A 56179-nucleotide genomic window follows, 5' to 3' on the forward strand; every position below is an offset into this window, starting at 1 on the left:
GACCCGACGGCCACATCGCCTCGCTCTTCCCGGACCGCCCGGAGGTCACGGTGACGGATGCCGCAGCCCTGCCCGTGCGCGACTCCCCCAAGCCTCCGCCGGAGCGCGTCACGCTCACCCGACCGGTGCTGAACTCCTCCAAGCGCGTCTGGCTCGTGCTCACGGGCGCCGACAAGGCCTCCGCGCTCGGTCTGGCCCTCGCGGGCGCCAGCTACACCAGCGTGCCCGCAGCGGGTGCCAAGGGGCGCAAGCGGACGATCTTCTTCGTCGACGAGGCTGCTGCCTCCGAGGTCTCCCCCGACCTCATCGACCCCGCGTACTGATCGGACGCGAACCCGGACCTCGACGGTCGTGACGGTCGTGGAGTCCGAGTGCGCGGAGAGCTCCTACTTCTGCTCGTCCGCTCCTGTGGCGCCTTCGCTCCCCCGCGGGATGCCGAGTTCCTGACTCTCGCTGAGAACCTGCGGGTGGTACCGGGCGAGACCGACCACGCCCCACACCGCGATGGCGCCGGCGACCCCGAAGATCACGAGCACCCAGCCGGGCGCCGCCGCCGCTTCGCCGAGCACGAGCATTCCGATGAGCACCGCGATCAGCGGGTCGACCACCGTGAGACCGGCGATGACGAGGTCGGGCGGACCGGAGCTGTACGCGGTCTGCACGAAGTACGCGCCGACGGCGGATGCCGCGATCAGGGCGATCACGCACACGAGGGTGATCCACTCGAAGTTGCCGGCCTCGATGCGATTGATGACCGCTTTGGCGAGGGTGGCCACGAAGCCGTAGAGGATGCCGGCGCCGATGACGTAGAAAAGAGCCCGCATGCGGTGTCGCAGCACGAGCCAGCAGGCGCCGAGCACGATGATCACGACGAGCAGGATCGCCAGGATCGTGAAGAGCTCGATGTCGCTGATGGGTTTCTCCGCCGCGAAGATCGCGGCGAAGGAGACGAAGAGGAAGATGCCGCCGACGCAGCAGACGATCGCGGTGATGGACTGCCTCGTCGGCGTGTGTCCGGAGACCCTGGCGTTGAGCAGGGTCGTGATCACGAGGGCGATCGCGCCGAGCGGCTGCACCACGATCAGCGGCGCCTGGGAGAGCGCGGCGAGCTGGCACACGATGGCCAGTCCGAGCATGAGCGTGCCGATGATCCAGGACGGACGCGTCAGCAGTCTTCTGATCTGGTCGAGACTCAGCCCGGTCGCGCCGTCCGCGCCGCTGAGCTGCTCGACCTTCTCCACCCCACGGTGCTGATACTGCGCGCCGAGGGACATGAAGACGGCGCCCGCGAGGGCGAGCGGGATGCCCAGGAGGAGTCGCGGATTCTGGAAGACGCCGACGAGCTGGTCGCCGACATCCGCCCCACTCATCCATACGGAGATGCTCACCCTACGACCCTACCCGGCGATGTGCGCCCAGTATGGTTATGGCGTGGCTGTACTTCCGATTCGCATCATGGGCGATCCCGTCCTGCACTCTCCCGCTTCCGCCGTCGAGGCGATCACCGACGAGATCCGCACGCTCGTCGCCGACATGTTCGAGACGATGGACACTGCGCCCGGCGTGGGACTCGCCGCCCCTCAGGTCGGCGTGCCGCTGCGCATCTACACCTACGCCTACGTCGACGACGACGATCAGCCGTGGCGTGGCGTCATCATCAACCCCGAGCTGTGGATGACCCCGCTCGAACCCGGCGACCCCGACCCCGATCTGGAGTCGGAGGGCTGCCTCTCCTTCCCCGGCGAGCGGTTCCCGCTGCGCCGCTCCGAGCGGGTGCAGGTGACCGGGACGGACCTCGACGGCGCTCCCGTCGCGATCGCCGTCGACGGCTGGCGCGCGCGCATCATGCAGCACGAGTTCGACCACCTCGACGGCATCCTCTACGTGGATCGCCTGTCGGACGGAGACTGGAAGACCGCGCAGAAGATCGCCCGCAAACGCGGATGGGGTCGCCCCGGCGCCAGCTGGATGCCGGGCGTCGACGATCTCGAGGGCTGAGACTCTCAGCCTGATCAAAGGGGTTTTCGAGTTGCATCACAGACTCCGGGACGGATAGCGTTTCCTGAGGCGGGACTCTTCTGTGCCCGCTCACCACAGTCCTGGAGGGGAACAAACATGAAACTGCGCACGCGACACGCGCTGGCTCTCGTCGGATCGGCGGCGGCGCTCTCGTTCGCACTGACCGGCTGCAGCGCACTGAACAGCATCCTGGGGAGCGGCAAGGCCGACGCAGACCGCGACGACAAGACCGGTCAGGTCACCGAGAGCTCCAACATCGGCATCTTCGCGCTGAAGGTCGGCGACTGCATGCTCTCTGCGCCCAGCGGGCTCCTTGAGGATGTCGACGTGGTTCCCTGCACCGAACCGCATGACGAAGAGGTCTACCACGAGTTCAAGATGGAGGACGGCGAGTACTCCGCAGAGGCCATCGACGACGCTTCGGTCCAGAACTGCACCGGAGACGCCTTCACCAGCTTCGTCGGCGTGGCGTGGGATGCAACGACTCTCGATGTCTATCCCATCACCCCGACTCAGCAGACCTGGGACCAGATGAACGATCGGGTCGTGCAGTGTGTGATCTCCGATCCTGCGGGTCAGATCAGCGTCTCCCTCAAGGGTGCCGCTCGCTGACGCACGCCAGAACACACGGAAGGGGGCTCGATATCCATCGAGTCCCCTTCTGCATGTGAGGCTTGTTCACGGCGACCGTCCCGGACTCGAAGTCCATGATGGGTGCGGACACCGCGCGGTTGATGCGTCCGCTCCGCCTCCGTGTTGAGCCCAGCGGGGAAGAGAAGCTCTTGTCCGCCCGCCGGTCACGGCCGCAGGAACAGCCGCCACCAGTGCGTGTCGACGATGATCGAACCGAGCTTCGTCCCGATGCAGAGGCTCGCGAAGATCGCCAGCGCCGCGGCGACGGGGTCGATGTCGAACGAGGTGATCGCCACGAGTCCGACGGTTCCCGGCACGAGCAGGAGGAACGCCGGCTGGAAGGTGATCGTCGCGGGGATCGCGAACGAGGAGCGCTCGACCAGCCTGGCGATCACGAAGAGCACCGCTGCCGTGGCACCGGTCGCCACCGTGCTCCCCCAGAACGGCGCCAACCCGATGAGAAGCGCGTACGCGACCCCCATCGCGGCGATGCTGACCGCGGTGAGCCGGTACCCGGCGCCGAACGCGAGACTGATGCCGATCGCGACGGCCGCGACGCCGATCCAGCTGAAGATGGTCGAGGGCAGGGACGCCCAGGCCGGGTCGGCGCTGATGATCCCCGCGACATCGGCGAGCAGGAAGGCCGAGTCCTGATCGATCTCGAGACCGATCCAGGCGCTGCCCGCCGCGACTCCCGCCGCCATGAATCCGAGTTGCACGACGCCGTAGACGAGACGCGACGCGCCCGTGACGACGTCGGCCGAGGTGAGTTCGAGCAGGGCGTTCGTGATCATGGCCCCCGGTACGAGGATCGCGATCGGCGCGCAGACGGCGAAGAGGGGCACGGTCGTATAGCCCAGCATCGACGCCGATTCGCTGACGAGCACGGTCGACAGCAACGCGATGACGAACGGCACGATCGCCGCAGCCGGACGGATGCGGCGCAGCAGGACGGCGACAGCGCCCATGAGCGCCGCGACGAGCGTCGACACGACGACCGCCCACCAGGGGCAGCGGAACAGCACCGCGAGTCCGCCGGCGAGGAGCGCATTGCCGACGACCCAACGCAGCAGCGGCTTGCGCATCCAGGCTGCGCGGATGCGGTCCTGCTCGGCCCCGAGCGCCCGCTCCAGCGAGATCTCACCGTCACGGAGACGGTGCATCATCCGGCTCACCATCGCGGACTGCCTCGTCGACAGGGACGATGCCAAGGACATGCGGAGGATCGATCCCTCCGACCCCTCCGCGGGCGACACGAACACCGCTTCGGGGAGCACAGCGAAGGCGAGCTCCTGCTCCGGGGCCCGACGCGCACGGATCTCCTCCAGCGCGTCGCGAGTGTCGGTGGCGGAGAATCCCGCCTCGAGCAGCAGCGCGCCGAGTTGCGCGAACTGCGTGGATCGAGTCATCCGCTCCGGCTTTCATCGGCTGTGGTGAAAAGGAGAACCCCTGGCCTTCATGCGAAGGCCAGGGGTCTTGGCTCCCCGGCTTGGACTCGAACCAAGAACCTGCCGGTTAACAGCCGGCTGCTCTGCCAATTGAGCTACCGAGGAATGTGCTCCGCTGAGCGGGCAACTCGACAAGCTTAGCAAAGACTTCGGCGTGCTCGTGACACGGACGACGACTCGGGCGTGTCGCATCCAGCGCCGTTCAGGACTGCGAATCCGCCTCGGCGTTGGGCGCCCAGAGCAGGTCCTTTCCGACTCCCCTGGCGACGACATGGCCGCTGCGCAGCATCAGGGTCTCGGCGTTCAGCTCGCGGATGAAGTCGGCGTCGTTCGTCACCAGCAGCGCACCCATGCCCTGTTCCTTGCGACGACGGGTGATGGCGTCGAAGACCACGGGGCGCACCTCGAGATCGAGGTTGGCGAGGATCTCGTCCGCGATCAGCACCCTCGGCTCGAGCACGAAGGAGCGTGCGATCGCGACCCGCTGCCGCATACCGGCGCTCAGCTCGTAGGGGAACTTCGCGGCCGTGCCGAGCGGCAGGTGCATCTCGTCGAGCAGGGTGGCCACGCGGATCGAGAGCGCCTTGGTGTTCACGCGCTTCTCGCGGATCAGGATCGGCTCGGCGATCACCTCCTGCACGGTGAGCCGCGGCGGCAGGTCGGCACCGGCTCCCTGCGGCACGAAACCCGTGCGGTAGGTGAGAATCCGGTGCTTGCGTCCTGGACGGCGCACATCCACTCCGCAGACGTGGGCGCTTCCGCCGACCACGCGGACGGACGGATCGGTGGATCCTGCGAGGGCGAGCACGAGCGAGGACTTGCCGGAGCCGGTGGGGCCCGCGACGCAGATCAGCTCACCGGGGGCGAGCGAGAAGGTCACCCCGTCGACAGCCCTGGTCGGCGCACCGTGGCCGGCCCGGTCGATCACCAGGTCCGAGCAGTCGATCGCGGTGGTGGAGTCGGGCCTTCGGGACATGCCTCCATCCTGCCCTGCGCCGAGGGGCGCCCCCTGTTACGACTCGGTGAACCGCTGACGCTCCACGTCGATGTCGCGAAGCCTCATGCGCAGGGCGCGCCCTCCATCGGAGTCGGCGGGGACGCGCTGCACGGCCCCCAGGAGCTCCTGCTTCTCGTGCTCGAGGCTGCGGAGGATGAGCCGACGCGCGAGATCGGTCGCCGACGCCACGGCCCCGGCCTCGTCGCGAGCGGGGAACGGCGTCATGAGCAGCTCCCCCGCGAGAGACCGGTAGGGCTCGCGCACCGCGTTGACCGCGTCGGTCACCCAGCCCGCGCGCGTGCGGTCGGGTGCGGATGCCACGGCCTCCCGCACGGCATCGAGTCCCGGGGTGCGGAACGGCGCGATGAGCGCGCGGGACAGCAACGCCTGATCGATCTGATGTCCGTACTGGAGCACGCCCATCATCGCGTCGCGCTCCACGGCGACGTCGGCGGTGCGAGGAAGGCTCGCGAGCGTCACCGGAACGATCCCCGGGGCCCCCGTTGCGGGATCGATGGGCACCGGCTCCGGTCGCGACGGCGCGGAGTGCGAGCCGCCGCGTGCTGCCCGCTCGACCTCGTTGTGCACCTCGGTCGGATCCATGCCGAGGCGTCGGGCGAGCACGCGCTCATATCCGGGGCGCAGCAGCCGATCCCTGATCTCTGCGACGATCGGCGCAGCGGCCCTGAGCGCGCCCACCCTCCCCTCGACCGTACCGAGATCGAAGCCTGCGAGCTTACGGTCGAGAGCGAACTCGAACATCGGCACCTTGGCGTCCATGAGGGTGCGGACGGCCGCATCCCCCCTCTGCAGACGCAGATCGCAGGGGTCGAGCCCGTCGGGCGCGACCGCCACGAAGGTCTGCGCGTTGAAGCGGTCGTCTTCGGTGAAGGCCCGAAGCGCCGCCTTCTGCCCCGCCTCGTCGCCGTCGAAGGTGAAGACCACCTCGCCCGAGGCGTTGTCGTCTCCCATGACCCGTCGCAGCACCTTGATGTGATCGGTGCCGAACGCCGTGCCGCAGGTGGCGATCGCGGTCGTGAGGCCGGCGAGATGGCAGGCCATCACATCCGTGTACCCCTCGACGACCACCACCCGCCGGGGGTCGCCGCGCGCGATGTCCTTCTTGGCGAGATCGAGACCGTACAGCACCTGCGCCTTCTTGTAGATCGGCGTCTCCGGGGTGTTGAGGTACTTCGGCCCCTGGTCGTCGTCGAACAGCTTGCGCGCTCCGAAGCCGATCGTCTGCCCTGAGACGTCGCGGATCGGCCACACGAGGCGCCCGCGGAAGCGGTCGTACACTCCGCGCTGGCCCGTCGAGACGAGTCCAGCGGTGCTGAGCTCCTCCCGGGTGAACCCCTGCGCGGTGAGCGCCTTCAGCATGCCGTCCCAGCCGCGCGGGGCGAAGCCGACGCCGAAGTGCGCGGCAGCCCCCGCATCGAACCCCCGCTCGCCGAGGAAACGACGTCCGGCCTCGGCATCGGGAGACAGCAGCTGCGAGCGGAAGAACTCTGCGGCGGCGGTGTTCGCCGCGTACAGCCGCGCCCGACCGCTCGTCTCGGGAGCGGCGCCCCCGTCTTCGTAGTGCAGCGTGTAGCCGATGCGGCCGGCGAGCCTCTCGACGGCCTCCGTGAAGCTGACGTGATCCATCTCGCGCAGGAACGAGTAGACGTCTCCCGACTCGCCGCATCCGAAGCAGTGGTAGTAGCCGACCTGGGGCCGGACATGGAAGCTCGGGCTCTTCTCGTCGTGGAAGGGGCACAGCCCCTTGAGCGATCCGACACCCGCCGACTTCAGCGCGACGCGCTCGCCGACGATGTCGGCGATGTTCGTGCGCGCCTTCACCTCGTCGACGTCGGCCTGGCGGATGCGGGGCATCAGCGCACCTCGGCGGATGCGGGATGCCGGTCGGCCGATGCCGCGCGACGCGCGCCCGGCCGGGCGTTCCGCGGATTCCAGATGCCCACCTCTGCGGGATCGATCTCGCCGACGAGGCGGTTGTGCCAGTCGATCGCGCTCTGATCCGTGAGGCTGGCGATCTGGTCGACGATGACGCGAGCGCGCTCGGCATCCGTCGTCGCATCGAGGAAGTCCGCGGCGAACGCGGGCTCGAGCACGTCCTCCCCCGCCGACCACAGCGCATCGGTCGACCACAGAGCGTCTGCGAGGCGCTTCAGCACCCGACGCTGCTCCTTGTAGACGCCCTTGCGCGCATCGATCGTGACGATGGCCTGACCCATGATGCCCTTGAGCACGGCGATCTCGGTCTCGACCACTCGCGGCACCACGACATGAGCGTTGTAGCGCACCAGGACGGGACCGGCGTAGGCCTCCCTGGTGGCCGACACGGAGGCGCGCGCGAACCGCCCGATGAAGTCGCTGGTCAGGTTCTTGAGGCGCGCCAGATCCTGACGGGAGCGGTCGAACGACGTCAGCCACATCGGCTGGCTCGCCAGACGGTAGAGGCCGTCTGCGAGCTCGTCCCTGGTGAAGTCGTAGCCGACCCACTGCTGGATGCGGTCGATGAGCGCCTCGTGCTCGCGCGGGTCCGACAGCTGCGCGACGTCGACGTACCCGTTGACGATCGCATCCTCGAAGTCGTGCACCGAGTAGCCGATGTCGTCGGAGAGGTCCATGATCTCGGCCTCGATGCAGCGAAGGCGCCCCGGTGCGCCCTCGCGCATCCAGCGGAACACGGCCTCGTCCTCGGGGTAGACGCCGAACTTCAGCCGCCCGCCCGGATCGGGGACCGGGCTATCGACCGTCCACGGGTACTTGCAGGTCGCGTCGAGGCTCGCCCTGGTGAGGTTGAGCCCGACGGAGCGATCGTGATCATCGAGGACCTTCGCCTCGAGGCGGGTCAGGATGCGGAGCGACTGCGCGTTGCCCTCGAACCCGCCGATGTTCTCCGCCCAGTCGTTCAGGGCCCGCTCCCCGTTGTGGCCGAAGGGCGGGTGGCCGAGGTCGTGGCTCAGGCAGGCGGTGTCGACGACGTCGGCGGACACCCCGAGCGCCGTGGCGAGCTCGCGTCCGACCTGGGCCACCTCGAGGGAGTGCGTCAGCCGGTTCCGGGCGAAGTCGGCGGTGCTCGCCGGACTCAGAACCTGCGTCTTCGCCGCAAGACGGCGCAGCGCGGCGGAGTGCAGCACACGAGCCCTGTCTCGGGCGAAGTCGTCGCGCTCCGATCGGTGGGTCTCCGCGAAGAAGCGCTCCGCGTCGCGTGCGTCGTAGCCCGAGATCCGCTGGTCAGCCGCCACTGTTCTCGATCTCCGCTCCTCGCATCATCTCCGACGTCGACTCGGCGATCTCGCGCGACTCGAGCCACTTGTCGGGCAGGGCCGTGCGCTTCGGCCGACCCGCCCGGCCGCGCTGGCCCTCGGCGTCCGCTCCAGGGTAGGGGGCGTCGCGATCGAGCTGTCCGAGCAGGTCGTCGATGTTCTGCAGGCTCGACGCCATCGCGAGGCCGGTGCGGATGTCTCCGCCGACCGGGTACCCCTTGAAGTACCAGGCGACGTGCTTGCGGACATCACGGCATCCGTGGTCCTCGTCGTCGAAGAACTCCACGAGCAGCTCCGCGTGACGCCGGAAGGCGTCGGCGACGAAGCCGAGCGTCGCATCGACGGGCTGCGTCTCGGCGCCGAAGGCCGCAGCGAGCTCGCCGAAGAGCCACGGGCGTCCGAGGCAGCCGCGCCCGACCACGACGCCGTCGCAGTCGGTCTGCGCCATCATCCGCACCGCATCGTCGGCCGACCAGATGTCGCCGTTGCCGAGCACGGGGATGCTGGTCACCGCCTGCTTGAGCTCGCCGATCGCGTTCCAGTCGGCGTTGCCGGAGTAGTACTCCCCCGCGGTCCTGGCGTGCAGGGCGACGGCTGCCGCTCCCGCGTCCTCGGCGGCGCGCCCCGCCTCGATGAAGGTGAGGTGGTCGTGGTCGATGCCCTTGCGCATCTTCACGGTGAGCGGGATGTCGCCCGCCGCCTTCACGGCCTGGGTGACGATGTCGGCGAACAGACGGTTCTTCCACGGCAGCGCGGCGCCGCCGCCGCGGCGGGTCACCTTGGGCACGGGGCAGCCGAAGTTCAGGTCGATGTGATCGGCGTGGTCCTCGGCGACGATGATGCGCACGGCGTCGGCGATGGTCTTCGGGTCGACGCCGTAGAGCTGGATCGACCGCGGGGTCTCCGACTCGTGATGGCGGATCAGTCTCATCGTGCTCTCGTTGCGCTCGACGAGCGCGCGCGACGTGATCATCTCGCTCACGTACAGACCGGCGCCGTACTCGCGGCAGAGCCTGCGGAAGGCGGTGTTCGTGATGCCCGCCATGGGCGCGAGCACGACGGGCACGTCGAGGTCGATCGGTCCGATGCGGAGCGGGCGGGCGGGGGCGGTGGCGACAGTCATGACCTTTCTATTCTCCCAGACCCGGCGCCCATGGCGGCGCACCGACCTAAGCTGTGGATATGACCGATTCCGCAGTGCGCAGCATCCCCTTCGTCGACGCTCAGGGAGCGGAGAAGACGCTCGACGATCTCGGCGCCGACGTCGTCCTCGTGGTGAACGTGGCGTCCAAGTGCGGCCTCACGCCGCAGTACGAGCAGCTCGAAGAGCTCCAGCGCCTCTACGGCGACCGGGGATTCAGCGTCGTCGGCTTCCCGTGCAACCAGTTCTTCGGCCAGGAGCCGGGGTCGGTCGATCAGATCCTCGAGTTCTGCTCCACGACGTACGGCGTCACCTTCCCCATCGCCGACAAGGTCAAGGTCAACGGCAAGAACGCCGCCGACCTCTACAAGGAGCTCAAGGAGACGCCCGATGCCGGTGGAAAGGCCGGCCGCGTCGAGTGGAACTTCGAGAAGTTCCTCGTGCTGCCGGACGGATCCGTGCAGCGCTTCCGCCCGAAGCAGAAGCCCGATGACCCCGCCATCGTCGGTGCCATCGAGGCGGCGCTGACCCGCTAGACCGCGGCGGGCTCCGACTCGTCTTCGCCGCGCTTCGCCCACAGGTCGCGGAGCACGTTCTCGAAGGCGGCGGGCGGCTGCGCTCCGGAGATGCCGTACTGGCCGTCGATCACGAAGAACGGCACGCCCTGGATGCCATAGGCCTGCGCCTGCGCCTGATCCTGCCGAACGGCGGGGAGGTACTGCGCGGACTCGAGCACCTGTCGAGTGGCGTCGGCGTCCAGACCGACCTCGACGGCGAGCTCGACGAGGTCGTCGACCCGTCCGACGTGCTTGCCCTCGGTGAAGTACGCCGACATCAGTCGCTCCTCCATCTCGTGCTGGAGGCCCTCCGCCTTCGCATGGTGCAGCAGCTCGTGCGCCTTCACCGTGTTCGTGTGCTGCAGCAGATCGAAGCGGTACTCGAGTCCGGCGTTCTGCGCGACGCCGGTGACGTGGGAGAGCATCTGCTCGACCTGTGCGCGCGGCATCCCCTTGTGGCCGGCGAGGAAGTCGATCTCGTCGCCGTGGAAGTCGACCGGGGTGTCGGGAGACAGCTCGAAGGAGTGGAACGTGATGTTCACCTGCGGGGCGTCCTCGTCGCCGGAGACGGCCTCGAGGCCCTTCTCGAGATTGCGCTTGCCGATGTAGCACCACGGGCAGGCGATGTCGGACCAGATGTCGATCGAGATGGGTTCAGTCACATCCCTATCCAACCGCATGCACCAATGGGCTATTCCGGATTAGGATTCTCGGATGCTCTCCGCCGATGATCCTCTGCCGTTCCGACCGGAGCGGATTCTCATCGCCGGCGTCTCAGGGTCGGGCAAGACGACCCTCGCCGCACGCATCGGCGCCGCCTGGGATCTGCGCCACATCGAGATCGATGCGCTGTTCCACGGACCGGAGTGGACGCCGCGGCCGTCGTTCCTCGACGACGTGCGGACGTTCGCGGCCGAAGAGCGCTGGATCACCGAATGGCAGTACACCAGCAAGGGCACGGATGAGATCATGACGCCGCGCGCGCAGCTCGCAATCTGGCTCGACTACCCCTGGCCCGTCGTGCGCGGTCGCCTGCTCCGGCGCACGCTGAGTCGCAGCATCCGCCGTACCGAGATGTACAACGGGAACGTCGAGAAGCCGCTCCACCGGCTGCTGACTACGCGAGATCCCTCCGAGAACATTCTCAAGTGGCAGACCACAACACGGTTCTACTGGGAACAACAGATGCCGTTGAAGCGCGAGCGCTTCCCGCATCTCTCTATCGTGCGGCTGCGGCATCCGCGCGAGGCCGAGCGCTGGATGCGCTCTCAGGCCTGATCGGGAGTGTCGATCGCTCCGCCGAACCTCCGGTCGCGCGACAGGTAGATGCCGATCGCGCGCCAGAGCTCTTCGCGGGAGAAGTCGGGCCACAGGGTGTCGAGGAAGACCATCTCGGCGTACGCGGACTCCCAGAGCAGGAAGTTCGACGTGCGCTGCTCCCCCGAGCTCCGCAGGAACAGGTCGACATCGGGCATGTCGGGGACGTACAGGTGCCTGCGGATCATCTTCTCGCTGATCGCGTTCGGCTTGACCCGCCCCGCGGCGACCTCTGCCGCGATGGACCGCATCGCATCGACGATCTCGACGCGCCCGCCGTAGTTCACGCACATGGTCAGCGTCAGGGTGTCGTTGCCACGGGTGAGCTGCTCGGCGTACTGCAGCTCCTTGATCACGCTGCCCCACAGCCGCGGCTTGCGACCGGCCCAGCGCACCCGCACGCCCCACTCGTTGAGCTGGTCGCGGCGCCGGTGCAGCACATCGCGGTTGTATCCCATGAGGAAGCGCACCTCTTCGGGAGAGCGCGCCCAGTTCTCGGTGGAGAAGGCGTAGACCGAGAGGTGCTTCACCCCTGCCTGGATGGCGCCGGCGACGACGTCGAGCAGGACCTCCTCACCGGCCTTGTGCCCTTCGATGCGGTTCAGGCCGCGGCGGTTGGCCCAGCGGCCGTTGCCGTCCATGACGATCGCCACATGAGCGGGGACCGCGGGGAAGGCGGGCGGGTGCACCCCGGTCCAGTCGAGCGGGCGGTACGCCACGGCATCCTTGTGGGTGAATGGCTTCGGGCTCACCGTGCTCCTTCTCGGGGGGCGTCGATCACGTGCGCGAGCGAGCGGATGCCGCGCTCGAGGTGCCACTGGGCGTAGGCGGCGATCAGTCCGGAAGCCGCGGAGGTCTCGACCGGCGATGCCGCATCGATGAGCTCCCACTCCCCTGCCATCAGCGACCGCAGGAGGGCGAGCGTGCGCTCGGCGATCCGTGGGCTGCCCGCCGGAGCGTCGTTCGTGCACACCGACCCGCCGAGCTGCCCGACGAAGTGCGTGTGCGGGCCGGGGTCGCCGCATCTGGCGCAGTCCCCCAGCGACGGAGCCCAGCCGGACAGCGCCATCACCCGCAGCAGATAGGAGTCCAGGATGCTGCGCGGTGCATGCTCGCCCCGTGAGAGGGCGCGGAGTCCTCCGACGAGCAGGAGGTACTGCTCGGGCGTCGCCTCCGAGTCGCTCAGCCTGTCGGCGGTCTCGACCATCGCGTTGGCCGACGTGAACCGGTCGTAGTGCGCGGCGATGTCGGCTCCGTACGCCCCGAGCGACTCGGCCTGCTGCACGATGTCGAGAGAGCGTCCCTGGTACAGCTGCACATCGGCGACCATGAACGGCTCCAGGCGGGAGCCGAACTTCGACGACGTGCGTCTGACCCCCTTGGCCACGGCGCGGATCTTGCCGTGGCGCCTCGAGAGCATGGTGACGATGCGGTCCGCCTCACCCAGCTTGTGGGTGCGCAGGATCACCGCTTCGTCTCGGTAGGTCGGCACGGTTCGATTATCCTCCGTGAGCGACAATGGACGGGTGACCGAACCGCTCTTCACCATTCCGCTGTGGGCGGACCTCCTCGGCGTCGGCCTCGGCGGCGTGCAGGGGGCGATGTTCGCCTCCGGTTTCCAGGGTCAGCGCCGACTCGACTGGCTGGGCGTCGCGATCATCGGCATCATGATCGGCATGGGCGGCGGCCTCATCCGCGACATCCTGCTCGGTCAGCCGCCCGCGACGCTGCACGACAACTGGTATCTGGTCACGGCCACGGGCGCCTCCCTGTTCGGGATGCTCCTCGCCGGGGTCTTCAACCGCATCAACACCGTGATCGTCGTTCTCGACGCAGTGGTCATCGGCATGTTCGGCGCCTTCGGCACGAGCAAGGCCATCGCCTTCGGCATCCCCCCGGTGCCCGCCGTCTTCATCGGAGTGTGCGCGGCGGTCGGCGGCGGCGTGCTCCGCGACATGCTGATGGGACTGCCGACCGCGATCATGCACGTCGGCTCTCTCTACGCCGTCGCGGCCGGCGCCGGCTGCACGTTCATCGTCGTCGCGAACCTGTTCCACATGCCGATCACGCTCGCCGCGATCATCGGCATCATCGTGACCGCGGTGATCCGCATCCTCGCGGTGAGCTTCGACGTGTCCCTGCCGGAGCAGCGCCGCCTGTACCGCCGCAAGGTCGCCGCAGAGACCGGCATGATCCCGATCATCAAGCCCTCGGACACCGGGCGCTGACACGTCGGTCGATGTTCCTCCGGGCGACGAACGATCACCCCCGGGTCGTCGAGCGAGGGAGCGCAGCGATCGAGACGACACGCGTCATCCGACGTTCGACGTCAGGTGACGCGTTTCGTCTCGCTTCGCTCGCTCGACGACCAGATGGTGAGGCCGCTCGCCCGGTGGCTGTCAGACCGCGGCGAGCTCTGCGGCGCGGGTCCGGATCGATCGGTTCACGCCCGACACGATCGCCTTGAGGGATGCCGTCGAGATGTCTCCGTCGATGCCCACGCCCCACAGGCGCTGGTCGCCGACCTGCAGCTCGACGTAGGCCGCAGCCTGCGCGTCGCCGCCGGCGCTGAGAGCGTGCTCGACGTAGTCGTAGACGGTGATGTCGAAGCCCTGTGCGCGCAGCACCTCGACGAAGGCGGCGACGGGGCCGTTGCCGCTGCCGGAGATCGCGAGCTCCTGCTCGTCGTCTCGGAGCACGACGTCGAGGACCACCTCGCCCGACATGTCGCTGCGGGTCTGGGTGGCCAGCAGCTCGAAGCGGCCCCACTTGGCGGCGGCATCGGCCGCGGGTAGGTACTCGTCGTTGAAGATCGACCAGATCTGCTCGCTGGTGACCTCGCCGCCCTCGGCATCCGTCTTGGCCTGCACGACGCCGGAGAACTCGATCTGCAGTTTGCGCGGCAGATCGATCGCGTGATCGGCCTTCAGCAGGTAGGCGACGCCGCCCTTGCCGGACTGCGAGTTGACGCGGATGACCGCCTCGTACGACCGGCCGAGGTCCTTCGGGTCGACAGGCAGGTACGGCACGGCCCACTCGATGTCGTCGACCGTGACGCCACGGGACTCCGCCGTCGCGGCCATCGCCTCGAAGCCCTTCTTGATCGCGTCCTGGTGCGATCCGCTGAACGCGGTGAAGACCAGGTCTCCCGCCCAGGGGCTGCGCTCGGGCACCGGCAGCTGGTTGCAGTACTCGACCGTGCGCTTGACCTGGTCGATGTCGCTGAAGTCGATCTGCGGGTCGATGCCCTGCGTGAACAGGTTGATCCCCAGCGCGACGATGTCGACGTTGCCCGTGCGCTCGCCGTTGCCGAACAGGCATCCCTCGATGCGATCCGCGCCCGCCATGTAGCCCAGCTCGGCGGCGGCGATCGCGGTGCCGCGGTCGTTGTGCGGGTGCAGCGACAGGATGACGTTCTCGCGGTGGGCGAGGTGGCGGCTCATCCACTCGATCGAGTCGGCGTACACGTTCGGCGTGGCCATCTCGACGGTGGCGGGGAGGTTGATGATGACCTTGCGGTCGGGCGTCGGCTCGAAGATCTCGATCACCTGGTTGCACACGTCCACCGCGAACTCGAGCTCGGTGCCGGTGTAGCTCTCGGGCGAGTACTCGTAGTAGACCTGCGTGTCGGGGATGGTCTTCTCGAACTTCCGGCACAGGCGAGCGCCTTCGAGGGCGATGTCGATGATGCCCTGCTTGTCGGTGCGGAAGACGACCTCGCGCTGCAGCACGCTCGTGGAGTTGTAGAGGTGCACGATCGCCTGCTTGGCCCCTGCGATGGACTCGTAGGTGCGCTCGATGAGGTGCTCTCGTGCCTGGGTCAGCACCTGGATGGTCACGTCGTCGGGGATCAGGTTCTCCTCGATGAGCTGACGCACGAAGTCGAAGTCGGTCTGGCTGGCCGAGGGGAAGCCGACCTCGATCTCCTTGTAGCCCATGCTCACGAGCAGCTCGAACATGACGCGCTTGCGCTCGGGCGACATCGGGTCGATGAGAGCCTGGTTGCCATCACGGAGATCGACGGCGCACCAGCGGGGAGCCTCGGTGATCCGGGCGTCCGGCCAGGTGCGGTCGGGAAGGTCGACGACGATCTGCTCGTGGAACGGCCGGTACTTGTGGATCGGCATCCCGGACGGGCGCTGGGTGTTCTTCATGATGGGCTTCTTCTCTTCGTCAGAATGTACGGGCCAACACAAGCGCCGCGACGAGGAAGGCCCTAGCTCTTAGGACTCGTCGCGGCAGCTAAGAAGAAGCAGACCGCCGAAAGGCATGCGGCCATGCTAGCAGGGATGCCGATGCGCTTCGACTCGCTCTGAGACGATCCGTGCTGCGGCGACACTGTCGAGTATGAGCACATCGCAGAGTCGCCCGCTCCTCGCCGCCGCATCCGTCGCCTGCCTCCTCGCGCTGACTGCATGCGCGTCCGGCCCGGCAGGTTCCCCGGCGCCCACGAGCACCACGGTCCCCTCCGATCAGCGCCTGGAGGCGGTGCACCCCGCGCCGCCGCAGGGTCGCGTCATCGGGACGGGCACGGTGATCGACAAGGGCGGCGACGTGCAGTTGTGCCTGGGCGCCGTCATGGAGTCGTATCCCCCGCAGTGCCAGGGCCTCCCCGTCGACGGGTGGACCTGGGAGGGTGTGGACGGCAGCGAGACATCGGGAGACGTCACCTGGGGCACGTACGCCGTGTACGGCACGTACGACGGCGAGAGGTACACCATCACCGATCCTCCGATCATGCTCGCACTCTACGATCCGATCCGTCCGGAGGATCCGTCGGGTGGAGTGGACGGCACCACCTCTGCGGCCGACCTCACGCGCATCCAGGATGACGTCGCCGCGCGTCTCGGCTCATCAGCGCTGACGGCGTCGAGTGATCGAGGCTACGTCTGGGTGCAGGTCATCTGGGATGACGGCAGCATCCAGGACGCCGCGGACGCCGAGTTCGGCGACGACGTAGTGTTCGTCACGTCGGCGCTTCGCGAGATCGACTAGGGGATCAGCGCGATCGCTCCGCCGGGATGGCCTCCGGCGAGCACGCGCAGCGCCTCCGGCGCCTCGGAGAGCGGGAAGGTCATCGCCACCGGCACGACGAGATCGCCGTTCTGCGCCAGCGCGACCAACTCGCCCCTGATCTCGTCCCTGAAACGCGCACTGTCCGGCTGGGAGCCGGCGATCCAGCGGATGCCGTCGGCCTCCGCGCGATGAGCCGCGGCGATCGTCACGATGCGCGTCCGATCGGCGACGAGGGAGAGGGACACGTCGATCGCCTCGTCCGTGCCGACGGCGTCCAGCGCCGCGTCGACCGGGCCGCCGGCCAGCTCGCGCACACGGGTCTCGAGGCCGGGACCGTACGCGACGGGAACTCCGCCGAAATGACGGACGACCTCGGCACGGGCAGCGCTCGCGGTGCCGATCACGCGGATGCCGCGCAGCGCGGCCAGCTGGAGCACGGCGACGCCGACCGCGCCCGAGGCGCCGTGCAGCAGGATGGTCTCCCCGGGCGAGGCTCCGGTCACGAACAGCATCTCCGCCGCCGTGGTCCCCGTGAGGAACAGGTTCGACGCCGCCGCATGATCGAGCGTCGTCGGCTTCGCGAACGCCTTCTCGGCGGGGATGGTGATCTCGTCGGCGTAACCGCCGCGCACGCGGAACGCGATCACCTGATCTCCCGGGTGCGCCTCGCCAGAGCCGATCCTCGTCCCCGGTCCGATGGCGACGATCTCGCCGGAGATCTCATAGCCGATCGGCACGGGGAGAGAGACGCCGGTGCGGGGCGCGGCGACGTGCTTGGCATCCGCGGGGTTCACTCCCGCAGCGCGGACACGGACCGTGATCTCCCCTTCGCCGGGAAGCGCCGGCTCGTACTCTTCGAAGGACCATGAGTCGGGCGTGCCCCACTCGGTCGCCACCCAATGGCGCGCCATGATCAGCAGAGTGCCATGTTCACAAGAGGCAGCGGATGTTGGTGGTCGTGCCGCTCACGTTCGTCCAGCTGCCCGCCGTCGCGGTCGCGAGCACCGTGGACCCGTTGCGCGCTTGCGCGTATCCGCTGGCGCGTGCGTCGGCCATCGACTGGGTTCCGAAAGAACCGGGCACCGCGAGGACTCCGCACCCCGTGAAGGTGAGCTTGGTGCCCCCCATGTTCGGGCGGTCATACGCGCAGATGGTCCCCGATGCGCACGACCCCACTGCGGATCGTGCGAATGCGTCGGTCGCGGTGGCCACGGTGAACTCCATGCCGAGCTCGGGCCACACGGCGGTTTCTGGATCGACCACGACACCGCCCGGGACTTCCGCGAGCATCTGCGCCACCCGAGGATCTACGGCATCCGACTCGGCGGCGACAGCCGGAAGAGCAGCGGCCAGTGCGAAGATCATCCCGGCGATCCCGGCGATCGTGTAGTTCAGCGCCTTCATCCGGGAATCACCTCATCGATGTCATACAACGTGTATCCCTTGACCGACCCCGCTGGGAACAGCTCGTTCCCCGTCACCATCGTGTGCTCGAGGCCGACGATACGGCCGGTCTCCTGAGAGAGGAGCACGACATCGCTGGACGTGCCGTCATCCGACACCACCCGTAGCCCGGCCACAGGCCGACCTGCTCTGTCGATCGAGGTTCCCAGCGCCACCGCCCCGTCGGCGTCGCCGAGAATGCGGAGAACCGCCGACTCCTGTTCGTTCGTCAGTGTCCATTGCTGGAGGAGGGAGTTCGTCGCCGTCACCACGTCGTGCGCGGAAGGCTTCTCCGGCATCCCGAATGACACGAGCGCGGAGAAGAGATCGTCCCTGGCCGGACCCGGCGGGTCTGGGAGGGGCGTCGCGAACTGTCCGGGCTCGATCACGAGTTCGTTCGTCACTCTGCCCGTGCTCGTCACTCTCGACGCGGAATTGGCAGACGCATCCGTCGGATCGTAGGTCGTGCCCTCGACGTACGTCAGGTGCCCGGAGAGATCGACCTCCCACTGCAGGGTGATCAACTGCGGCACGACCTTCACGTCGCGTGATTCGGCGTTGATATCCAGCGACCAGTCAGCCGTTCGCACGTAGCGCACGGGTTCCGCAGGGCCTGTGCCTGCGGCCAGCGCCGCCTGCGCGTCCTGAATCGTCTCCGTCACGGTGGCAGAGCCCTCGAAGGTCAACGGAGAGGGCATCCCTGCGACAGCCGCTCCCCCGGATCCGACGACGCTGACGCCGATCGCGACGGCTGCAGCCGCTGCGACGAGACTGGAGCCCCAGCCGACGACACGGTTGCGGGTGCGATGGGGGTGCGGGTCGGTCGCCATGATGCGGTCGAGCATCGCGAGAGCCTCGGCGTCGGGCTTGGCGTCGATCGGAGTGCGCGCGCGATCACCGGCTGCGTAGAGCAGCCGATCCAGCTCCTCATCGGTCAGCTGTGGCATCAGTCCGTCCCCTCCAGGCCCAAGCCGCGACGCAGTTTCCGGTGCGCGCGACGCTTCGTCCGTTCCGCACAGGCACGAGAAACACCCATCGACTCGGCGATATCCCCCACCGCGAGTCCGTCCCAGTACGTGAACATGATGATACGCCTCTCCCGCACGCTGAGGCCAGAGAGCGCTCTCAGGATCTCGGCGTGGCTCGCCGGGCACTCCGATACGGACTCGCCCGCCACCCCCGCGTGCACGGCTTCGGTGACAGCCGGGCGGTCGGCGGTGCGCCCCAGACGGTGCCGCAGTGAGCGGTCCGCCTCGCGGAGCAGCCACACGCGGCCGAGTGGTCGATTCGGCTTCAGCCTCGTCCAGGCGTTGAAGAACACGACCGAGACGAGCTCCGTGACCTCGGCGTCGTCGTCGATCACGCACTCGATGTGATGTCTGACGGCCGCCCAGTTCTCGTCGAAAACGCGGGAGAAGACCTCATTGCGCAGCGAGTTCGGGTCTTCGCTGCCGGCGCTCATGCCGGCGAGGGAGGCGGGTCGTCCGCCCGAGGTCGACGCGGGCGCATCTCAGAAGCCGAGTCTGCCGAGCTGCTTGGGGTCGCGCTGCCATTCCTTCGCGACCTTGACGTGCAGACCGAGGAACACGCGGGCCCCGAGGAGCTCCTCGATACCGCCGCGGGCGCGGGCGCCGACGTCCCGAAGACGCGACCCCTTGTGCCCGATGATGATGGCCTTCTGACTGTCGCGCTCCACGACGATCGACGCGTGCACATCTGTCAGACTGCCGTCCTCGCGCGGCGCGATGTCGTCGACGACCACCGCGATCGAGTGCGGGAGCTCGTCCCTGACACCGTCGAGAGCGGCTTCGCGGATGATCTCCGCGATCCGGTCCTCCTCGGACTCATCGGTGGTGATCCCCTCCGGATACAGCGCAGGGCCCTTCGGCAGCAGCCGGATGATCTCGTCGGAGAGGACCTCGAGCTGATCCCGGGTGAGCGCCGACAGCGGGATCACGGCCGCCCAGTCCTCACGCAGCGCATCGACCTCGATCAGGCGCTCGGTGATCTCGTCTCGCCCTGCGGCATCCGTCTTGGTCACGATCGCGATCTTCTTCGCGCGCGGGTACCCGTCGAGGGACGCGGCGATGCGGCGGTCGCCGGGTCCGACCTTCTCCGTCGCGGGCACGCAGAACCCGATCACGTCGACATCGCCGAGAACCTGCTCGACGAGATCGTTCAGCCGTTCGCCGAGGAGCGTGCGCGGCTTGTGGATACCGGGGGTGTCCACGATCACGAGCTGGCCGTCAGGACGGTTCACGATGCCGCGGATCGCGCGACGCGTCGTCTGGGGCTTGTCGCTGATGATCGCGATCTTCTCGCCCACCAGGGCGTTGGTCAGCGTGGACTTGCCCACGTTGGGGCGCCCGACGAAGGTCACGAAGCCGCTTCTGGTCTTCTCAGTCATCTTCCGTGTCTCCTTCATGGGCCGCGTCCTGCGCCCGTTCGACGAACACCGTCGCGATGCCGCGCCCTCGCCCGCGAGAGGCCCCACCGGTGAGCACGACGCCGTCGACCGTCGCCGTGGCCCCCGGCTGGGGAACCTGTCCGAGAGCCTTGCCGAGCAGTCCGCCGATCGAGTCGACGTCTTCATCCTCGAGTTCGAGTCCGAAGAGATCGCCGACGTCCTCCAACGAGAGCCGGGCGCTCACGCGGTACCTGCCTTCGCCGAGATCGACGACTTCGGCCGACACCTGATCGTACTCGTCCGAGATCTCGCCGACGAGCTCCTCGATGAGATCCTCCAGCGTCACCAGCCCCGAGATTCCGCCGTGCTCGTCGATCACCAGGCACACGTGCACCGCGTCGCGCTTCATCTGCTGCAGCAGCGTCTCCGCGCGCATGGACTCGGGGACGAAGGTCGCCGGCCGGGAGATGGGCCGGATGGGAGCCGTCCGCCAGGCGTTCTCGTCACGGAACGCGAACTGCACGAGGTCCTTGAGATAGAGCACGCCGACGACGTCGTCCGCCTCGTCGTCGACGACGGGCATGCGCGAGACGCCGCGGTGCAGGAACAGCGCCATTGCTTCGCTCGTGGTCGCCGTCGCATCCACCGTCACCATCTCGGTGCGCGGCACCATGACCGCGCGCACGAACTGGTCGGTGAAGTCGAACACGGAGTGGATGAGATCGCGGTCGTCCGCCTCGATGAGGTCGTTCGACGCCGCCTCGTCCACCATGCTCAGCAGCTGCTCCTCCGAGCTGAAGGTGCTGCGTCCCGCACCGGGGGTGACGCGGTTGCCGAGCACGACGAGGCCCTGCGCGAGCGGTCCGAGGATGATCCGCACTCCGCGCACGACGGGAGCGCACGCACGGAGCATCGCGTCGGCGTGATGCCTGCCGAACGTACGCGGACTCGCGCCGACCAGCACGAACGTGATGCCTGTCATCAGCACGGCGGCGGCGAGCATCGCCCACCAGATGTTGTCGAAGAGGCTGGAGAAGGCGACCGTCACGAGGACGGCGGCCGTCGTCTCCGCGAGCACGCGGATGAACGCCACCGCGTTGACGTGCGCATCGGGGTCGGCGGCGATGCGGGACAGCTGCCCCGCGTTGCGTCCCTCGGCGCCCATCTCCTCGAGGTCGGCGCGCGAGGTCACCGCGAACGCCGCATCGATAGCGGCCATGAGACCGCCGAACGCGACGAGCAGCACCGCCCCCGCGAGGAGGAAGGCCGCGGTCATCGTCGGCGTTCAGAGGCCGCGAAGCCCTGGATGAGCTCCTTCTGAAGACCGAACATCTCGCGCTCGTCATCGGGCTCGGCGTGGTCGAAGCCCAGCAGGTGCAGCAGCCCGTGCGTGGTCAGCAGGATGAGCTCGTCCATCAGCGTGTGGCCGGCCGCCTGCGCCTGCGTCTCCGCGACCTGCGGGCACAGCACGATGTCGCCGAGGAGTCCGGGGGCCGTCGGGCGGTCCTCCGTGCCCGGGCGCAGCTCGTCCATCGGGAAGCTGAGCACATCGGTCGGGCCGGGCTCGTCCATCCACTGGACGTGCAGCGCCTCCATGGCGCCCTCGTCCACGAGGACGATGGCCACCTCGGCGTCGGCGCTGACATGCAGCTGCGCGAGGTTGAAGTCCGTCAGCCGTTGCAGCACGGTCTCGTCGACGTCGATCGCCGACTCGTTGTTGATCTCGATCATGAGAGTCCTCGTTTCGGCATCCGGTCGCGTGGTCCTGGTCGCTGGGCGCCGCGTCGATCGGCGCGATTGGCGAACTCCGCCGCCTGCTCGCGCTCGAACCGCTGCGCCGCGCGCTTCTCGTCATACTCGCTGTATGCGTCGACGATGCGCCCGACGAGCGAGTGGCGCACCACGTCATCGCTGGTGAGGCGGGCGAAGTGGATGTCGTCGATGTCGCTCAGCACGCGCGTCACGGTCCGCAGCCCCGAAGCTCCCTGCGGGAGGTCGATCTGGGTGATGTCGCCGGTGACGACCATCTTCGTGCCGAACCCCAGCCGGGTGAGGAACATCTTCATCTGCTCCGGGGTGGTGTTCTGCGCCTCGTCGAGCACCACGAACGAGTCGTTGAGGGTGCGACCGCGCATGTAGGCGAGCGGGGCGACCTCGATCGTGCCGGTCGCCATCAGACGCGGGACGATCTCGGGGTCCATCATCTCGTTGAGCGCGTCGTACAGCGGTCGCAGATACGGATCGATCTTGTCGTTGAGGGTGCCGGGCAGGAAGCCCAGACGCTCCCCCGCCTCGACGGCCGGGCGCGTGAGGATGATGCGGGTGACCTCCTTGCGCTGCAGCGCCTGGACGGCCTTCGCCATCGCGAGGTAGGTCTTGCCGGTACCGGCCGGACCGATGCCGAACACGATCGTGCTCTCGTCGATCGCGTCGACGTACTCCTTCTGGCCGAGCGTCTTCGGACGGATCACCTTGCCGCGGGTGGAGAGGATCGCCTCGCCGAGCACCTCGCTCGGACGCGGACCCCCGTCCTGACGCAGCATCCTGGCGGAGCTCGAGACGTCGCTCGGAGCGAGGTCGTGGCCGCGTCTGGTCATCGTGAGCAGCTCGTCGACGAGACGCGTGGCGTCGGCGACGGCATCGGCATCTCCCGACAGCGTGATCTCGTTGCCGCGGACGAGCACCTGCACCTGCGGATGCTCCTTCTCCAGCATCCGCAGCAGCCGGTCCTGCGGCCCCAGCAGCTGCACCATGGCGACGCCGTCTGCGTAGATCTTCTCGACGGCGCTGCCGCGGTCGGGAGCGGAATCGAAATCGTCAGAAGCCAACGAGCTTGCTCTCCTCGATGTTGCCGAGCACATGGGCGTGCACGTGGAAGACGGACTGGCCGGCGTTCGCGCCGTTGTTGAAGATCAGGCGGTACTCGCCGTTCGCATGCTCCTCCGCGAGCCGCTTCGCCGCGGCGACGATGTCTGCGAGGAGCGCGGGGTCGCCTGCGGCGAGCTCCGTGACGTCGCGGTACTCCTCGGTCTTCGGGATGACGAGGGCGTGCAGCGGCGCCTGCGGGTTGATGTCGCGGATCGCGAAGACCCGATCGGTCTCCAGCAGGATCTCCCCGGGGATGTCGCCGGTGAGGATGCGGGTGAAGATCGAGGGCTCGCTCATGCTCTCAGTCTACTGAGGGGACGCTCACCAGCGGCCGAGCGCCACCGACAGCACCGCGATCGCGGCCGGACCGGCCGTCGAGGTGCGCAGCACCGTGTCGCCGAGCAGCACGCGCTCGGCGCCCGCTGCGGTGAGGCGGTCCAGCTCCTCGGGAGCGATCCCGCCCTCGGGGCCGACGACGAGGATCAGGTCGCGACCGTCCGGTTCCCGCTCGGAGAGCCTGATGGTCGCCGTCGGGTCGAGCAGGAGCATCCGCGCGTCCCCCGCGCGCTGCGCGAGCTGTCCCGTCGTGAGAGGCTCCGAGACCTCGGGGATCCAGGGCCGATGCGCCTGCTTCGCGGCCTCGCGCACGATCGTCGCCCAGCGCTCGCGCCCCTTGACGGCCTTGGGCCCGTCCCAGCGCGAGACGCTGCGGCTCGCCTGCCACGGGACGATCTCGTCGACGCCGAGCTCGCAGGCCGCCTGGACGGCGAGCTCATCGCGATCGCCCTTGGCCAGCGCCTGAACGAGGACGATGCGGGGCGTCGGCGCGTCGTGGACCGCACGGTCGGACACGCGCACGTCCACCCGGGTCGGAGAGACCTCCTCGGCGACACCGGTGAGCCAGACGCCTGCACCGTCGCCGATCGTCACGGATTCGCCCACACGCAGTCTGCGGACGACCGCCGCGTGCTTCGCCTCTGCACCGGTGAGCGACACGAGGTCGCCGACCGCGGCATCGGTCGACGTCTCGACCAGAAAGTGCAGCGCCATGGCTCAGTGCGAGCGGAAGCGGTCGCGGAGCTTGGAGAACAGCCCCTGCTGGAACTGCGCGAGCTGCGGTCCCGGCGACTTCGCCTTCTTCGCGAAGTCCTCGATGAGCGCGCGCTGCGCGGAGTCGAGCTTGGTGGGCGTGACCACCTGCACGCCGACCCTGAGGTCACCACGCTGGGATCCCCGCAGCGGGGTGATGCCACGGCCCTTGATCGTCAGGACGTCACCCGACTGGATGCCGGAGCGGATCTCCAGGTCGACCTCGCCGTCGAGCCCCTGGATCTTCGTGTCCGTTCCGAGGATCGCGTCGGTCATCGATACCTCGAGCGTGGCGAGGAGGTCGTCGCCGTCACGGCTGAACGCCGCGTGCGGGCTCACCGTGACCTCGACGTACAGATCGCCGTTGGGGCCACCGGCCTTGCCCACCTCGCCGGAGCCCGGCAGCTGCAGTCGCAGCCCGGTCTCCACACCGGCGGGGATGTCGAGGGACACCGTACGACGCGACCGCACGCGCCCCTGACCAGCGCAGGTTCCGCACGGGTACGGGATCGTCGTGCCGTAGCCCTCGCAGGTGCCGCACGGCTGCGAGGTGATGACGTTGCCGAGAAGGCTGCGGACCTGACGCTGCACGTGGCCGGAGCCGCCGCAGATGTCGCAGGTGACGGGCGACGTGCCCTCCTGGCAGCAGGATCCCTGACACGTCTCGCACAGCACCGCCGTGTCGACCTCGATGTCGCGGTGCGCGCCGAACACCACGTCGCCGAGCTCGAGGGTCACACGCACGAGCGCGTCCTGGCCGCGCTCGCGCCGTGACCGCGGACGCGCGCCGCGCCCGCCGCCCTGCGCGGCGCCGAAGAAGGTCTCGAAGATGTCGCCGAAGCCTCCGAACCCGCCGAAGTTTCCTGCGGCGCCGTCTCCGCCGCCCATGTCGTACCGGCGTCGCGACTCGTCGTCGCTGAGCACGTCGTACGCGTGCGTGACGAGCTTGAAGCGCTCCGCCGCCTCCTCGCCCGGGTTCACATCCGGGTGCAGCTGACGCGCGAGGCGTCGGTACGCCTTCTTGATCTCGTCGGTGGACGCCTCTCGGGATACCCCGAGAACCTCATAGTGATCCGCCACGATGGCCCTTCTCCGTGTGTGTTCGTTCGGCGGCCGCCTCAGCGGCTCGCCTCGTCTTCGTCGAGCATCCGCGACAGGTAGCGGGCCACGGCCCGCGCCGCCGCGAGGTTGCTCGGATAGTCCATGCGGGTCGGGCCCATGACGCCGACGCGCGCGGTGCCGCTCGGTGCGGCGTAGTTGCTGGCGACGATCGACGCCTCGCCGAGACCGAACGGAGCGTTCTCCGTGCCGATGCTCGCGGCGAGCCCGTGCACGTCGGTCTCCATCTCGCTCATCAGCCGCAGCAGCGTCACCTGCTCCTCGATCGCCTCGAGGAGAGGATGGATGCTGCCGCGGAAGTCCTGTTCGCGCCGGGCCAGAGTCGCGGCCCCCGCCATGACGAGGCGCTCCTGGCGGAACTCGCCCAGCTCGTCGATGATGACGGTCGCGAGGGCGCGCAGCGCGGCATCCGTCGTCGTGTCATCGGCGAGCAGGGTCTGCAGGCGCTCAGCGGCGTCGCTCACCGCACGGCCCGTGATCAGCGCGGACAGCCGCGCCCGCAGCACCGCCACATCGGCCTCGTCGAGCTCGATCGGGAGCGGGGTCATGCGCTGTGAGACGCCGCCGGCGTCGGTGACGAGCACGACGAGCATCCGGCTCGGCGCGAGCGCGACGAGCTCCAGGTGGGTCAGATGCGCCCGGGCGAACGACGGGTACTGCGCCAGGGCGACCTGCCCCGTGAGCTGCGTGAGCACACGGACGGTGCGCGCCATCAGGTCGTCGAGATCGGCGGGGTCGGCGAGGAAGGACTCGATCGCGCTGCGCTGAGCCACGGTGAGCGGCCGCAGCTGAGCCAGGTGGTTCACGAAGACGCGATACCCCTTGTCGGTCGGCACGCGCCCCGAGGAGGTGTGCGGAGCGGCGATCAGCTCCTCGTCCTCGAGCAGCGCCATGTCGTTGCGGATGGTCGCCGCGGAGACGCCGAAGGAGTACCGGTCGACGATCGTGCGGCTGCCGACGGGTTCGTGCGTCTCGACGTAGTCCTGCACGATCGCGCGCAGCACCTGCAGGCCTCGCTCTGTGACCATCTCACCCTCCCGCCTGGCACTCGGACCGATAGAGTGCCAATCCTATCGCGTGCGCCCTAGGATGGCGCTCATGACCACGCCGTCCACCGCTTCCGTCAGCACCGGGGTCCTCCGAGGAACCGTCGAGGACGGCGTCCGTCGCTTCCTCGGCATCCCGTATGCCGCGCCGCCGTTCGGGGACAACCGGTTCCGCGAGCCGCAGCCCGCTCCCGCCTGGACGGGCGAGCGCGACGCCACGTCCTTCGGCCCCACGTCTCCCCAGCTCCCCTACTCCGGCGCGACCGGCGAGCTGCTGGGTTCGGTGCGCATCGACGGCGAAGACATCCTCACCGTCAACGTCTGGTCCCCGGTCGACGCCTCGGACGCGCCCGTGCTGCTGTGGATCCACGGCGGCGCCCTCGAACGCGGCACCGCCGCGCTCTCGATCTACGACGGCACGGGATTCGCACGCGCCGGCATCGTCTTCGCCTCGATCAACTACCGCCTGGGCTCGGAGGGCTTCTCCGTGCTCGAGGACGCACCGCGCAACCTCGGCCTGCGCGACGCCGCGGCCGCCCTCGACTGGGTCCACCGCGAGATCGCGGCGTTCGGCGGCGATCCCGCGCGCATCACGGTGATGGGCGAGTCGGCGGGCGGCGCGATCGTCGCCGGTCTCCTGGCCCGTCCGAAGTCGCGTGCGCTGATCGCTCAGGCGATCATCGAGTCCGGTCCTCTGGAGGCGCAGACACCGGAGAAGGCCGGGCGCGTCACCGCGCAGCTGGCGAAGCGGCTCGGCATCCGCGCCGATCGGGAGTCCTTCGCCGGCGTCGACCCCGATCAGCTCCTGCAGGCCCGCCGCGAGCAGTCGGCAGGCTCCTCTCCCCTCGCGGGCGCGCCGGGATTCCAGTTCTCGATCGACCCCGACAGCCTCCCCCGGTCTCCCCACGAGGTGCTCGGCGAGATCGACACCCCGCTGCTCATCGGCAGCAACACCGACGAGTACCGGCTGTGGTTCCCCCCGGAGGCGCTCGCCGGCATCAGCAGGGCGAAGCTGCTGATCGCGCGTCTCGCGCTGCGCATCCCCGGCCGTGCGGTGGCCGCGTACCGCGCCGACTTCCCTTCGGCGTCGACCGGGGAGATCTTCGGACAGCTCGCGACCGACGTCATGCTCCGCGCTCCGCTCAGTCGTGTCGCGAGAGCACGCCCCGCGAACACCCACGTCTACGAGTTCGCCTGGCCCAGCCCCGTGCGCGACCTCCGGGCCGCGCATGCGCTCGAGCTCGGGTTCGTGTTCGACCGGCTCGACGACCCCGAGACGCAGCGCATGGCGGGGACCGACGCTCCGCGCGAGCTCGCCGCCGACATGCACCGCGCGTGGGTCTCCTTCGTCACCACTGGCGACCCCGGATGGCCCGCTTTCGGCTCCGAGCGCAGGACGCGCCTGTTCGATGCCGTGACCACCACGGTTCCCCAGCGACGCACGATCGGCATGGATCTGCTCCCTAGTCGGTGAGCTCCCGCACGACCGCATCGGCCAGCAGCCGGCCGCGGAGCGTCAGACGAACGCGGCCGCGAACGGCGGAGGCCGGATCCACCAGACCGTCGGCGATCAGGCCGGCGACGCGGGCTCCGTTCCCTGCGGGGAGGTCCGCCACGGCGATGCCCTCGGCGAGACGACTCAGCAGCAGCACCCGCTCCAGCATCCGCGACGCCTCATCCGGGCGCTCGGTTCCGGCAGCCGGGGACTCGGATGCCGCGAGCCGCTGCGCGTATGCGGCCGGATGCTTCACGTTCCACCAGCGCAGACCCGCGACGTGACTGTGCGCCCCGGGGCCGAAGCCCCACCAGTCGCTCCCCCGCCAATACGCGAGGTTGTGACGCGAACGCTGATCCGCGGAGCGCGCCCAGTTGCTGACCTCGTACCACTCGAAGCCGGCGGCGGCGAGCCGCGAGTCGGCGAGCTCGTACATGTCTGCCTGGAGATCGTCATCGGGTGTCGGCACCTCGCCGCGGCGGATCTGCCTGGCCAGCTTCGTGCCGTCCTCGATGATCAGCGCGTACGCGGAGATGTGGTCCGACTCGAGGTCGAGCGCGGCGTCGAGAGAGGCTTCCCAATCGGCCAGGGACTCCCCCGGCGCACCGTAGATGAGGTCGACACTGACCGCGAGACCGGCGCCCTTCGCCGCCTCGACGGCGGTGCGGACGTTCTCCGGCCGGTGCGTGCGATCCAGCGCAGCGAGCACGTGCGGCACGGCGGACTGCATGCCGATGGAGAGCCTGGTGACCCCGGCATCGGCGAGAGTCCTGGCGACCTCGGGGGTCACCGTGTCGGGGTTCGCCTCGACCGTCACCTCCGCGCCATCGGCGAGCCCGAAGGCCGACACCGCCGCATCCAGCATCCGCGCGAGGTCGCCCGCGGGCAGCAGCGTGGGCGTGCCGCCTCCGAAGAACACCGTGTCCATCGGCCGGAGCGCTCCGGCGTCCGACAGCACACGACGGGCGAGGGAGATCTCCGCGGCGAGGGTGTCGGCGTAGTCCTCCTGCTTCGCGCCGCGCAGCTCGCCCGAGGTGTAGGTGTTGAAGTCGCAGTACCCGCACCGCACACGGCAGAACGGGATGTGCAGGTACGCCGAGAACGGCACGGAGGGATCGACGGAGAGATCGGCGGGGAGCCCGCCGTCCGCCGGGGCCGGATCGCCGAGGGGAAGAGGACCCGCCATCAGACGGGGGTCGCGTAGAGCGGGGAGATCGCCCGCAGGTACCGGGCGAACAGCTCTTTCCTGCGCCGCTTCACGAGCGCGGGAACCATCCGGTACAGCATCGCGTTCGGCGCGTCGAAGGCGCGGACGGTGAACCACACCTCGTCGTTGTCCTCGCGCCAGTCGATGTCGAACGACTCCTCGCCGCTCACGACCGACCCTCCGACCGTGCCGAGCACGAAGCCGATGCGGCGCTTCTCCTCCGTCACGGAGATCACCCGCAGTTCGGCATCGGCGCTCATGCCTGCCACATGGCCGTGCAGCTTCAGGGTCATTCCCGGGCCGACGAAGGGCGTGCCCTCCGCGTCGAAGCGCTGTTCGATGTCGTGCTTGCTCGGCGCGATGGGGTTGCCCTCGGCGTCGAAGCTCACTCCGGCGTACGCGGGACCGGGGGCCGGGCGCACGTCTTGGATGCCGAGCCCTGCGGCTCGCTGCGCCGTCCACGACAGCAGGGACTCCCCTGCGGTCTGGAACCGCTCGGAGCCGCTGCCGATCCGCCAGGACTGCTCCGCCGGGATGCTGCGCTCCGGCGGGTACTGCATCAGATCCGGGGCGTGGGTGGCACCCACGGCCGCATAGTCAACCGTGTCGTCTCGGAAAGTCCCGCGCCGCATGATCTCCACCCTACTTCGGCTTGCCTGAGCGATCACCCCCACGCGCCGCGGGCACCCAGAACCGGACTACTTCTTGTCCTTGCCCTCGACGTCGCCGGAGAGCGCGGCGATGAACGCCTCCTGGGGGACCTCGACGCGACCCACCATCTTCATGCGCTTCTTGCCCTCCTTCTGCTTCTCGAGGAGCTTGCGCTTTCGGGTGATGTCACCGCCGTAGCACTTGGCGAGCACGTCCTTGCGGATCGCGCGGATCGTCTCACGTGCGATGATGCGAGCGCCGATCGCGGCTTGGATCGGCACCTCGAACTGCTGCCGCGGGATGAGCTTGCGCAGTCGCTCGGCCATCATGGTGCCGTAGGCGTATGCCTTGTCGCGGTGCACGATCGAGCTGAAGGCGTCGACCTTCTCGCCCTGCAGCAGGATGTCGACCTTGACCAGATCGGCCTCCTGCTGGCCGGAGGGCTCGTAGTCCAGCGAGGCGTACCCCTGGGTCTTTGACTTCAGCTGATCGAAGAAGTCGAAGACGATCTCACCGAGCGGCATGTTGTAGCGCAGCTCGACGCGCTCCTCGGAGAAGTACTCCATTCCCAGCAGCGAGCCTCGCCGCGACTGGCACAGTTCCATGACCGTGCCCACGTAGTCCTTCGGGAGCAGGATCGCGGCCTTGACCATCGGCTCGGAGACGGAGCCGATGCGCCCGTCGGGGTATTCGCTCGGGTTCGTCACGGTGACGGTCTCGCCGGTGTCGGAGGTGAGCACCTCGTAGATGACGCTCGGGGCCGTGGTGATGAGATCGAGGCCGAACTCGCGCGCAAGCCGCTCGGTGATGATCTCGAGGTGCAGGAGCCCGAGGAATCCGCAGCGGAAGCCGAAGCCGAGAGCGACGGAGGTCTCCGGCTCGTAGACGAGAGAGGCGTCGGACAGCTTCAGCTTGTCGAGCGCCTCGCGCAGCTCCGCGTAGTCGCTGCCGTCGATCGGGTACAGGCCGGAGAAGACCATCGGCTTCGGATCGGTGTATCCGGCCAGCGCCTCGGATGCCGGCTTCCGGCTGGTCGTGACCGTGTCGCCGACCTTCGACTGGCGCACGTCCTTCACGCCGGTGATCAGGTACCCGACCTCGCCGATCCCGAGACCCTTGCTCGGAATGGGCTCGGGGCTGGAGACGCCGATCTCGATGAGTTCGTGGTTCGCACCGGTCGACATCATCTGGATGCGTTCGCGCGGAGACAGGCTGCCGTCGATCATGCGCACGTAGGTCACGACGCCGCGGTACGCGTCGTACACGGAATCGAAGATCATGGCGCGCGCCGGAGCCTCGGGGTCGCCCTTCGGCGCGGGGATCTCCTGCACGAGCCGGTCCAGGAGCTCCTCGACGCCGACGCCGGTCTTGCCCGACACGCGCAGCACGTCCTCCGGCTTCCCGCCGATGAGGGAGGCGAGCTCCTTGGCGTACTTCTCCGGGTCGGCGGCCGGGAGGTCGATCTTGTTCAGGACCGGGATGATGTGGAGGTCGTTCTCCAGCGCGAGGTACAGGTTCGCGAGCGTCTGGGCCTCGATGCCCTGAGCCGCGTCGACGAGGAGGATCGCCCCTTCGCACGCGGCGAGAGAACGGGACACCTCGTACGTGAAGTCCACGTGACCGGGGGTGTCGATCATGTTCAGCGCGAAGGTCTCTTCGCCGATCTGCCAGGGCATCCGCACCGCCTGGCTCTTGATCGTGATGCCGCGCTCGCGCTCGATGTCCATGCGGTCCAGATACTGGGCCCGCATGTCGCGGTCGGAGACCACTCCGGTGATCTGGAGCATCCGGTCGGCGAGGGTCGACTTGCCGTGGTCGATGTGGGCGATGATGCAGAAGTTGCGGATCTGCGTGGCCGGAGTCGCGGCAGGCTGAAGAGGAGTGAGAGCGCGTGGTGACATGTCCCCTCAAGTCTAGGGTGAGCGCGGGCCGATCCGAGATTCCCTCATAACTGGTGGTAGTCTCGCGAAGTTGCCCGGGAGCAATCGGTGACACCGGATCCCATGAGCGACAAGACTCCGTCACAGACAGCGTGCAGGTGTCGTGTCGCGCAGTCCAGCAGTTGGTGGTTGAATGACTACCCGGCTCAGCGTTGCGTCGGCAGATCCCGCGCGCGTCTGTAGAAGAGAAAGAATCACACCCTTGATCAAGTATCTCGTGCGCCGCCTGGTGGGGTGGGTAGTGATGATCGTCATCGCGACGAACATCACCTACTTCCTCGCGTGGCTGTATATGGACCCGGAGAACAACTACGTCGGCAGACGCCCGCCACTCTCGGCGGAGCAGATCGACGCCCTCCTCCGCCCCCGCAACCTCAGTGAATCCGTTCCTCTCCTGGAGCGGTGGTGGACCTGGTTCTCCGGCATTCTCTTCCGCTGGGACTGGGGCATGGGGCCCACGGGTGAGTCGGTCAATGAGCAGGTGGCCTACCGCGCCTGGATCAGCGCCGAACTCGTGCTCGGTGCGACCATCATCACCACCGTCATCGGTATCGCCCTCGGCGTGTACACGGCCTCTCGCCAGTACAAGCTCGCCGACCGGATCGGGCAGGCGACGAGCATCATCACGATGAACATCCCGACCGTCGTCGCGGGATTCGCACTCGTGCTCCTCGCGATCAACTTCAACAACGCCGTCGGCACGACGGTGTTCTACGTGGTCGGGTCGTCCAGCCAAGGAGTCGAAGGCTTCTTCCCGGTGCTCATAGACGTGCTCCAACATCTGACGCTACCCACGTTGGGCCTCGTGATCACCGGTTACGCATCGATCCACTTCCTTCAGCGATCGCTGCTGCTCGACAACATCAAGGCGGACTACGTGCGCACCGCGCGCGCCAAGGGCCTCACGAAGCCGCAGGCCATTCGCAAGCATGCGCTGCGAACATCCCTCATCCCCGTGACGACGCAGGTCGCGTTCACGATTCCCGCGGTGTTCACGGGAGCAGTGCTCACGGAGACGATCTTCAACTGGAACGGTATGGGTCGCTACTTCATCCAGACCCTCAACAACAACGACATTCATGGCACAGTCGCGGTCGCCGCGTTCGGTGCTCTGATGACGGCCATCGGTGCGATCCTCGCCGATGTCACCGTCGTCGTCCTCGATCCGAGAGTGCGGGTGAGCTGATGTCCTTGGAATCCATCGGGGTCTCCCCTGAAGTCGGCGAGAGGCCGAAGAACCGAAAGCGCACGTCGATGCTGTCGCTGTACACGCGGCGGTTCATGCGCAATCGCGGTGCCACGATCGGCGTCGTCATCCTCGCACTCCTCGTCGTGTTCGCTATCGTCGGCCCCCTCATCGCGCCTTACAGCCACACCGATCTCGACTTCCTCAACCTGAGGAAAGGCCCTTCGGCAGAACACTGGTTCGGGACGAACGGTTCGGGGAACGACAACTTCGCCCAGGTGGCGGTGGGCCTGCAGCGGTCCATGATGATCGCCGTCCTCGTCGCCGTGGGCACCACAGTTGTTTCGGCGATCGTCGGAGCAACGGCCGCCTACTTCGGCGGAGCGTATGAGCGCATCATGATGACGATCATCCACTTCATGATGGTGATCCCCAACTTCCTCATCCTGGCGATGCTCTCGAACGACGCCGGCGGCAACTGGCTCGTGATCTCCCTGGTCATGATCTTCGTCGTCGGCTGGTTCTTCCCGGCACGCATCATCTGGACCCTTTCGCTCTCGCTCAGGGAGAGGGAGTACATCCATGCCGCTCGGTACGCAGGCCTCTCCGGCATGCGAATCGTGATGCGCCACATGCTCCCCAACATCGGATCCCTGCTGGTGATCAACTTCACTCTCGGCGTCGTCACCGCGGTGCTGACCGAGACCGCGCTGTCGTTCCTCGGGTTCGGCGTGAAGCTGCCTGATGTGTCGCTGGGTGCGCTCATCGGCTATGGCTCCAGCACTCTCGTCAGCGCCCCGTGGCTGTTCTACTTCCCTGCAGCTGCCCTGACGCTGCTGACCGTGTCGATGGCTCTCATCGCCGACGGTCTGCGCGACGCCCTCGATCCGACCTCGGCGGCTGGAGGTCGCGCATGAGTACCATCCTCTCCGTCCGTGACCTCAAGGTCAGCTTCCCCTCCGAGGCCGGACGCGTCGATGCGGTTCGTGGGGTCTCGTTCGACCTCGACGCTGGGAAGACACTCGGCATCGTCGGTGAATCCGGGTCAGGCAAGTCCGTGACCTCGCTCGCGATCATGGGTCTCCTCGACGAGAATGCGAAGATCACGGGATCCATCGTCTATGACGGCCAAGAGCTGATCGGCAAGTCCGACAAGCAGCTCTCGATGATCCGTGGCAATGGGATGGCGATGGTCTTTCAGGACCCTCTCACCTCCCTCACGCCTGTCTTCACGATCGGCGACCAGCTGATCGAGGCGCTCACGGTACACCGCCGTCTCTCCAAGAAGGAGGCATGGTCCCGCTCCGTCGAGCTGCTGAAGCTGGTCGGGATCCCTGAAGCCGAACGGCGCATGAAGGCGTTCCCGCACGAGTTCTCCGGCGGAATGCGTCAACGCGTGGTGATCGCGATCGCGATGGCCAACGACCCCAAGCTGATCATCGCCGACGAACCGACGACAGCCCTCGACGTGACGATCCAGGCGCAGATCCTTGAGCTCATGGACAAGGCGCAGGACGAAACCGGTGCCGCGATGATCATGATCACGCACGACATGGGTGTGGTCGCGAAGACGGCTGACGATGTCTTGGTCATGTACGCGGGCAAGCCTGTGGAGCACGCGCCAGTGCGGGAGCTCTTCTACCGCACGCGGATGCCTTACTCGATCGGCCTCCTCGGCGCCATTCCCCGAGTCGACAAGACCGAGAAGGTCCCACTGATCCCGATCAAGGGCAATCCGCCTCTGCTGATCAACCTGCCGAACGCCTGCCCCTTCGCCGACAGATGTCCGATCGCCGTGGACGCGTGCCGCGAGCATGAGCCGGAGCTTCTTCCGATCGACACTGACGGCAACGACCTGCACAGCGTGGCCTGCATTCGAGCGAAGGACATCGACGACGACGGGATGCTGGGCGGCCTGCCCGTCTTCCCGGTGCCCGAGATTCCGGAGAGCCGACTCAATCGGATCCCCCGCGAGCAGCGCCCGATCACTCTCCAGGCTGTCAACCTGCGCAAGACCTTCCCCCTCATGAAGGGGGCGATGTTCAAGCGTAAGGTCGGCGAGGTACACGCGGTGAAGGGCATCAGCTTCGACATCCGCGAGGGCGAGACGCTGGCGATCGTCGGCGAGTCCGGGAGCGGAAAGACCACGACCCTTCTGCAGATCATGGATCTTGTGAAGCAGGAGGACGGTGACATCCGCATCGGCGGCACGAGCGTGTCCGACATCAAGAACCGCGCACAAGAGCGTCAGCTTCGCCGCGATCTGCAGATCGTCTTCCAGGATCCGATGGGTGCTCTCGACCCTCGCATGACCGTGTGGGACATCATCGCGGAGCCGATGCTGGCGATCGGCATGCACAAGGACGAGGTCTTCGACCGCGTCGAGGAGCTGATGAAGCTCGTCGGCCTCGACCCCGCCCATGTCGATCGTTTCCCGCAGGCGTTCTCGGGTGGCCAGAGACAGCGAATCGGCATCGCCCGCGCACTCTCGACCAACCCCAAGATCGTGGTCCTCGACGAGCCGGTCTCCGCTCTCGACGTGTCGATTCAGGCCGGTGTGATCAACCTGCTCGACGAGCTGAAGGCCAAGCTTGGCCTCTCCTACTTGTTCGTCGCTCACGATCTCGCGGTGATCCGTCACATCGCGGACCGCGTCGCGGTGATGTACAAGGGAGCGTTCGTGGAGCAGGGCGATGTCGATCAGGTGTTCGACGATCCGCAGCATCCCTACACGAAGGCTCTGCTCTCCGCGATCCCGATTCCGGACCCGGACATCGAACGCACGCGGGAGCGGATCGTTCTGCCTGTTGAGGGTTTCGACGCCGCGGCGATCCCCGCCAACTGACCTGCGGACAATTGTGCACGGTCCGATAACGGTTCGGTGCCCAATGCGTTTCGCACGCCAGGGGCGGAGATAGTCTGCCCCTATCCCAAGTAAGGCCGACAGGCACTAAGGAGTACCATGAAACGGCATCAGAAGCTGTTGGGCATCGTCGCTCTCGGCGGCGCCCTCGCACTCGCCATGAGCGCATGTGCACCAGCGGGCAACGGAGGCGGCACCGGCGGTGGGAGCGAAGGCCCCCAGACCGTCGAAGGCGCTGACTACAACCCCCAGCCTCGCGAGAACCTCGAGGTCGGCGGAGAGCTGCGTATCCCGATCTCGAACATCGCCGAGCAGTTGAACTACTTCCACGGCGACGGAGATGCACGCGTCACTCAGGTCGGAACCTGGTTCCGTCCGCAGATCCTGCTGATGAAGCCGGATGGCACGGTCTACAAGAACGACGCGTACCTCGACGACTACTCCTTCGGCGTGGAGGACGGCAAGACCGTCCTCCACTTCAAGGTCAACGAGAAGGCCGTCTGGAACGATGGCACGCCGATCGACGTGCGCTCGTTCAAGACAACCTGGGAAGCCCAGAACGGCACGAACGAGGAATACCAGCCGAACTCCACCGACGGCTGGAAGGAGATCGAGTCTGTCGAGGCCGGCGAGAACGACCACGACGTCATCGTCACCTTCAAGGGCGAGTTCGCCTGGCCGGAGATGGTCTATTCGCAGCTCCTTCACCCCGATGTGAACACCCCGGAACTGTTCAACACGGCGTTCCTGGGCGACTGGCACCCCGAGTGGGGCGCCGGTCCGTACACCGTTTCGGACTACGACAAGACCGGTGGCGTCGTCACCCTCACCCCGAACCCGAAGTGGTGGGGCAACGAGCCTCTCCTCGACAAGGTCACCTTCATCCAGATGGAGCCGACCGCTGCAGTGAACGCTCTGCGCAACGGCGAGGTCGACATGGCCGAGACCGGCAGCGCTGAGCTTCTCGCTCAGGTCGAGGACCTCAAGGGTGTTCACACCTACAAGGGCCAGGCCACCGCGAACGCGCTCTTCACGCTGAACGCGAAGTCGCCGGCACTCGAGGACCTGGATGTCCGCAAGGCCGTCATGTCGGCGATCAACATCGAAGAGGTCAAGCAGATCGTCTTCAACGGCCTCAACTACACGGAGGAGCCGGCCGGTTCGCTGACGCTGTTCTCGTTCCAGCCGAACTACTTCAACGCCCTGGAGAAGGCCGGCCGCAAGGACGGCGACACCGAGGGTGCGAACAAGATCCTCGACGAGGCCGGCTGGGCCAAGGGCTCCGACGGCATCCGCGAGAAGGACGGCGTGCGCCTGAAGCTCGTCTTCCCGGTGCACAGCGACACCGAGACCGCCAAGGCCCGTTCCCTCGCGGTGCAGGCGCAGCTGAAGAAGGTCGGCATCGAGGTCGAGGTGGACATGCGTCCGTCCGCGGACTTCGCTGAGGACTACAACACCCAGAACGGCGACATCTTCTTCCTCAACTTCACGTCGTCCGACCCGTTCGGCGCCGCGTGGTTCTGCCAGCTGTACTGCCAGGGCGACAGCCTGAACCTCACGGGCACCCAGACGCCGGAGATCGACAAGATGATCCACGAGGACCTGGAGACCATCTCCGACCCTGTGGAGCAGACGAAGAAGGCCATGGAGATGGAAGCGAAGATCTTCTCCATGACGTGGGGCCTCCTCCCCGCGTTCAACGGCCCGGAGATCTGGACCGTCAAGGAGGGGCTGGCCAACCTCACCCCCGAGCCCTACGTGGGTCTCGACCTCTTCGGCATCCAGCCGGTGGAGAACGTGGGCTACGAGAAGAAGTAATCCTTCTCACGCTCTGAGCGGGGCCGGTGGACATCCACCGGCCCCGCTTTCGCGTTGTCGGAGGGCCTATCTAAGCTGAAGTCCGTGAGCGTCCAGATCGTCTTCGTGCACGGCATCCGCACTTCTGCGACGATGTGGCGGTCTCAGCTCGCCTATCTCGACGAGCGCGGCATGACCGCCACCGCCGTCGACCTCCCTGGACACGGCACGCGTCTGCACGAGGACTTCACCCTGCACGAGGCGCTGCACACGATCGACGCCGCCGTGCGGGCGGCGGCGGAGAAGGGACCCGTACTGCTCGTCGGGCATTCGATGGGCGGCCTGCTGTCGCTCGCGTACACGGGAGGCGCGCAGACACCGCCGGTCACGGGTCTCATCGCGGCCTCCTGCACCTCGCTCCCCCACGGCGCGGGTCTGGCGGCCTACCGTCTCCTCGCCGGAGCGGTGAACTCGCTCCCCGACCGGGGCCTGTGGCTCACCGAGAAGATCCTCGACGCGACGATCCCCCTGGAGACCCGGTCGGACTTCGCCGCGGGCGGGTACGCTCTCGACACTCAGGACGCCGCCCTGCGCAGTCTCACGACGCTGGACATCGCCTCCGCCGTCGAGAGGATTCGCGTCCCGTTGTGGTTCATCAACGGCCAGTACGACCAGCTGCGGGTCAACGAGGGGCTGTTCCAGCGGCTCGCCCCGCACGCCGAGCTCATCGTGGTCCCGCGGACGACCCACCTGGTCACCGCGATGCGCCCACGGGTGTTCAACGCGGCGCTGCAGCTCGCGATCGCGACGATCGAGGCTCAGGCCTGACGCACACGCTGCCGCGCGAAGGCGGTGAGGATCCCCCCGACCACGGACAGCACAGCTGCCATCACGAACACGAGCCAGAAGCCTCCGACGAGCGCGACGAGACCGGCTCCGAGCACGGGGCCGATGAGCTGTCCGAGCGCGGCGGTGACGTTCACGATGCCCAGGTCCCGCGCATGGTCCTTCTCGTCGGGCAGCAGGTCGGCGGCGAACGCCAGGCCGACCGTCGAGAAGGCTCCGTAGCCGAGCCCCATGAGCGCGGCGGCGACCATCGTCGCCTCGAAAGTCGGGACGAGAGCGATGAGCACTCCGGACGACGCCTGCACGAGGGTCGAGGCCACGGTGAGAGTGCGGCGGTTCCCGGTGCGGTCGGAGATCACGCCCGTGAGCACGGAGGCGATCACCACGAACACGGTGTAGACGACGATCAGCAGCAGGAGGTTGTCCTGCGCCTCGGCGTTCGGCTGGCCGAGCCCGTGCAGCAGGAAGAAGAGGAACAGGGCCGTGCCGAGGGCGTTGCCGACGTTGGCGACCAGGCGCCCCGACAGCATCCAGGCGAAATCCCGATCTCGCAGCGACGCCAGCAGCCGCCCTTCGCCACGCGTCGGCAGAAGGGCCTCGGACGCGGGCGGGTCGGGAAGCAGCACTGCCGCGGCGGTCCCCACGACGGCGATGATGCCGGCGAGCAGCAGATACCCGGAGAGGATGCCGAGCCCGAGCAGCACGACGAGTCCGACGCCGAGCACGATGCCGACGGCCTGGCTCGAGCCCACCGCCGCCGATGCGGCGCCACGCTGCGTGGGCGGCAGCTGATCGGCGATCAGCGCGGTGAACGCCGCGGACGATACGGCGACGCCGATGGACACACCAACCCAGGCCGCTCCGACCGCCCACGGCCCCTCGGTGAAGCCGGTGAGGACCAGGCAGAGGACCGTGAGCCAGACGCCGCCGAGCGCCCACGGGCGGCGACGACGGCGACCTGCACCCGCACGATCCGAGAGGGCGCCCGCCACGGGGCCGGCGACGATACCCGCCAGGCCTCCGATGCCGAGCACGAGCCCGGACGAGACGACTCCCCTGATCCAGTCGTCTTCCGGGGTGTCCAACTGCAACGGGAGCAGCAGCTGGACAGGGGTGAGCTGCACGGTCCAGATCGCCAGCCAAGCGAGCGTGAACAGCGACATCCATCGGGCGCCGACCTTCGTCGAAGAGCTCACCGTCCCTCCTCCGTCCCGCGGCGGACGGCCGCGATCAGCTCGCGATACCAGTCGTACGACGCCTTGGGGGTGCGCTCCCCCGTCTCGAAGTCGACGTGCACGAGACCGAACCTCTGGGTGTAGCCGTCGGCCCATTCCCAGTTGTCGAGCAGCGACCACACGGTGTACTCCTCGACCGGGACCCCGGCGGAGATCGCCTCGGCGACCGCGCCCAGATGGCCCTTCAGGTACGAGATGCGGTCATCGTCGTCGACGCGTCCCGCCCGCTCCGGCTCGGGGAACGACGCGCCGTTCTCGCCGATGATGACCGGCGGCAGCTGCGGATGCCGTCTCTTGAGATCGATCAGGAGATCGCGGAGCGCGCTCGGCATGATCGGCCACTCCGGTCCGAAGCCGGTCACGGGCACTCCGGGTGTCGGCACGATGTCGAACGGGATCGGGCTGTCGGCATCCGCTGTCGTCACCGTGGTCGGGTTGTAGAAGTTGATGCCGTAGAAGTCGATGGAGCCGTGGATGCTCTCGAGGTCGCCGTCCTGCACGGGCATGCTCGGCAGACCGAGCGCCTCAAGATCGGGGTAGACGCCGTCGAGCAGCGGCTCGCTGAAGACCCGGTTGTGGACGAGATCGTACGTGAACGCGGCCGCCGCGTCCTCCTCCGAGTCGCGCAGCGGCAGGACCCAGGTGTGGTTGTTGACGAGTCCGACGCTCGCGGCCCCGCTCGCGCGGAGCACGGCGGCTGCTCCGGCATGCCCGAGAAGCTGGTGGTGGACGGTGGGGAGCGCCCCGAACAGCAGCTGCTTCCCCGGGGCGAGAGCGCCGGTGGCATACCCCTGCAGCGTCATCATGGCCGGTTCGTTGAGGGTGTACCAGTGCCTCACCCGATCCCCGAGGCGATCGACGACGAGTGCTGCGTACTCGGCGAAGCGCGATGCGGTGTCGCGGTTCAACCAGCCTCCGTCGGCCTCGACGGCGCTCGGCATCTCCCAGTGGAAGAGCGTAGGGAACGGCGTGACCCCGGCATCGAGAAGGAGGTCGACGAATCGCGAGTAGTGGTCGAGCGCCGCGCTGTTCCCGGGCCCCGAGCCGTCCGGCTGGATGCGCGCCCACTGGATGGAGAACCGGTAGCGGTCGAGCCCGAGGCCGGCGGCCAGAGCCACGTCCTGCTCAGGATGACGGTAGCTGTCGCACGCGGGTTCAGCGGTGCTGCCGTCGATGATCGCCCCTGGACGCTCCAGGAAGTCATCCCAGATCGATCTCCCCCTGCCGTCGGCTGTTCGCGATCCTTCGATCTGGAACGCGGAGGTGGCTGCGGAGAACCGGAGGCCCGGCGGGAGGGCGAGTGTCATGAAGGGTCCTTGACGTCAGTGTCGGGATAGTGATGATTCTGCACCCAGTACCGCCCCGTGCGCGACTGAGTTCCGCAACTCGACACCCGTTTAGGGAGATGGTGTCGGATGCTGGTAGACTCGACTCTTGGCTTGCGTGTGGGTTCTTCCCTCACGACCGTCGCGCAGGAGCCCTCTTCTCCGGCCGGCATTTCCGAAACAACTCCTGTACAGAAAGCGTCCACACGTGGCAAACATCAAGTCGCAGATCAAGCGCAACAAGACCAACGAGAAGGCTCACGAGCGCAACAAGGCCGTGAAGAGCGAACTGAAGACGCACGTCCGCGCCACCCGCGCCGCCGTCGCCAGCGGCGACAAGGCTGCTGCCGAGGCCGCGCTGAAGACCGCCTCCCGCAAGCTCGACAAGGCCGTCAGCAAGGGTGTCATCCACCAGAACCAGGCTGCGAACCGCAAGTCGGCCATCGCCAAGCAGGTTGCCGCTCTCTGAGCCCCGCTTCTGAAGAAGGCCCGTCTCTTTCGAGACGGGCCTTCTTCGTGCGAGGGGAGGTGCTTCGTGTGACGGGGATGTCACGGAGCGGTGGCGATCGGCTCCCCCGGCTCTCCGACCGGCGCGGCCGGAACGTCCTGTGCGAGGGCGTCTTCGAGATCGAGTCCGCCCAACGGCTCCTGCTGCCACCGGATGAGCCTCCACCCTGCATCGGGATCGCCGTCCAGCATGCACATGCCCGTGTTGTAGAGGCGCCAGTGCACGGCGTCCTCGAGATCGACACCGCCCACCCGCGCAGCCGCCCAGACGCGGATCGCCGCACCGTGACTGACCACGACCGCTGCACCGTCGACGTTCTCCCGTGCCACTCGCGCGATGGCCGCGTCGTAACGGTCGAAGAACTGCGTACCGCTCTCTCCGCCCTCGATCGCGAACTCCGGGTCCCCGGTCAGCCAGCGCCGCGCCGCGCCGACGTAGGCCTGCACGGCCTCCCGATCGCTGCGCATCTCCCACCGGCCCGCGCTGATCTCCTCGAGCCCCTCGACCACCTCTGGGGTGAGCCCGCGGGCAGCCGCGAGCGGTGCAGCCGTGAGCCCGGTGCGGGTCAGCGGAGAGATGTAGACGGCATCGATCGCCTCGTCTGCGAGAGCCGCCGGGATCGCCGCAGCCTGCAGCGCTCCCAGAGACGTGAGACCGGGCCCGGGGCGGCCGGTGTCGAGAGCGCCGATGACGTTGCTCGGCGTCTGTCCATGGCGGATGAGGATGAGTCTCATGCGTCTTCTCCGAACGGCTGGCGGGTCGCGATGACGGTGACCATGCGTTCCAGCGCGAAGATCGGGTCGCGCGCGGCGCCCTTCACCTCGGCATCCGCTCGCGCGGTCGCCTGGATGGCCATGCCGAGCGACCGCTCGTTCCACCCCGCGAGATCGCGACGCGCCCTGTCGACCTGCCAGTCCTTCATGCCGAGCCGCTGGGCGAGCTGACGGCTGGGCTCGCGGTTGCCTGCCACACGAGCCATGGTGCGCAGCTTCATCGCGAAGGCGGCGACCATCGGAACAGGGTCGGCGCCGGAGGCCAGGGCATGACGCAGCGAGACCAGCGCCTCTCCGTATCGTCCGGAGATGGCGGTGTCGGCGACCACGAAGGCCGAGACCTCCACGCGCCCGCCGTAGTACTTGGTGACGACGTCTTCGGTGACGTCGCCCTCGACGTCACCGATCAGCTGCTGGCACGCCGCCGCGAGCTCGGTCAGATCGTCGGAGAAGGCGGAGACCAGCGCACGCAGCGCCGGCGGGGCGATGCGCTTCTTCGCGGCTTTGAACTCCCCCGCCGCGAAGTCGGCTCTGTCGCCGTCGCGCTTGATCGCGGGGCAGGCGATCTCGATGCCGTCGCCCGTGCCGGCGCGGAGGGCGTCGAGGAGCTTCTTGCCCCGCACGCTCGCGCCGGTGTGTCGGAGGATGACCGTGGCGCCCTCCTGCGGGTGGTCGAGATACGACACGGCCTCCTGCAGGAACGCATCCGAGCACTTCTCCACCCCTGACACCCGCACCAGCCGAGGCTCGCCGAACAGCGAGGGCGAGGTGAGGGAGAGCAGCGTGCCGGGGGCATAGTCGTCGGCACGGACATCGCTGACCTCGAGCGCGGGATCTTCCGCCCGCAGGTAGTCGCGCACACCGGCGATCGCGCGCTCGGCGCAGACCTCCTCCGGACCGAAGACCAGCACGACCGGGGCCGGTTGCGGCTCGCGCCACGGCACCTGACGGATCTTGGTGGGCTTGGCGCCCCCACGGGCCGGAGTACGCGAAGCTGCCATGTTTCCAGCCTACCCGGGGCCGCCGACGCTCCTCTCGGTCCAGACCTCGACGGCGCCGTCCTTCATGCCGATCAGGATGCGGCCCCGCTGATCGGTGCGCAGGACGTGCGCCCCGACGGCCTGCAGGATCGCGAGGATCTCCGCTCTCGGGTGCCCGTAGTCGTTCCCCTCCCCGACGCTGATCACGGCGACGGCGGGCCTCAGCGCCTCGTACAGCCCGGCGTCCTGATCGGCGCTTCCGTGATGCGCGACCTTCACGACGGTCATGTCCGAGCCGAGATGCGCCGTGCGCTGCAGCATCCGCTGCGACTCCGCCGAGAGATCGCCGAGGAACAGCGATCGCGGCACGCCACCGCCTCCGAACTCGACGACGACGCTGGCGTCGTTGCCGGCGGGGAAGGCCGACGAAGCCCGCTGCGGCCAGAGCACGCGCCACGATGCGTCGCCGAGCATTCCCTCGAGGCCGGACGCCGCGTCGACGAGATGGGCGCCTCCTGCGGCCAGGCGCTGGAGCAGGCGGACGTCGTCAGGCGCATCGGACGGTCCGTGCAGTACCCGGTCCACCCGGCCCTGCACGACATCGACGCCTCCGACATGGTCGAGATCGAAGTGCGTGAGCACGAGCAGGTCGACGCGCTCGACGCCGAGAGAGCGCAGGCAATCCCCGAGCAGGTCGGGATCGGGGCCCGTGTCGATCAGCGCCGTCCTACCCGCCGATCGGACGACGAGAGCATCGCCCTGTCCGATGTCGCACGCGGCGATCGCCCACCCGTCGGGGCTCGTCGCCGTCGCGAGCGGTCCGCGGAGCAGAACCTGTGCTCCGCCCAGCGCGACGGCGACGACGATCACGACGGCCGCCGTGGCTCGTGCCCAGCGCACCGGCCGTATGAGCGCAACCCTCTCCTTCGGCCGGACCAGCAGCAGGGCCGCTGCCGCGCTGAGGACGGCGACGAGCAGGGCGCTGCCGATGCCGGGCACGAGCGGCACCTGGGCGAGAGGCAGTTCGGCGCTCACTTCGGCTGTGGCGGCGATCCACGCGGCGGGAAGCCAGGCCGACGCCGCGAGCACGTCGGCCAGGAACGGCAGCGGCGCGGCGAGACAGGCGAGCAGCCCGACCACGGTGGCGATGGGAGCCGCGGGTTCGGCGATCATGTTCGCCACGACGCCGACGAGCGACTGCTGCTCTGCGAACAGGGCGATGATCGGGGCGCAGACGAGCTGCGCCGAGAGCGGCACGCCGATGGCCAGAGCGAGGGGCTGCGGCATCCATCGCGCCATTCCTCTCGCGAGCGGGGGCGCGAGCAGGATGAGAGCGCCGGAGGCCGCCACCGACAGCGCGAACCCCGGTGTCGCCGCGAGCCAGGGATCGACGATCAGGATCGCGCTCGCGCAGAGAGCGAGGAGCCCCGCCCCCGCGCTTGGCCGCCCCAGCAGCACCGACAGCATGGCCGCGCCCGCCATGACGGCCGCTCTGACGACGCTCGGCTCGGGTGTGACGAGCACGACGAAACCGGCCAGCGCGATCGCCGCGAGGACCACGCGCAGCCTCCGCCCTCCCCCGCACAGCGCCACCAGCCAGAACGCGGCACCGACCACGATCGCGCAGTTGGCTCCCGACACCGCGGTGAGGTGGCTCAGCCCGCTGATCCGCATGTCGTCGTTCAGCTCGGCGCCGACCGCCCTCGTGTCCCCCACGGCCAGGCCGGGCAGCAGCCCTGCTCCGGGCTCCGGCAGCCGCGTCGACCTCGCGATGAACTCGTGCCTGGCGCCCGCAGCGACCGCGAAGATCCCCACGGCCGGACGTTCGATCGCGGCGGAGCTCGAGAACACCACGAGCGCTCCGCGCTCCCCCGGGTCGGTCGATGCGGCCTCTCCCCGTATGCGGACGGCGGCGCCCAGGTCATATCCCTCCCCGGCATCGAGACCGAGCCGCACCGGCGTTGACGCAGGTCGCACGTCGCCCGGTGACCCGATGCCCGTGAGTTCGGCATCCACCCACAGCCGCCCGTCGCGACCCACCGACGCGGAGGACGTGATCTCGCAGGTCGCCTCGACGAACCTGCTGTCCCATGCATCGGCGGCGTCCCTGGCTGGAAGAGCGACGCACACCGCCAGCGACGCGGCCGCCGCTGCGGAGAAGACGACGGCCGACAGACCCGATCCGCTCGCCGAGGAGCGCTCCGATCCGAACACCACCGCGATGACAGCCGCGAGCACACTTCCTCCGGCGACCCAGGGTGCGGCCTCCGGTGCGAACACGCCGAGGAGAGCCGCTCCCCACGTCGCCCCCGCCACCGGCAGCAGCCGCAGGTCGCGCCTCACACCCGGACTCCGTCGCGGATGCCGGCGAGCAGCTTCTCTCCGATCCCCGGGACCGCCAGCAGGTCGTCGACCGAGCCGAATCGCCCGTTCTCCTCCCTCCAGGAGATGATGCGCTCGGCCAGCGCGGGGCCGATTCGCGGCAGCGTCTCCAGCGCGGTCTGGTCGGCCGTGTTCAGATCGATGCGGTCATCGGTCGGGGCCGCAGGGGCTCCGGCCTCGACGCCCGCTCCGGTCGAGGGCACGATGATCTGCTCCCCGTCTGCGAGCACCCTGGCGAGGTTGACGGCGGCGAGGTCGGCCTGGTCGGTCGTTCCCCCGGCGGCCGCCACGGCATCGACCACTCGAGAATCCAGATCCAGCACGTACAGTCCAGGGCTCTGCACCGCCCCCAGCACGTGAACGTAGAGGTCGCCGGACGGCGCCGCGGATGCATCGGCGACCGGAACGAACTCCGTCGGCGCGGCCTGACCCCGCATGATCCCGAGGCCCACCGCGGCCGACAGCACGACGAGACCGAGCACGACGGCGGCGCCGATGCTCAGTCGGAGCGTGCGTGGTGCGGAGGACGACGTCGGTTGCGGCATCCGACCACGCTAGGGGCGTGGACGGATGCTCAGGAGCCGTGAGACCGGGGCCGGTGGACAAGCCGCCGACCCCGGCGGACTGTGGACGAGCTCTCAGCCCTTGACGACGATGCTGACGATCTTCGGGGCTCGCACGACGACCTTCACGATCTCCCTGTCGCCGATCGATCGGATCACGCGCTCGTCGGCGCGGGCCAGGGCCTCGAGCTCGGCCTCGCCGATACGGGCGGGCACCTCGAGCTGGGCGCGCACCTTGCCGCCCACCTGGACCACGGCCGTGACCGTGTCCTCGACGAGCAGCGCCGAGTCCGCCGAGCGCCAGGTCACCAGACCGACGGAGGGCTCATGACCGAGGATCTCCCACATCTCCTCCGCGGTGTGCGGGGCGATGAGGTCGAGCATCACGGCGATGGTCTCGGCGGCCTCGCGCACGGCGGGGTCGGCGGCGCCCGCGGCGCCGTCGATCGTCTTGCGGGTGACGTTCACCAGCTCCATCAGCCGGGCGACCAGCACGTTGAACTTCGTCTGCTCGACGAGGGCCGGCGCCTCGGACAGCAGCTTGTGCGTGGCACGGCGCAGCGCGGCGTCCCCGCCGTCGAACACGACGTCCACGGGGCTCGAGACCTCGCCGGCGATGCGCATGGCGCGCGCCAGGAACTTCTGCGCGCCCGTCGTCGAGACGTCCGCCCAGTCCTTGTCGTCCTCCACGGGGCCGGCGAAGGCCAGGCCGACGCGCAGCGCGTCGGCGCCGTGCGCGTCGAGCTCCTCCTGGAAGAGGACCAGGTTGCCCTTGCTCTTCGACATCTTGGTGCCGTTGAGGATGACCATGCCCTGGTTGATCAGGTTCGAGAACGGCTCGGTGAAGTCGATGAGCCCCATGTCGAAGAGGACCTTCGTGATGAACCGCGCGTACAGCAGGTGCAGGATGGCGTGCTCGACACCGCCGATGTAGGAGTCCACCGGCGCCCAGCGGGATGCCTGCTTGGGGTCGAACGCCACGGTGTCGCTGTTCGGAGACAGGAAGCGCAGGAAGTACCACGAGCTGTCGACGAAGGTGTCCATCGTGTCGGGATCGCGCAGCACGGGGTCGCCGGACTCCGGGTCGACCGTGCGCACCCACCCCTCGGCGGCGCCCAGCGGCGACGCGCCCTTCGGCGACAGGTCGAGACCCTCGACGCTGGGCAGCTTCACGGGGAGCTGGTCCTCGGGGACCGGGATGATGCGGCCGTCGTCGGCGTGCAGCATCGGGATCGGCGTGCCCCAGAAGCGCTGGCGGGAGATCAGCCAGTCGCGCAGACGGTAGTTCTTCGCGGCGCGGCCGGTTCCTGATGCCTCGAGCTGCTCGATCGCGCGGGCGATCGCGTTGCGCTTGGACAGTCCGTTCAGCTCGCCGGAGTTGATCATGCGGCCCTCGCCGGTCAGCGCCGTGCCGGTGACGGACGGGTGCTGGTCGTCGAGCGAGGGCATCGTGTCGATCGGCACGCCGTCCTCATCGACCTCGATGACGGGCATCGCGCCGGTGATGGGAGCGGTGGTGTCGACGACGACCTTGATCGGCAGGCCGAACTCGCGGGCGAAGTCGAGGTCACGCTGGTCGTGCGCAGGCACGGCCATGACGGCGCCGTGGCCGTAGTCGGCCAGCACGTAGTCGGCGGCCCAGATCGGCAGCTTCTCGCCGTTGACCGGGTTGATCGCGTAGCGCTCCAGGAACACGCCGGTCTTCGGGCGGTCGGTCGCCTGACGATCGATGTCGGTGGTCTTCTGCACCTCGGTCAGGTAGCCCTGGAAGCGCTCGCGCACCTCGTCGGGCGCCTCGGCGGCCAGCTCGGCGGCCAGGTCGCCGTCGGGGGCGACGACGAAGAACGTCGCGCCGTGCAGCGTGTCGGGGCGCGTGGAGAACACCGTGACCGGCTCGTCACGACCCTCGATGCGGAAGTCGACGTCGGCGCCGACGGAGCGGCCGATCCAGTTGCGCTGCATCTGCAGCACCTTCGACGGCCAGAAGCCCTCCAGCTGGTTCAGGTCGTCCAGCAGGCGGTCGGCGTAGTCGGTGATGCGGAAGTACCACTGCGTGAGCTTCTTCTTGACGACCTCGGCGCCGCAGCGCTCGCAGCGTCCGTCGACGACCTGCTCGTTCGCGAGCACCGTCTGGTCGTTGGGGCACCAGTTCACTGGGCTCTTCTTGCGGTACGCCAGACCCCGCTCGTACAGCTTCAGGAACAGCCACTGGTTCCAGCGGTAGTACTCGGGGTCCGAGGTGTGCAGCACACGGCTCCAGTCGAACGAGACGCCGTAGGCCTGGAAGCCCGTCTTCTGCTGGGCGATGTTCTGGTAGGTCCACTCCTTGGGGTCGGCGCCCCTGCGGATGGCCGCGTTCTCGGCGGGCAGGCCGAAGGAGTCCCACCCGATCGGGTTCAGGACGTTGTGTCCGCGGTGACGCCAGAAACGCGCCACGATGTCGGAGTACAGGTAGTTCTCCGCGTGCCCCATGTGCAGGTCGCCGGAGGGGTAGGGGAACATCGCCAGCACGTACCGGCGGGGGCGCGTGTCGTCGTCGCCGCCGGTGAGGAACGTCTCGTTGTCGGCCCAGTACTTCTGCCACTTGGCCTGGATGGCGTGCGCCGAGGAGACCTCGTCGTCGGCGGGAACGGTGGAGAAGTTCTCAGTCAAAACGAACGCACAACCAATCTGAACAAAAAGCGGGATCAGTTCAGGATATCGGAACCCCAGAGCGCGGGCGTTTCCGCGCCGAGGGCCGCCAGCGGGGCTCGCGCCTTGGTCGCCACCTCCGCCACCTCGGATGCCGCGACAGAGCGCCAGGTGATCCCGCCGCCCGCGCCGACCACCGCCTGCTCGTCATCGATCAGGATGCTGCGGATGACCATCGCGAGGTCGACGTCGCCGTTCACGCCGACGTAGCCGAAGCACCCCGCGTAGACGCCGCGGGGTCCGCCTTCGAGGTCGTGCAGCCGGGTCATGGCGGAGAGCTTGGGAGCACCGGTCATGCTGCCGGCGGGGAACGTCGCGGCCATCAGGTCGCCGACCGTGGTGCCCGCGGCCGCGGTTCCGCTCACCGTGCTGACGAGCTGGTGCACCTCCGGATAGCTCTCCACGACCCACAGTCCGTCGACGCGGATCGACCCCGGCTCGCACACGCGGGAGAGGTCGTTGCGCATGAGGTCGACGATCATGACGTTCTCGGCGCGCTCCTTGGGGTCTGCCTGCAGCTCCGCGGCGAGCGCGGCATCCGCCGCCGGATCGGCGCTGCGCGGGCGGGTGCCCTTGATCGGCCTGGTGCGGATGACTCCGCCGCTCGCGTGGAGGAACTGCTCGGGACTGGCGCTCAGCAGGGCACGCCCGCCGATCCGCAGGAACCCGCCGTGGTGGGCGGGCGTCGCGGCACGCAGCCGCAGGTAGGAGCCGACCTCGTCCTGCCGTCCCCTGACGGTGAAGCGCGTGGTGAGGCACAGCTGATACGCGATGCCGGCCCTGATGAGCTCTCGGCACTGCTCGATGAGGTCCGCGTACTCGCCAGGGGTGTGCCGGGCCTCGGCCGTGCGCGGCACCGTCGTGACAGGGGGAACGGGCGGCGGCGTCCTGCGCTCCGACACGAACGCCGACCACTCGTCGAGGTCCTCATCGTCGGCGAGCGCCCAGACCCGCCCCGTGGCGTGCTCGAAGGCTGCGGCCCTGGTCACCCGCAGCCACGCGTCGCCCTCGGCGTCCGCCGTCGGGGCCCCCGCCGTGCGCGCACCGGACTCGTAGTCGCACCATCCGACCCACCCGCCCTGGAAGGGGATGCCGGAGGCCGCCGCACCGTCCACCCGCACGGCGTCGGGCAGTGATGAGACCCCACCCGTTCCGACGAAGCTCCAGCCCTCCTGCGCCGCAGCGCCGGCGTCGAGCCAGAAGACATCGGGGCACACGGCTTCGAGCGCGAGGAAGAGGGCCGCCGGATCCGCGTCGCCGGGCAGCGCTCGGGCGGTCAGTCGTTCGGGCACCTTTCCAGCCTAGATCCCGGTGCCTCCCGTACTCTCATGACATGGATGGGTTCCTGCTCTGGCTTCTCGACACCGTGCAGTCGATCGATCCGGTCGCACGCACCCTGATCGCGGGGCTGGCGGTCATGCTCGAGACGAGCATCCTCATCGGGCTCATCTTCCCCGGAGACACCGTGGTGATCATCGCGTCGATGGGCGTCTCCAGCCCTACCGAAGCCGTCGCCATGGTGATCGCCGTCGTGGTGGGCGCGCTGATCGGCGAGAGCATCGGCTTCGTGCTGGGCCGCTGGCTCGGTCCGCACATCCGCACGTCCTGGGTCGGCAGGAAGGTCGGCGAGCACAACTGGGTCAGGGCGGAGACCTATCTCGCCCGCCGTGGAGGCATCGCGATCTTCCTCTCCCGCTTCCTTCCCGTGCTGCACTCGCTGGTGCCGCTCACCGTGGGGATGAGCGGCTACTCCTATCGGCGCTTCCTCGCGTGGACCGCACCGGCCTGCCTGCTGTGGGCAACGGCCTATGTGAGTGTGACCTCCCTCGCCGCGGGGAGCTTCCGCGAGATGGTCGACCGCGTGCACTTCGCGGGGTACATCTTCGTCGGCGTCATCGCGCTGTTCCTCGTACTCATCGTCGTGGGCAAGAAGGTGCTGACCCGTCTCGAGGCGCGTCACCTCGACACCACGGAAGCGGACGCGGGCGCCGACGTGAAAGACTGAGGCAATGGCCTCTGCACCCCCGGCCCCCAGGATCCACTGGTTCGCCCGTCTCGAGCACCGCTTCCACGTGTGGCGAGAGGGCCGAGCGCGCCGTCGGGGACGCACCGCCACGATCGTCCCGTTCCCCGGCTACGGGGGTCCCGGCTGGGTTCGTGTGGTCGGGCGGGTGCTCATCGTCCCGCCGCAGCGCCGCACACGGGACGGCGAACCGGCGAGCGTCCGCGGCTGGCGCAGCTTCGTCAGCATCCCCGTGAGCTTCGCGAAGGTCACGGTGCGGATCGGAGACGCGACCCATGACGTGGTGGCCGACCGCGGCGGCGTGATCGACGCCGTCATCGACGCCGACCTCCCCGCCGGCTGGCAGACATTCACCGTCTCCGTCGAGGGGCAGCCTCCCGTCGACGCCACCGCGTTCATCGTCGGGGAGGAGACCCGCTTCGGCGTCGTGTCCGACGTGGACGACACCGTCATGGTCACCGCGCTCCCCCGCCCGTTCATCGCCGCGTGGAACTCCTTCGTCGTCGACGAGCACGCCCGCCTCCCCGTACCGGGCATGGCGGTGCTGCTCGACCAGCTGCTGCGCCAGCATCCCGGTGCCCCCATGGTCTATCTCTCCACCGGCGCCTGGAACGTCGCTCCGACGCTCACCCGCTTCCTCGGGCGTCATCTGTTCCCGACGGGCTCGATGCTGCTCACCGACTGGGGTCCGACGCACGACCGGTGGTTCCGCAGCGGGCGCGAGCACAAGCTCACCAACCTGCGCCGTCTGGCCTCCGAGTTCCCCCACGTACAGTGGCTGCTCATCGGCGACGACGGGCAGCACGACGAGTCCATCTACTCCGAGTTCATGGACGAGCACCCCGACTCCGTCGCCGGCGTCGCGATCCGTCGGCTCCTCCCCGCCGAGGCGGTCCTCGCCGGAGGACGCACCGGCAAGGAGGAGCACTCCGAGCACGTCGCGCCCTGGGTGAGCGCTGAGGACGGCGCCGGTCTGCGCGATCTGCTCGGCGAAGCCGGCATCCTGCACTGACATGTCCCTCACCCGGTCCGAGTGGACGGAGCGCGAACAGGCGCACCAGCGGAGAGCGGACGCCCTCACCGCGGCGCACCGCGATCGTGCGTCCCGTCGCGAGAAGCACCCGGTGTGGGACTTCCTCTTCACGTACTACGCCTACAAGCCCGCGCAGCTGCGTCGCTGGCACCCCGGGGCCGGCGTCGTCATCGACGACGCCCCCGAGCGCATCGGCTGGCGGTGGTACACCCCCGCGGGATCGGGCCTGACGCCGGACGCGTCCGCATTCGCGGCCGACAAGCCGGAGCTCGCGGCCCTCATCGAGCGGATGCTGCGGCGCACTGCATCACGACCCGGCCAGTTCGGCTGCTTCGGGCTGCACGAGTGGGCCATGGTGTACCGGCAGGAGGAGCACAGGCACCCCGTGCCGCTGCGACTCGGACAGGCGGGAACGGATGCCGTCGTCGAGAACCACCATCTGCGCTGCACGCACTTCGACGCGTTCCGGTTCTTCACCCCCGAGGCCGTACCGCGGAACCGCCGATCGCTCACCCGCGAGGATCAGCCGCTCTTCGAGCAGCCGGGGTGCCTGCACGCGGGCATGGACCTGTACAAGTGGGCCATGAAGCTCGGGCCTCTCGTCCCCGGAGAGCTGCTGCTCGACGCGTTCGAGCTCGCCCGCGACATCCGGCTCCTCGACATGGAGGCCGCCCCGTACGATCTGTCGGCGTGGGATGTCGTGCCCGTGCCCATCGAGACCGCCGAGGGCAAGGCCGAGTACGTGCGACGCCAGCGCGGATTCGCCGAGCGCGGCGCTGCGCTGCGCTCGGCCCTGCTCGACGCCTGGCTCAGCTCACCGGTTCGCACGTAGGGCACAGCGTCCAGTCGGCCGACGTCGCCGACAGTCGCAGGCGCAGGGCCAGCACGCGCGTCGCGGCGTCGGCGAGGCGCTCTGCGGAGAGCGCGCCGCTCTCGACGGCGGCGACGATGCCCGCGACCATCTGCCCCGCGGTCTCGGGTGTGGAGCCCGCGACCATCAGCACGAGGTCGTTGCCCGCCGCGAGGGCCGCCACAGCGTTGGCGACGGGATCACGGTACTCGGGGATGCCGGAGGACTGCAGCATCCCGAGATCGTCGGTCACGATCACCCCGCGGAAACCCAGCTCGTCACGGGCGATCTCATGCCAGCGCGCCGAGAGGGAAGCCGGCGCGGCGTCGACTGCGGTGTAGGCCAGGTGCCCGAACATGAGCAGGGACGCCCCCGCGTTGACGCCGGCGATGAAGGGCAGGGCGTCGGATGCGCGCCACTGCTCGAGGCTCTCGTCGGTCGTGGGGATGGCGTGATGCGAGTCACCGGGAGCCGCCCCATGCCCCGGGAAGTGCTTCAGGGTCGACGCGACGAACGACTCCTGGGCGGTCGTCGCCGCGGCGACCCTCTCCGCGGCGCCCTGGGGATCCGTGCCGAGCGCGCGCCCGTAGATGAACGACGAGGGGTCGGCGGTCACGTCGGCGATCGTGCCGAAGTCCACGTCGATACCCGACTGGGCGACGAGAGCGCCTCGGGCGGAGAACGCGGCGGAGGTCGCCTCCACGGGGAGGCCCTTCAGCGTCCGGGACGACGCGTAGCCGTCGGCCGGCAGACGGGAGACCAGACCTCCCTCCTGGTCCACGGCGATGAGCGGCGGCCGCGACGGATCGACGACGAGAGCAGCCGTCAGCGTCTCCAGCTCGGCGGAGGTCGCGGGGATGTTCGCACCCATCAGGATGAACCCGCCGAGGCCCTGCGACATGTAGGCGGTCAGCGCGGCGGCATCCGTCGAGGGGATGTGCCCCATGACGACGCTCGCCGCCTGCTCGGCGGTGGTCATGCCCGCGACCGTCCGAGCGGCATCCGCGTCGGGACCATCCTCTGACGGCACAGACACAGCGGAGGGCGGAGCCGTCGTCGCGGGTAGAGGCGAAGAGGCGGCGGCACCGAGCACCGGAGTGCACAGCCCCGTGAGCACGATCGCCGCCGCGACCGAGAGCCACCGGGCGCGCCGCACGCGCATCAGCTCGACAGCGCCTCGACGATCGGCGCCGAGGCCTCGGGGGTGCCGTTGCCGAAGCGGATCGTGCGGCCGATCGTCGACATGTCGGAGAGGGCCTCGGCGATCACCGTGGCGACGTCGGCCCGAGACACCGCCCCTCGGCCATCAGGATCGATCCGGATCCGCCCTGTGGGTTCGTCGAACGTCAGCGTGCCAGGGGCGAGGATCGTGCCCTCCAGCTCGGTGCCGCGGAGGTGCTCGTCTGCCGCCCACTTCGCGTCGGCGTAGGGGAAGAAGTCCGCTCCCTCGGGGACGCCGTGATCGGCGGTCGACCCGAGCCAGGACACCATGACGTATCGGCGCACCCCGGCGATGGCCGCGGCATCCATCGTGCGGATGGCCGCGTCGCGGTCGACGGCGTAGGTGCGCTGCGGATCGCCCCCGCCGGCGCCGGCCGACCAGACGACGGCGTCGTGCCCGCGGATGAGTTCTGCCAGGGCTGCCGTGTCGAGGCTCTCGACGTCGGCGACGAGGGCGTGCGCTCCCCCGGCTTCGACCTCTGCGACATGGTCGGGATTCCGGATGACGGAGGTCACCTCGTCGCCGCGGGCGACGAGGAGTGGTGCGAGCAGGAGCGCGATACGGCCGTGGCCGCCGAAGACGATGACGCGAGGCATGCTCTCACCCTACGCTCGTGTTCCGACGTCAGCGCTGCCCTCTCGCGCTGTCGATCACGAACGCCTGAGGATGGCCGGGCAGGTATCGCACGGTGACCGGTTCCCCGGAGGGGAGGTAGACGTCGCGGTCGGGGTACACGGCGGGCGTGAAGAAGTTGCTCTCCAGCGTGTACTCGACCCCATTGGATGCCGTGAAGGTCACCCAGTCGCCGTCTCTCGTCGCCTGCGCGGTCTCGCCGTGCTCGTAGATGTAGGCCCGGGTCACCGGCACTCCGGTGAGGCTCAGGATGCCGATCACGAGGTTCGCGAGCATCAGGAAGGCGAGGATGCGGAACGCGATCCTCGTGACGCGACCCCAGGTGCGACCACGGGGAGGGCGCTGATCGTGCAGCAGCCCTTCGCGCTCCCTGACCCGGCGCAGCGCGCTCACCGGGCTCGCACCGCTCACCGACATGGCGAAGAGGCCGAGGATCGAGAACCCCGCGATGAACACCATCGCGTAGCCGTGGGATGCCGGGAAGTTCACCAGCCAGATCAGCGTGTCCAGCACGTTCATCGCCCCGCCTCCTTCTCGACGGTGACCGCCACGGTCTGCGGATCCTCCCGGCGGTAGAACGCCCACAGGGGCGCGCCGACCTGGAAGTGCGACAGCGCCTCGGGGTAGACGAACGCGGTGGTGTCGGCCTCCCAGGTCGCCGCGCCCTCCGGAGCCATCAGCACCGTGAGCGCGAGCTCGCTCTGCCCTTCGAGGCGTCGGCCGGTGGGCCGCATCGCCAGGACGGATGCCGGGACCTGCGTTCCGGTCGTCCGCGCCCGCACAAGACGCGGGTCGAGGAGCCCGCGCTCGATACGCCACGTCAGCATCGCCTCGCGCACGACGGGATCGGTCATGTCCGCCAGTTCAACGGTGTCCTGGTCGGTGAGGCTGTAGCGGACCGGGATAGGCTGGCCCACCTGCAGGCTCCCGGCGTCGGTCGCGTCGACGAGCATCCGCAGCTGGCTGACGAACTCCCCACCGGAGCCCGGCGCCACGCGGATGAAGATGTCGTACTGCGGCACGTCGTTCACCGTGAGACCGGTGCGGGTCACCTCGACGATGCGGCCGACGCCGATCTGCGAGTGGCCGCGCACCCGCTTGCGGCGCCCGAGACCCGACATCGTTCCCCCGAACGTGAGGATCAGGCCCCAGGCGACCCCGATGAGGATCGGCCCTCCCAGCGTGTCCTCTCCCGAGAAGGGCAGGATCGACTCGCGCTGGTTCACCCCGAACAGCCCTTCACCCGTCCACACGACGAGCCAGGCCGACAGCAGCAGCCAGATGATCAGGAACGCGATGCGCAGCATCGCCCCAGAATATCGGCGCGAGCCCACAAGTACAGGGACCCGTGGGTCAGCGCACGGTGGTGCTCTCGGCCGGCTTCGCCATGAGCACTCGCTGGACGCCCTTCGCGGCGGAACGCCCTGCGCGATTCGCGCCGATGGTGCTCGCAGAGGGGCCGTAGCCGACCAGTTGCACGCGGGGGTCCGCCACGGACGTCGTGCCGCGACCGCCGCGGTCCAGTTGGATGCCGCCCGCCGCAGAGCGCAGGTGCAGTGGTGCGAGGTGGCCGATCGCAGGCCGGAATCCCGTCGCCCAGA

General features: G+C 68.6%; 55 protein-coding genes and 1 tRNA gene (2 of these 56 only partly in view). 17 read left to right on the top strand and 39 right to left on the bottom strand.

Going from position 1 to position 56179, the window contains the following annotated elements; translation table 11 throughout:
• On the top strand, positions 1-323 hold the final stretch of the coding sequence (gene pgl / locus ACFY5A_RS15595) for a 6-phosphogluconolactonase (RefSeq protein ID WP_387235339.1). It extends 466 nt beyond the left edge of the window; 323 of the gene's 789 nt are visible here — the last part of the coding sequence; its start codon lies off the left edge, out of view; the stop codon is at positions 321-323.
• Positions 324-386: 63 nt separating this feature from the next.
• Here the strand turns inward: pgl and ACFY5A_RS15600 are convergent, their stop codons facing one another.
• Positions 387-1370, bottom strand: a complete 984-nt coding sequence (locus tag ACFY5A_RS15600; protein WP_341942570.1) for a DMT family transporter — start codon at positions 1368-1370, stop codon at positions 387-389.
• A gap of 61 nt (positions 1371-1431) precedes the next feature.
• On the opposite strand from ACFY5A_RS15600, the gene def reads away from it, so the two are divergent.
• Positions 1432-1998 (top strand): peptide deformylase, encoded by a 567-nt coding sequence (def, locus tag ACFY5A_RS15605; protein ID WP_341941998.1) that lies wholly within the window; start codon positions 1432-1434, stop codon positions 1996-1998.
• Positions 1999-2115: 117 nt separating this feature from the next.
• On the top strand, positions 2116-2631 hold the full coding sequence (locus ACFY5A_RS15610) for a septum formation family protein (RefSeq protein WP_387235342.1): 516 nt from the start codon (positions 2116-2118) through the stop codon (positions 2629-2631).
• 185 nt (positions 2632-2816) lie between these two features.
• Here the strand turns inward: ACFY5A_RS15610 and ACFY5A_RS15615 are convergent, their stop codons facing one another.
• From ACFY5A_RS15615 to dusB, 6 genes are all read right to left on the bottom strand, one after another.
• Positions 2817-4061 (bottom strand): threonine/serine exporter family protein, encoded by a 1245-nt coding sequence (locus ACFY5A_RS15615; protein WP_341941995.1) that lies wholly within the window; start codon positions 4059-4061, stop codon positions 2817-2819.
• Positions 4062-4129: 68 nt separating this feature from the next.
• Positions 4130-4205, bottom strand: a tRNA-Asn gene (locus ACFY5A_RS15620).
• A gap of 97 nt (positions 4206-4302) precedes the next feature.
• Positions 4303-5076 (bottom strand): ATP-binding cassette domain-containing protein, encoded by a 774-nt coding sequence (locus ACFY5A_RS15625; protein WP_105672973.1) that lies wholly within the window; start codon positions 5074-5076, stop codon positions 4303-4305.
• A 36-nt stretch (positions 5077-5112) separates the two neighbouring features.
• Complete coding sequence (gene dnaG / locus ACFY5A_RS15630; RefSeq protein ID WP_341941994.1) at positions 5113-6972, bottom strand: DNA primase; 1860 nt, start codon at positions 6970-6972, stop codon at positions 5113-5115.
• Positions 6972-8351 carry a deoxyguanosinetriphosphate triphosphohydrolase gene (locus ACFY5A_RS15635; protein WP_341941993.1) on the bottom strand — a complete coding sequence of 460 codons (1380 nt, stop codon included), beginning with the start codon at positions 8349-8351 and terminating at the stop codon, positions 6972-6974. Before ACFY5A_RS15635 ends, dnaG begins: the two co-directional genes overlap by 1 nt.
• Positions 8341-9495 (bottom strand): tRNA dihydrouridine synthase DusB, encoded by a 1155-nt coding sequence (dusB, locus tag ACFY5A_RS15640; protein ID WP_105672970.1) that lies wholly within the window; start codon positions 9493-9495, stop codon positions 8341-8343. Before dusB ends, ACFY5A_RS15635 begins: the two co-directional genes overlap by 11 nt.
• A 59-nt stretch (positions 9496-9554) precedes the next feature.
• On the opposite strand from dusB, the gene ACFY5A_RS15645 reads away from it, so the two are divergent.
• On the top strand, positions 9555-10049 hold the full coding sequence (locus tag ACFY5A_RS15645) for a glutathione peroxidase (protein WP_105672969.1): 495 nt from the start codon (positions 9555-9557) through the stop codon (positions 10047-10049).
• On the opposite strand, the gene ACFY5A_RS15650 is transcribed toward ACFY5A_RS15645, so the two are convergent.
• Positions 10046-10732, bottom strand: coding sequence for a DsbA family oxidoreductase (locus ACFY5A_RS15650; RefSeq protein ID WP_341941992.1), 687 nt, complete (start codon positions 10730-10732; stop codon positions 10046-10048). The two genes, ACFY5A_RS15645 and ACFY5A_RS15650, sit on opposite strands and share 4 nt — an antisense overlap.
• A 52-nt stretch (positions 10733-10784) precedes the next feature.
• On the opposite strand from ACFY5A_RS15650, the gene ACFY5A_RS15655 reads away from it, so the two are divergent.
• Positions 10785-11348, top strand: a complete 564-nt coding sequence (locus ACFY5A_RS15655) for an AAA family ATPase (protein WP_341941991.1) — start codon at positions 10785-10787, stop codon at positions 11346-11348.
• On the opposite strand, the gene ACFY5A_RS15660 is transcribed toward ACFY5A_RS15655, so the two are convergent.
• A complete protein-coding gene (locus tag ACFY5A_RS15660; protein ID WP_105672966.1) occupies positions 11339-12139 on the bottom strand; it encodes an isoprenyl transferase in 801 nt (266 codons plus the stop codon). The two genes, ACFY5A_RS15655 and ACFY5A_RS15660, sit on opposite strands and share 10 nt — an antisense overlap.
• Positions 12136-12879: a DNA repair protein RecO gene (gene recO, locus ACFY5A_RS15665; protein WP_341941990.1), complete on the bottom strand. Its 744-nt coding sequence runs from the start codon at positions 12877-12879 to the stop codon at positions 12136-12138. The genes ACFY5A_RS15660 and recO overlap by 4 nt, the downstream gene beginning before the upstream one ends.
• A gap of 34 nt (positions 12880-12913) precedes the next feature.
• Between recO and ACFY5A_RS15670 the strand changes: the two genes are divergently transcribed.
• Entirely contained in the window at positions 12914-13615 is a 702-nt protein-coding gene (locus ACFY5A_RS15670) for a trimeric intracellular cation channel family protein (protein ID WP_105672964.1), read from the top strand.
• 171 nt (positions 13616-13786) lie between these two features.
• Here ACFY5A_RS15670 and leuA read toward each other — a convergent pair whose 3' ends face one another.
• Positions 13787-15541, bottom strand: coding sequence for a 2-isopropylmalate synthase (leuA, locus tag ACFY5A_RS15675; protein WP_105672963.1), 1755 nt, complete (start codon positions 15539-15541; stop codon positions 13787-13789).
• Positions 15542-15734: 193 nt separating this feature from the next.
• Here leuA and ACFY5A_RS15680 point away from each other — a divergent pair, with 193 nt between their 5' ends.
• Positions 15735-16382, top strand: a complete 648-nt coding sequence (locus ACFY5A_RS15680; protein ID WP_387235348.1) for a hypothetical protein — start codon at positions 15735-15737, stop codon at positions 16380-16382.
• Here ACFY5A_RS15680 and ACFY5A_RS15685 read toward each other — a convergent pair.
• From ACFY5A_RS15685 to hrcA, 12 genes are all read right to left on the bottom strand, one after another.
• A complete protein-coding gene (locus tag ACFY5A_RS15685; RefSeq protein ID WP_341941988.1) occupies positions 16379-17314 on the bottom strand; it encodes an NADP-dependent oxidoreductase in 936 nt (311 codons plus the stop codon). The two genes, ACFY5A_RS15680 and ACFY5A_RS15685, sit on opposite strands and share 4 nt — an antisense overlap.
• Positions 17315-17333: 19 nt before the next feature.
• Positions 17334-17807: a hypothetical protein gene (locus ACFY5A_RS15690; RefSeq protein ID WP_341941987.1), complete on the bottom strand. Its 474-nt coding sequence runs from the start codon at positions 17805-17807 to the stop codon at positions 17334-17336.
• Entirely contained in the window at positions 17804-18793 is a 990-nt protein-coding gene (locus ACFY5A_RS15695; RefSeq protein ID WP_387235352.1) for a hypothetical protein, read from the bottom strand. Before ACFY5A_RS15695 ends, ACFY5A_RS15690 begins: the two co-directional genes overlap by 4 nt.
• Entirely contained in the window at positions 18793-19209 is a 417-nt protein-coding gene (locus ACFY5A_RS15700) for an RNA polymerase sigma factor (RefSeq protein ID WP_387235355.1), read from the bottom strand. The genes ACFY5A_RS15695 and ACFY5A_RS15700 overlap by 1 nt, the downstream gene beginning before the upstream one ends.
• Positions 19210-19356: 147 nt before the next feature.
• The gene (gene era / locus ACFY5A_RS15705) at positions 19357-20253 is read right to left on the bottom strand and encodes a GTPase Era (RefSeq protein WP_344009843.1); all 897 of its coding nucleotides are present in this window, start codon (positions 20251-20253) and stop codon (positions 19357-19359) included.
• Positions 20246-21529: a hemolysin family protein gene (locus ACFY5A_RS15710; protein ID WP_105672957.1), complete on the bottom strand. Its 1284-nt coding sequence runs from the start codon at positions 21527-21529 to the stop codon at positions 20246-20248. The genes era and ACFY5A_RS15710 overlap by 8 nt, the downstream gene beginning before the upstream one ends.
• The gene (gene ybeY / locus ACFY5A_RS15715; protein WP_105672956.1) at positions 21526-21984 is read right to left on the bottom strand and encodes an rRNA maturation RNase YbeY; all 459 of its coding nucleotides are present in this window, start codon (positions 21982-21984) and stop codon (positions 21526-21528) included. The genes ACFY5A_RS15710 and ybeY overlap by 4 nt, the downstream gene beginning before the upstream one ends.
• Positions 21981-23006, bottom strand: a complete 1026-nt coding sequence (locus ACFY5A_RS15720; protein WP_387235969.1) for a PhoH family protein — start codon at positions 23004-23006, stop codon at positions 21981-21983. Before ACFY5A_RS15720 ends, ybeY begins: the two co-directional genes overlap by 4 nt.
• Before the next feature lie 64 nt (positions 23007-23070).
• Positions 23071-23418 (bottom strand): HIT domain-containing protein, encoded by a 348-nt coding sequence (locus ACFY5A_RS15725; RefSeq protein WP_341941982.1) that lies wholly within the window; start codon positions 23416-23418, stop codon positions 23071-23073.
• A 24-nt stretch (positions 23419-23442) separates the two neighbouring features.
• Positions 23443-24171 carry a 16S rRNA (uracil(1498)-N(3))-methyltransferase gene (locus ACFY5A_RS15730; RefSeq protein WP_341941981.1) on the bottom strand — a complete coding sequence of 243 codons (729 nt, stop codon included), beginning with the start codon at positions 24169-24171 and terminating at the stop codon, positions 23443-23445.
• A 3-nt stretch (positions 24172-24174) separates the two neighbouring features.
• Positions 24175-25290, bottom strand: a complete 1116-nt coding sequence (gene dnaJ, locus ACFY5A_RS15735) for a molecular chaperone DnaJ (RefSeq protein ID WP_105672952.1) — start codon at positions 25288-25290, stop codon at positions 24175-24177.
• Positions 25291-25328: 38 nt separating this feature from the next.
• Positions 25329-26357: a heat-inducible transcriptional repressor HrcA gene (gene hrcA, locus ACFY5A_RS15740; protein WP_105672951.1), complete on the bottom strand. Its 1029-nt coding sequence runs from the start codon at positions 26355-26357 to the stop codon at positions 25329-25331.
• A gap of 70 nt (positions 26358-26427) precedes the next feature.
• On the opposite strand from hrcA, the gene ACFY5A_RS15745 reads away from it, so the two are divergent.
• Entirely contained in the window at positions 26428-27849 is a 1422-nt protein-coding gene (locus tag ACFY5A_RS15745) for a carboxylesterase family protein (protein ID WP_341941979.1), read from the top strand.
• Here the strand turns inward: ACFY5A_RS15745 and hemW are convergent.
• The 3 genes from hemW to lepA form a co-directional block, all read right to left on the bottom strand.
• A complete protein-coding gene (gene hemW, locus ACFY5A_RS15750; protein ID WP_387235361.1) occupies positions 27839-29056 on the bottom strand; it encodes a radical SAM family heme chaperone HemW in 1218 nt (405 codons plus the stop codon). The genes ACFY5A_RS15745 and hemW overlap by 11 nt on opposite strands.
• Positions 29056-29709 carry a DUF1990 family protein gene (locus ACFY5A_RS15755; RefSeq protein WP_105673095.1) on the bottom strand — a complete coding sequence of 218 codons (654 nt, stop codon included), beginning with the start codon at positions 29707-29709 and terminating at the stop codon, positions 29056-29058. Before ACFY5A_RS15755 ends, hemW begins: the two co-directional genes overlap by 1 nt.
• Before the next feature lie 66 nt (positions 29710-29775).
• On the bottom strand, positions 29776-31629 hold the full coding sequence (lepA, locus tag ACFY5A_RS15760) for a translation elongation factor 4 (protein ID WP_105672948.1): 1854 nt from the start codon (positions 31627-31629) through the stop codon (positions 29776-29778).
• Positions 31630-31870: 241 nt separating this feature from the next.
• Between lepA and ACFY5A_RS15765 the strand changes: the two genes are divergently transcribed.
• From ACFY5A_RS15765 to ACFY5A_RS15785, 5 genes are all read left to right on the top strand, one after another.
• The gene (locus tag ACFY5A_RS15765; RefSeq protein WP_387235366.1) at positions 31871-32854 is read left to right on the top strand and encodes an ABC transporter permease; all 984 of its coding nucleotides are present in this window, start codon (positions 31871-31873) and stop codon (positions 32852-32854) included.
• Positions 32854-33771, top strand: a complete 918-nt coding sequence (locus tag ACFY5A_RS15770; RefSeq protein ID WP_387235369.1) for an ABC transporter permease — start codon at positions 32854-32856, stop codon at positions 33769-33771. The genes ACFY5A_RS15765 and ACFY5A_RS15770 overlap by 1 nt, the downstream gene beginning before the upstream one ends.
• Positions 33768-35699 carry an ABC transporter ATP-binding protein gene (locus ACFY5A_RS15775; RefSeq protein WP_387235371.1) on the top strand — a complete coding sequence of 644 codons (1932 nt, stop codon included), beginning with the start codon at positions 33768-33770 and terminating at the stop codon, positions 35697-35699. The genes ACFY5A_RS15770 and ACFY5A_RS15775 overlap by 4 nt, the downstream gene beginning before the upstream one ends.
• A 117-nt stretch (positions 35700-35816) precedes the next feature.
• The gene (locus tag ACFY5A_RS15780) at positions 35817-37535 is read left to right on the top strand and encodes an ABC transporter family substrate-binding protein (RefSeq protein ID WP_387235374.1); all 1719 of its coding nucleotides are present in this window, start codon (positions 35817-35819) and stop codon (positions 37533-37535) included.
• Positions 37536-37619: 84 nt separating this feature from the next.
• The gene (locus ACFY5A_RS15785) at positions 37620-38342 is read left to right on the top strand and encodes an alpha/beta fold hydrolase (protein WP_387235377.1); all 723 of its coding nucleotides are present in this window, start codon (positions 37620-37622) and stop codon (positions 38340-38342) included.
• Here ACFY5A_RS15785 and ACFY5A_RS15790 read toward each other — a convergent pair.
• Together ACFY5A_RS15790 and ACFY5A_RS15795 are read right to left on the bottom strand one after the other, a co-directional pair.
• Positions 38333-39556: an MFS transporter gene (locus tag ACFY5A_RS15790; protein WP_223586308.1), complete on the bottom strand. Its 1224-nt coding sequence runs from the start codon at positions 39554-39556 to the stop codon at positions 38333-38335. The two genes, ACFY5A_RS15785 and ACFY5A_RS15790, sit on opposite strands and share 10 nt — an antisense overlap.
• On the bottom strand, positions 39553-40902 hold the full coding sequence (locus ACFY5A_RS15795; RefSeq protein ID WP_387235380.1) for a GH1 family beta-glucosidase: 1350 nt from the start codon (positions 40900-40902) through the stop codon (positions 39553-39555). Before ACFY5A_RS15795 ends, ACFY5A_RS15790 begins: the two co-directional genes overlap by 4 nt.
• 226 nt (positions 40903-41128) lie before the next feature.
• On the opposite strand from ACFY5A_RS15795, the gene rpsT reads away from it, so the two are divergent.
• Positions 41129-41389: a 30S ribosomal protein S20 gene (gene rpsT / locus ACFY5A_RS15800; RefSeq protein ID WP_105674528.1), complete on the top strand. Its 261-nt coding sequence runs from the start codon at positions 41129-41131 to the stop codon at positions 41387-41389.
• Positions 41390-41469: 80 nt separating this feature from the next.
• On the opposite strand, the gene ACFY5A_RS15805 is transcribed toward rpsT, so the two are convergent.
• The 6 genes from ACFY5A_RS15805 to ACFY5A_RS15830 form a co-directional block, all read right to left on the bottom strand.
• Entirely contained in the window at positions 41470-42162 is a 693-nt protein-coding gene (locus ACFY5A_RS15805) for a histidine phosphatase family protein (protein ID WP_341941974.1), read from the bottom strand.
• Entirely contained in the window at positions 42159-43202 is a 1044-nt protein-coding gene (gene holA, locus ACFY5A_RS15810) for a DNA polymerase III subunit delta (RefSeq protein WP_223586305.1), read from the bottom strand. The genes ACFY5A_RS15805 and holA overlap by 4 nt, the downstream gene beginning before the upstream one ends.
• Positions 43203-43211: 9 nt before the next feature.
• Positions 43212-45524, bottom strand: a complete 2313-nt coding sequence (locus tag ACFY5A_RS15815; protein ID WP_387235383.1) for a ComEC/Rec2 family competence protein — start codon at positions 45522-45524, stop codon at positions 43212-43214.
• Positions 45521-46108, bottom strand: a complete 588-nt coding sequence (locus ACFY5A_RS15820; RefSeq protein WP_387235385.1) for a helix-hairpin-helix domain-containing protein — start codon at positions 46106-46108, stop codon at positions 45521-45523. The genes ACFY5A_RS15815 and ACFY5A_RS15820 overlap by 4 nt, the downstream gene beginning before the upstream one ends.
• A gap of 93 nt (positions 46109-46201) precedes the next feature.
• A complete protein-coding gene (leuS, locus tag ACFY5A_RS15825; RefSeq protein ID WP_341941969.1) occupies positions 46202-48778 on the bottom strand; it encodes a leucine--tRNA ligase in 2577 nt (858 codons plus the stop codon).
• A 35-nt stretch (positions 48779-48813) separates the two neighbouring features.
• The gene (locus ACFY5A_RS15830; protein WP_387235388.1) at positions 48814-50109 is read right to left on the bottom strand and encodes an anthranilate synthase component I family protein; all 1296 of its coding nucleotides are present in this window, start codon (positions 50107-50109) and stop codon (positions 48814-48816) included.
• Between the two features lie 41 nt (positions 50110-50150).
• Here ACFY5A_RS15830 and ACFY5A_RS15835 point away from each other — a divergent pair, with 41 nt between their 5' ends.
• Genes ACFY5A_RS15835 through ACFY5A_RS15845 form a run of 3 tightly spaced genes read left to right on the top strand, consistent with a single transcriptional unit; the run spans position 50151 to position 52705 of the window.
• Positions 50151-50822 carry a DedA family protein gene (locus ACFY5A_RS15835; protein WP_387235391.1) on the top strand — a complete coding sequence of 224 codons (672 nt, stop codon included), beginning with the start codon at positions 50151-50153 and terminating at the stop codon, positions 50820-50822.
• A 4-nt stretch (positions 50823-50826) separates the two neighbouring features.
• Positions 50827-51852: an App1 family protein gene (locus ACFY5A_RS15840; RefSeq protein WP_105674515.1), complete on the top strand. Its 1026-nt coding sequence runs from the start codon at positions 50827-50829 to the stop codon at positions 51850-51852.
• 1 nt (position 51853) lies between these two features.
• Positions 51854-52705 carry a 3-methyladenine DNA glycosylase gene (locus ACFY5A_RS15845; protein WP_387235394.1) on the top strand — a complete coding sequence of 284 codons (852 nt, stop codon included), beginning with the start codon at positions 51854-51856 and terminating at the stop codon, positions 52703-52705.
• On the opposite strand, the gene ACFY5A_RS15850 is transcribed toward ACFY5A_RS15845, so the two are convergent.
• The 5 genes from ACFY5A_RS15850 to ACFY5A_RS15870 all read right to left on the bottom strand — a co-directional run.
• Positions 52683-53702, bottom strand: a complete 1020-nt coding sequence (locus tag ACFY5A_RS15850; protein WP_341941964.1) for a glycoside hydrolase family 3 N-terminal domain-containing protein — start codon at positions 53700-53702, stop codon at positions 52683-52685. The two genes, ACFY5A_RS15845 and ACFY5A_RS15850, sit on opposite strands and share 23 nt — an antisense overlap.
• Before the next feature lie 182 nt (positions 53703-53884).
• Entirely contained in the window at positions 53885-54541 is a 657-nt protein-coding gene (locus tag ACFY5A_RS15855; RefSeq protein WP_387235398.1) for an SDR family oxidoreductase, read from the bottom strand.
• A 28-nt stretch (positions 54542-54569) separates the two neighbouring features.
• On the bottom strand, positions 54570-55097 hold the full coding sequence (locus ACFY5A_RS15860; protein ID WP_387235401.1) for a hypothetical protein: 528 nt from the start codon (positions 55095-55097) through the stop codon (positions 54570-54572).
• Positions 55094-55885 carry a hypothetical protein gene (locus ACFY5A_RS15865; RefSeq protein ID WP_341941961.1) on the bottom strand — a complete coding sequence of 264 codons (792 nt, stop codon included), beginning with the start codon at positions 55883-55885 and terminating at the stop codon, positions 55094-55096. Before ACFY5A_RS15865 ends, ACFY5A_RS15860 begins: the two co-directional genes overlap by 4 nt.
• 46 nt (positions 55886-55931) lie before the next feature.
• Positions 55932-56179, bottom strand: the final stretch of a protein-coding gene (locus tag ACFY5A_RS15870) for an FAD-dependent oxidoreductase (RefSeq protein WP_387235972.1). 826 nt of this gene lie beyond the right edge of the window; the window shows 248 of its 1074 coding nt (coding positions 827-1074); its start codon lies beyond the right edge, outside the window — the gene reads right to left on this strand; the stop codon is at positions 55932-55934.

The sequence above is a fragment of the Microbacterium sp. NPDC012755 genome (assembly GCF_042901325.1).
Taxonomy (GTDB): domain Bacteria; phylum Actinomycetota; class Actinomycetes; order Actinomycetales; family Microbacteriaceae; genus Microbacterium; species Microbacterium natoriense.

Excerpts from the sequence above, each read along its gene's own strand:
- ACFY5A_RS15600 (WP_341942570.1), bottom strand. The coding sequence starts at position 1,370 with ATGAGTGGGGCGGATGTCGGCGACCAGCTCGTCGGCGTCTTCCAGAAT.
- ACFY5A_RS15610 (WP_387235342.1), top strand. The coding sequence starts at position 2,116 with ATGAAACTGCGCACGCGACACGCGCTGGCTCTCGTCGGATCGGCGGCG.
- ACFY5A_RS15615 (WP_341941995.1), bottom strand. The coding sequence starts at position 4,061 with ATGACTCGATCCACGCAGTTCGCGCAACTCGGCGCGCTGCTGCTCGAG.
- ACFY5A_RS15625 (WP_105672973.1), bottom strand. The coding sequence starts at position 5,076 with ATGTCCCGAAGGCCCGACTCCACCACCGCGATCGACTGCTCGGACCTG.
- dnaG (WP_341941994.1), bottom strand. The coding sequence starts at position 6,972 with ATGCCCCGCATCCGCCAGGCCGACGTCGACGAGGTGAAGGCGCGCACG.
- dusB (WP_105672970.1), bottom strand. The coding sequence starts at position 9,495 with ATGACTGTCGCCACCGCCCCCGCCCGCCCGCTCCGCATCGGACCGATC.
- ACFY5A_RS15645 (WP_105672969.1), top strand. The coding sequence starts at position 9,555 with ATGACCGATTCCGCAGTGCGCAGCATCCCCTTCGTCGACGCTCAGGGA.
- ACFY5A_RS15655 (WP_341941991.1), top strand. The coding sequence starts at position 10,785 with ATGCTCTCCGCCGATGATCCTCTGCCGTTCCGACCGGAGCGGATTCTC.
- leuA (WP_105672963.1), bottom strand. The coding sequence starts at position 15,541 with ATGAAGAACACCCAGCGCCCGTCCGGGATGCCGATCCACAAGTACCGG.
- ACFY5A_RS15680 (WP_387235348.1), top strand. The coding sequence starts at position 15,735 with ATGAGCACATCGCAGAGTCGCCCGCTCCTCGCCGCCGCATCCGTCGCC.
- ACFY5A_RS15685 (WP_341941988.1), bottom strand. The coding sequence starts at position 17,314 with ATGGCGCGCCATTGGGTGGCGACCGAGTGGGGCACGCCCGACTCATGG.
- ACFY5A_RS15690 (WP_341941987.1), bottom strand. The coding sequence starts at position 17,807 with ATGAAGGCGCTGAACTACACGATCGCCGGGATCGCCGGGATGATCTTC.
- ACFY5A_RS15695 (WP_387235352.1), bottom strand. The coding sequence starts at position 18,793 with ATGCCACAGCTGACCGATGAGGAGCTGGATCGGCTGCTCTACGCAGCC.
- era (WP_344009843.1), bottom strand. The coding sequence starts at position 20,253 with ATGACTGAGAAGACCAGAAGCGGCTTCGTGACCTTCGTCGGGCGCCCC.
- ACFY5A_RS15710 (WP_105672957.1), bottom strand. The coding sequence starts at position 21,529 with ATGACCGCGGCCTTCCTCCTCGCGGGGGCGGTGCTGCTCGTCGCGTTC.
- ybeY (WP_105672956.1), bottom strand. The coding sequence starts at position 21,984 with ATGATCGAGATCAACAACGAGTCGGCGATCGACGTCGACGAGACCGTG.
- ACFY5A_RS15720 (WP_387235969.1), bottom strand. The coding sequence starts at position 23,006 with ATGGTGCAGCTGCTGGGGCCGCAGGACCGGCTGCTGCGGATGCTGGAG.
- ACFY5A_RS15725 (WP_341941982.1), bottom strand. The coding sequence starts at position 23,418 with ATGAGCGAGCCCTCGATCTTCACCCGCATCCTCACCGGCGACATCCCC.
- ACFY5A_RS15730 (WP_341941981.1), bottom strand. The coding sequence starts at position 24,171 with ATGGCGCTGCACTTTCTGGTCGAGACGTCGACCGATGCCGCGGTCGGC.
- hrcA (WP_105672951.1), bottom strand. The coding sequence starts at position 26,357 with ATGGTCACAGAGCGAGGCCTGCAGGTGCTGCGCGCGATCGTGCAGGAC.
- ACFY5A_RS15745 (WP_341941979.1), top strand. The coding sequence starts at position 26,428 with ATGACCACGCCGTCCACCGCTTCCGTCAGCACCGGGGTCCTCCGAGGA.
- hemW (WP_387235361.1), bottom strand. The coding sequence starts at position 29,056 with ATGGCGGGTCCTCTTCCCCTCGGCGATCCGGCCCCGGCGGACGGCGGG.
- ACFY5A_RS15755 (WP_105673095.1), bottom strand. The coding sequence starts at position 29,709 with ATGCGGCGCGGGACTTTCCGAGACGACACGGTTGACTATGCGGCCGTG.
- lepA (WP_105672948.1), bottom strand. The coding sequence starts at position 31,629 with ATGTCACCACGCGCTCTCACTCCTCTTCAGCCTGCCGCGACTCCGGCC.
- ACFY5A_RS15770 (WP_387235369.1), top strand. The coding sequence starts at position 32,854 with ATGTCCTTGGAATCCATCGGGGTCTCCCCTGAAGTCGGCGAGAGGCCG.
- ACFY5A_RS15775 (WP_387235371.1), top strand. The coding sequence starts at position 33,768 with ATGAGTACCATCCTCTCCGTCCGTGACCTCAAGGTCAGCTTCCCCTCC.
- ACFY5A_RS15780 (WP_387235374.1), top strand. The coding sequence starts at position 35,817 with ATGAAACGGCATCAGAAGCTGTTGGGCATCGTCGCTCTCGGCGGCGCC.
- ACFY5A_RS15795 (WP_387235380.1), bottom strand. The coding sequence starts at position 40,902 with ATGACACTCGCCCTCCCGCCGGGCCTCCGGTTCTCCGCAGCCACCTCC.
- ACFY5A_RS15805 (WP_341941974.1), bottom strand. The coding sequence starts at position 42,162 with ATGAGACTCATCCTCATCCGCCATGGACAGACGCCGAGCAACGTCATC.
- holA (WP_223586305.1), bottom strand. The coding sequence starts at position 43,202 with ATGGCAGCTTCGCGTACTCCGGCCCGTGGGGGCGCCAAGCCCACCAAG.
- ACFY5A_RS15820 (WP_387235385.1), bottom strand. The coding sequence starts at position 46,108 with ATGCCGCAACCGACGTCGTCCTCCGCACCACGCACGCTCCGACTGAGC.
- ACFY5A_RS15835 (WP_387235391.1), top strand. The coding sequence starts at position 50,151 with ATGGATGGGTTCCTGCTCTGGCTTCTCGACACCGTGCAGTCGATCGAT.
- ACFY5A_RS15840 (WP_105674515.1), top strand. The coding sequence starts at position 50,827 with ATGGCCTCTGCACCCCCGGCCCCCAGGATCCACTGGTTCGCCCGTCTC.
- ACFY5A_RS15845 (WP_387235394.1), top strand. The coding sequence starts at position 51,854 with ATGTCCCTCACCCGGTCCGAGTGGACGGAGCGCGAACAGGCGCACCAG.
- ACFY5A_RS15850 (WP_341941964.1), bottom strand. The coding sequence starts at position 53,702 with ATGACCACCGCCGAGCAGGCGGCGAGCGTCGTCATGGGGCACATCCCC.
- ACFY5A_RS15855 (WP_387235398.1), bottom strand. The coding sequence starts at position 54,541 with ATGCCTCGCGTCATCGTCTTCGGCGGCCACGGCCGTATCGCGCTCCTG.
- ACFY5A_RS15860 (WP_387235401.1), bottom strand. The coding sequence starts at position 55,097 with ATGAACGTGCTGGACACGCTGATCTGGCTGGTGAACTTCCCGGCATCC.
- ACFY5A_RS15865 (WP_341941961.1), bottom strand. The coding sequence starts at position 55,885 with ATGCTGCGCATCGCGTTCCTGATCATCTGGCTGCTGCTGTCGGCCTGG.